Consider the following 51,086-nt stretch of genomic DNA (forward strand, 5'->3'; position numbering starts at 1 on the left):
GGCGGCGGGCCCGGTGGTCAGGATCGGATCACTCGGCCTGACCGGCGTCGATCTCTTCCTGGGTCCAGTAACCGCTGTCGACCAGCAGCTCCGTGATGTTGTCCGCGTAGACGGTGTCGACCTCGAGCAGGTACGACGGCACGACCTTCACGCCGTTGTCGTAGGTCTCGGTGTCGTTCGCCTCGGGCTCCTCGCCCGCGAGGTAGGACTCGGTGGCGACGACGGCCTGGTCGGCGAGCTTGCGCGTGTCCTTGAAGATCGTGGACTGCTGCACGTCGTCCTGGATCAGCTTGACCGAGGCGATCTCGGCGTCCTGGCCGGTGACGACCGGCAGGCCGTCCTCCATCGTCGGGCCCATGCCGACGCCCTGGAGCGCCGTGATGATGCCGCGGGAGAGGCCGTCGTACGGCGAGAGCACGCCGTGCAGCTCGGTGCCGTCGTTGTACGTGGAGGTGAGCAGGTCCTCCATGCGCTTCTGGGCGGTCTCCTGCTGCCAGCGCAGGGTGGCGGCCTGGTCGATGTCCGTCTGGCCCGAGGGGACCACGAGCGAACCGTCGTCCATGAACGGCTTGAGGGTGTCCATCGCGCCGTCCCAGAAGAAGTGCGCGTTGTTGTCGTCCAGCGAGCCGGCGAAGAGCTCGACGTTGAACGGGCCCTCCTCACCGGTGGGCTCGCCGGCCTCGTCCGTCAGGCCGAGCCCGGACAGCAGGGCGGTCGCCTGGGCGACGCCGACCTTGTAGTTGTCGAACGAGACGTAGAAGTCCACGTTCTCGCTGTCACGGATCAGGCGGTCGTAGGAGATGACCGGGATGTCCGCGGCGGCAGCGGCCTCGAGCTGGCTCGTCAGGGCCGTGCCGTCGATCGCGGCGATGATGAGCGCGTCGGCGCCACCGGTGATCATCGCGTCGATCTGCTGGGTCTGGGTGGGGATGTCGTCGCCCGCGAACTGCAGGTCGACGGAGTAGCCGGCCTCCTCGAGGCCGGACTTGACGGCGTCGCCGTCGGCGATCCACCGCTCCGAGGTCTCGGTGGGCATCGCCACACCCACGGAGAGGTCGCCGTCGGCCGCAGCCTCGGTGTTGTCCTCGCTGCCGCTGTCGCTGCCCGCGCCTTCGCCCGCGCACGCAGTCAGGGTGAGCGCCAGCGCCGCACCCGCGGCGACCACGCCCATCTTCTTGCCGAGTCGCATCCTCGCGCTCCTTCTCGTCGTCGAGGGTCCTCCGGCGGCGACCTTCACCACCAGTGCCCGTTGGGCCGGACCGAAGCCTCCGGAAGGAGGCCGGGGACAACTTTCCTGTCTTCGAGTCTCGAAGTCAACGCGCGGGCATCACGATCTGGTCACGACATACGACGCGACACTTCGGGCATTCACCAGCAAAAGCCCGCACCTTGACTTCGTTGCGCGAAGTCAAGGTGCGGGCTTTCCGAGCGAGCTCGTGCTGTTCAGCCCTGCGGGTCCTCCAGCACCGCCACCGTCCGGGCCGGCACCGTGACCTGCCCGGTCACCGCGTCCCAGGTGGTCTCCCGCACGACGGCGTCTGCCCCGTCACGCTGGACCGGCGACAGCGCGAAGTCGCGACCGGCGAGCTCGTCCAGCGTCACCGTCACGGGTTCCGGCGAGGCGTTGAACACGGTGAGCAGCCCGTCCAGCGCCGGGTCGACGTCGGTGCTGCCGGCCGTGTCGTCGACCGACATCGCGATCACGCCCGGCAGGGCGTCCGGACCGGACGCGGGGAACGACACCTTCTGCTCGATGAGCTCCGCCGACCCGAGCCGGAACAGGTCCGTGGACCCACGCAGCGCCAGCAGCTCGCGCGCCTGCGCGGACGCCACCTCGATGTCCGCCGGTGCGGGCTTCAGCGCCGGGTCGGCCAGCAGCGGCGCCATGAGGGGCCACTTCTCGGCGTTGTCCGCGGCCATCGGCAGCCCGCGGGCGAACCCGTTGTCCTGGCCCGACCAGTCGATGGCGTTGAACCAGTCGCCCGAGTCGTAGGAGTTCCGGTCGAGGGACTTCGACCGCAGCAGGTCCGTGCCCGCGTGCCAGAACGAGGGCGTCTGGGCCAGCGCCGTGGTGGCCAGGGACACGGTGTTCATGCGCACCCGGTCGGCCATCGACGTCTCGGTCGGCAGCTTGAGCGCCAGCAGGTCGAAGAGCGTCTCGTTGTCGTGCGCGTCGACGTAGGTGACCACCTCCTCCGGGGAGTCGGCGTACCCCGCCGGCGACCCGCGGTAGTCGAGGTCCTCGCCCCGGGTGGGCTCGCCGTCGGAGGCCACGAACGAGAAGTCCCGGAGGTTGCCGGCGAGCCCGAGGCGCACCAGGTCGGTCTGGTGGCCGAGGTCGGCCGCCTCATCGTCCCCGCCGTCGTTCACCGTGCCGGGCTCACCTGTGCGCGCCTCGCGCCCGTTCGGGTCGGTGAACAGCCCGGTGCCGAAGCCCTGTGTGAAGGTGGACGCGCCGTCCACGGGCGACCCGCCGTGCACGGCGTCGCGCAGCCGGTCGCTGAACGTGCCGATCCCGGTGCCACCCAGGTTGCCCTGCGTGGCCTGCTCGAACAGGGCGCCGTCGGCGACCTCCCCGAAGTTCCAGCCCTCGCCGTAGAGGTAGACCGCGGAGCCGTCCACGCCGTCCTCCGCCGGGGTGAGCTCGTCCAGCGCCTCGCGCACCGCGAGCATGTTCTCCCGGCTGTGGTGGCCCATGAGGTCGAACCGGAACCCGTCGACCTTGTAGTCGCGGGCCCACGTCACCACGGAGTCCACCATCAGCTGCTCGGCCATCGCGTGCTCCGTGGCGACGTTCTGGCAGCACGTGCTGGTCTCCACGGCCCCCGTGGTGGGGTCCTGCCGGTGGTAGTAGCCGGGCACGACCCGGTCGAGCACGCTCTTCGCGTCCTGCCCGCTGGCCGCCGTGTGGTTGAACACCTGGTCGAGCACCACCTGGAGGCCGGAGTCGTGGAGCGAGCCCACCATGGTGCGGAACTCCGCCACCCGGGCCCCGCCGTCGGCCCGGACCGCGTACGACCCCTCCGGCGTCGTGAAGTGGTACGGGTCGTAGCCCCAGTTGAAGGCGTCGGTGGCCTGCACCTCGGCCACCGCGGCCTGCTGCTCCTCGGAGTCCGGCGCGTAGCCGCTCAGGTCGCCGGTGGTCTCCTGGTCGGCCGGGTCCTCGGGGATCGTGGCGATGTCGAACGTCGGCAGCAGGTGCACCGTCGTCATGCCGGCCGCGGCCAGCTCGCGCAGGTGCGTCATGCCGTCCGAGCCGTCCTCGGCGAAGGCCAGGTACGTGCCGCGCCGCTCGGCGGGCACGGTGGTGTCCGCGATCGAGAAGTCCCGCACGTGCAGCTCGTAGATCGTCTGGTCGACGGGGCGTTCCACGACCGGTTGCGGCGTGGTCCGCCACACCTTCGGCTGCCAGCGCTTGTCCTCCAACGAGACCACCACCGAGTGGGTCGAGTCCCGCGTCAGGGCGACGGAGTACGGGTCCGTGACGACGTTCGTCTCCACCTGACCGGTGCCGGGGACGTACACCTCGACGGCGAACCGGTATCGGGCGCCGACCCAGGGGTACCTCTTGTCCTCCCGCTTGCCGTCGAGTGTCCAGGCCCCGTCGCTCTGGCGTGCGGTGTCGAACCGGTCGGGGTCGGCGTCCAGGTCCCGGCCCTCCGGCCAGACGAGCAGGTCGACGTCCTGGGCCGTGGGTGCCCAGAGCGCGAAGGACGCCCACTTGCGGTTCGGGTGCACGACGGTGCCCCATGTACGGTTCGCGGCGGCTTCGGCGTACAGGTCGTCCAGCACGCCGGGGAGCTGCACGCCGGTGGCGGCCGTGAGCGTGTCACCGTCGGAACGGGTCAGCAGCAGCTGGCCCGTCAGCAGCGCCTCGACGGTCTCGCGGTCCAGCGGTTCGCCGTCCGACGTCGGCACGAGCGTCGCGTGGCCCGCCAGCGCCGGGAAGTCGGCGGCGACGTCGTCGGGCGCGTCACCGCCCGCCTCCAGGGCGTACGAGGCCGCGCCGTCCGGCAGGTCGCCGCCGTCCGGGCCGGTCACCGCGCCGTCGGTCACCTCGAGGCCACCGGACGGGGCCGTCCACAGCGTCCACCCGTCGCCCGTGCCCAGGTCGGCGGGCGCGAGCAGCAGGCCACCGCGCACCCAGTGCGCCGCCTGCTGCCCCGTGCCGGCGAGCGGTGGGTTCGCCACCTCGATCGTCAGCTCGTGCGTGGCGAGGTCGTAGGAGAACTCGACCGTCTCACCGTCGCCGACGCTGAAGGAGTAGTTGGCGCCGTCCGGCGCTCCGCCGACGCCGTAGTTCTCGGCCCAGCTCAGGCCGTGGGCGACCTTCGTCTCGTAGGCGCCGCCGTCGAGCGCGTCGGTCGACCAGGTGTACGTGCCGTCGCCGTCGGGGTCCTTGAGCCAGGTGGCGAGGCAGTCCGGCGCCCACGCCGCGGGGCAGCCCACCTGGTCCTGGTACGAACCGGGGAGGGTGACGATCGGCCCCTGGGCCGTCGAGGAGAAGTCCTTGCTCGCCGGGTCCCAGAAGAAGGTGATCTCGCCGCCGTCATGGGTGTACGTCGCGTTGGCTCCGCCCTGTACACCGCCTGCGCCGTAGTTCACGTCCCACGAGCCGTTGAGGGCGACCTTGTACTCGTACTCCCCGGCCGGCACGTCGAAGGTGCCGGACCAGACGCCGTCGGCCCGCTCGGTCAGCCGGGCTCCCTCGCAGTCCGGCGTCCAGTCGCCCGCACAGCCCATCTCGCTGTTGTGGCTGCCGGGCACCGTGACCATGTCGATCTCGGGCTCGGGCTCGACGTCGCCGACGGCACCCGAGACGTCGACCCCGACGGAGGCGAACGTCGAGGCGGCCGACCGGTCACCGTCGGCGTCGACGGTCACGGCACGGTACTCCACGAGGGTGCCCTCGGGCAGGTCGTCGACGTCGTGGAAGACCCGCGGCGTGGTGTCCTCGGCGGTGCCGAGGTGCTGCCACTCGGCCGTGCCGACCTCGCGCCAGGCGAAGGACGTCTCGGCCCACGCGTCGTCGACGGTCGCCGCGACCGGCGCGGTGCCGGTCACGGCGGCGCCGGCGGCCGGCACCTCGACGGCGATGCTGCCGTCGGCGTCGGCACCCACGGCGCGGTCGGCGACCAGGACGACGGCGGAGGTCGCCGGGACGTCCAGCGTCACGGTGCCCTCGGCGTCCGCGGTGACGGGGTTCGCGTCGCCGTGCAGCACGTCGTACGAGGCGCCCGGCGTGAGGGTCGTGAACGTCGCCGCACGCGCCTCCGCCGCGTTGTTCAGCGCGACGAGGTGCTCGACCTTCTCCTCGCGGTCGATGCGGCTGAAGGCGTAGACCCCCGCGCCGTCGGCGACGTGACGCTCGACCTGCGCGCCGGTCGCCAAGGCCGGGTGCGCGTCACGCAGGGCGGCGAGCTCGGCGATGTGCGCGTACAGCGGGGCGTCGGTCCCGTAGCGGTCCTGGCTGCCGGCGGTCTCGCCGGTGACGAGCGGCTGGTCCGCGTACGAGTCCACCTGCGTGGCGAAGAGCGTCTGGCGGGCGTCCTTGTCGCCGCCGGAGCCCGCGAAGCCCTGCTCGTCGCCGTAGTAGACGACCGGCTGGCCACGGGTGAGGTACATCAGCTCGTGGGCGAGCTCGTCGCGGGCGAGCGGGTCGTCGGTGTTGGCGAGCATGAAGCCCACGCGGCCCATGTCGTGGTTGCCCAGGAAGGTGGGCAGCGCCGCGGCCGAGGTGTCCGGGGTGGTGTACCGGTCGTCGCTCGCGAAGAGGCTCGCGAGACCCTTGGCGCTGTTGCCGCTCGCGAAGCTGGTGGCCGACGCCTGGAAGGCGAAGTCCAGCACCGAGCTCATCTCCGTGTCACGCACGTACGGCGAGAGCAGGCGCGCGTCGGCGTCGTACACCTCGCCGAACATGAAGAACTCGTCGTTGCCCTGCGCGCGGGCGTAGTCCATGACCTCGGCGGACCAGGTCTCCCAGAACTCCGGGTTCACGTGCTTGACCGTGTCGATGCGGAAGCCGTCGATGCCGAGGTCGATCCAGCCCTGGTACACCTCGACGAACCCGTTCACGACCGTCGGGTGCTCGGTCATCAGGTCGTCGAGCCCGTCGAAGTCGCCGTAGGTGACCGACTCCCCGCTCCAGGTCGAGTTGCCGCGGTTGTGGTAGAGCGTCGGGTCGTTGAGCCAGGCCGGGACCTTGACGTCCGCGTCCTGGGGTGCGACGACGGGCGTGTACGGGAACGACGTCGCGGCGTCGAGCGCGGGGAAGTCGGCGGTGCCCGCGACGTCGGCCGGGTCGAACACCTGGCCGTCGGCGTCCGTGTACGGCGAGGTGGCCTGGTCGACGTAGGAGTACTCGCCCTCGGCGTAGTCGACCACGTCGGCCGTGTGGTTGGTGATGATGTCGAAGTAGACCTTGATGCCGCGCTCGTGGGCGTCGGCGATGAGGGCCTCGAGCTCGGCGTTGGTGCCCAGGTGCGGGTCGATCTGCGTGAAGTCGGTGATCCAGTACCCGTGGTAGCCGGCGCTGGCGTCGTCGCCCGTGCCCTGCACGGGGCGGTTGAGGAAGGACGGCGTCAGCCAGATCGCCGTCGTGCCCAGCCCCTCGATGTAGTCGAGGTTCTCGTGCAGACCGGCCAGGTCGCCGCCCTGGTAGAAGCCCTTGTCCGTCGGGTCGAACCCGTGGTCGAGCCGGTCGCCCTCGAGCCCGCCGGTGTCGTTCGACGGGTCGCCGTTGGCGAACCGGTCGGTCATGACGAAGTAGAACCGCTCGTCGGACCCGGCCTGGCGCACGGGCGGCACCACGAGCCCGCCGTCCGCGGCGTCGTCGTACTCCCCGGCGAGACCGAGCGGGGTGAGGGCGGTGCGGTGCGTCGCGTCGTCGTAGGTGACCCGGACGCGGGCGTCACCGCCGAGGACGAGCGGGGCGTCGGCGTCGGTGCCGTCGCGTCCGTAGGCCTCGTCCCAGGCGCCGTCGAGGGCGACCTTGTACTCGTAGCTGCCGGCCGGCAGGTCGTACTCGGCGGTGTAGGTGCCGTCGCCCGCGGGCTCCAGCGTGGTCGCCGCGCAGGTCGGGTCCCAGTCCTCGGCGCACCCGAGCGCCGTCTGGAGGTCGCCGACGAGCGTCGCGGTGCGCTCCTCGTCGGCGGCCGCCGTGGTCGCCACGGCGACTCCGGCGGCGGTGGTGGCGAGCAGGGCGGTGGCGGCGAGCGCCGCGACACCGCGGCGCAGGGGTGGGCGCATGAGGGACTCCTTCGTCGACTGGCCGCCCTGACTGTAACCTTGCAGAACGCTTGCAGCAAGGCCTCAGCGTCACCCGGCCAGGTGCGACCACCTCGCCGCCAGCTGGCGCCAGGGCCCCACGGCGGCCACCCGGCCCTCGGTGAGCACGACGACGCGATCGGCCCGGGCCAACGCCGCCCGCTTCGAGGTGGAGCCGATCACCGTGGTACCCCGCTCGCGGAGCGACACCCACAGCTCGATCTCCGTGGCGGCGTCCAGGGCGCTCGACACGTCGTCCGCGAGGAGCACCTCGGCGTCCGTCGCCAGAGCCCGCGCCAGGGCCAGCCGCTGCACCTGACCACCCGAGAGCCGCACGCCCCGGTGCCCCACCAGCGCGTCCGGGCCTCCCGCGTCCGCGACGTCGGCGCCCATGCGTGCCGCCTCGAGCGGTCCGGCCACCTGCCGGTCGTGGTCCAGGCGCACGTTCTCGGTGAACGTCCCGGACAGCACCCGGGGCACCTGGGCGACGTGGGCCACCCGGCCCGGCCGCAGGAACACCTCGGGATCGGTCACCGCCGTCTCGTTCCAGGCGATCGTGCCCCGGTGCGCCATCAGGCCCGCCAGGGCGGACAGCAGGCTGGACTTGCCCGACCCGACCTGCCCGAGCAGCAGCACCAGCTCGCCGCGCCGCACCTCCAGCTCGACCCCGGTGACACCGATCGTGCCGTCGTCGTGCACGGCCTCCAGCCCGCGCAGCGCGAGCCGCTCGAACCGGTCGGCACCGACCGCCGTGCCCGTCGGCACCCGCGCCGGCGCCGGCGCCGTCCCTGCCGTCAGGTCGACGCCGGCCGGCAGCCGCGTCAGGTCCGCGCCCGCCGCGAACGACGACGTCGCGCGCAACCAGCTCCGCGTGCCCGGCGCCTCGGTGATGACCGCGCCCGCGACGACGCCGAAGTAGGCGAACCCGCCCACGGCGGCGGTGACGAGCAGCGTCGTCGCCAGGTCCCAGGTCCCGGCGAGCAGCAGCGCCCACGCCGCGACCACGCCGGCCTGCACCATGACCGTCGGGATGCCGTCCAGCACCGCCTGCACCCGGTGCTCGCGGATCGCGGCCCCCACGCGGCCCGCGTCCACCTGCCGCAGGTGCCGGTGCACGTCCGGGGTGCGGGCGGCGAGCTTCACGGTGCGCGCGGCGTCCAGCGCCGAGACCAGGGCTCGCCCGAAGCCGGCCCGGGCCTCTGCCGACCGCGTGGCGGTCCGCCCGGCGATCGGCCGGCCGGCCAGCGCACTGACCGCCGTCACCCCCATGACCGCCAGCAGCACCACGCCGGCCAGCGCCTCGCCGCTCACGAGCCAGGTGACCAGCACGACGACGAACCCGTTGAGCAGGTCGACCCACCGGTCGACGTAGAGGACGAACCGGTCGGCGTCCAGGGCCCGGGCGACCACCTCGCCGGGCGGCGTCCGCCGCAGCCGACGCTGACGCGTCTGGCCCTCGAGCACCGCCACCCGCACCCGCAGGAGCAGCTCGATCCACCACGACGGGTACAGCCGCACCGCCAGCGCCAGGCACAGCGGCGCCACGATCAGCATCACCGCGAGCAGCCCGGTCAGGAGCCACGGTTCACTGCCCTCCGCCAACGACTCGACGGAGCGGCCCCACAGGAACCCGGCGAGCGCCCCCTGGGCGGCGAACAAGCTCGCCAGCAGGAACAGCACGGCGCCGCCGGCGCCCCAGCGAGGCTTGGTCACCAGCGCGTGCAGGACGCTCCGGGTCAGGCTCGGACCGTGGCCCGGCTCGTCGAGCACGGGCGGCTCCCCCGTCCGCCGGCGGGCGCCGATCCCCCCGGGGCGCGCGGCGGTCGTGTCGCCGTCGTCGACGTCGTGCGCCGCGCGCGGTGCGGGACCGTCGAGGACGTCGTCCCCGCCGGTGCGGCTCGCCAGCAGCAGGTCCCGGAACGCGCCTTCCTGCTCGGCGAGCTCCGCCCGCGGGCCCTGCTGCACGACGCGGCCGTGGTCCAGCACCACCACACGGTCCGCGCGCTCCACGGTGCCGAGCCGGTGCGCGACGACGACGCCGGTCCGCCCGGTCAGGAGGCGGTCGGCCGCCGCGACCACGCGCGCCTCGGTGTGCGGGTCCATCCGTGCTGTGGCCTCGTCGAGCACGACGACGCGGACGTCCCGGACCAGGAGCCGCGCGAACGCCACGAGCTGCTCCTCGCCCGCGGACAGCGACGTCCCGCCCGGACCCAGGAGGGTATCGAGGCCGTCGGACAGACCGGCCACCCACTCGGTCAGGCCGAGCTCGACCACGGCCTCCTCGACGTCGCGACGCGGCAGGTCGGCGAACAGGGCGATGTTCTCCGCGAGCGTCCCGGCGACGATCTCGGTGCGCTGCGTGACCACCCCGATCCCGGCTCGCAGCTGCTGCAGGTCGGCGTCACGGACGTCCACGCCACCGAGGAACACCGCGTCCCGGGGCGGTTCGACGGCACGGGACAGCAGCGACGCGAGCGTCGTCTTGCCCGACCCGGTGCGTCCCACGAAGGCCACCGTCTGCCCCGCCGGCACCGACAGCGAGACGCCTCGCAGCGCGAACGTGCCCTCGGTGTAGGCGAAGTCCAGGTCCCGCACCTCGATCTCGAGCGGCCGCTCCGGCAGCGGGAGCCCGCCCACCGGCTCCGGCTCCGTGTCCAGGAGCTGGCGGATGCGCACCACCGCGCCGAGCCCCTCCTGGAGGTCGGGCAGGTGCTGCGCCAGCCGGTCGATCTGCCCGACGAACAGCGAGGTGACGAGGAACAGGGTGACGAGCCGCTCGACGGACATGTCGCCCGCGACGGCGAGCGCCACGCCCGACACCACGACACCGGCGAGCAGCGCGTGCAGCAGCACACCGACCCGGGCCATCATCCGTGTCTCCACCCGCACCACGTTCAGCAGCGCCCCGTGCACGACGGCGGACATCTCGGCCAGCCGGCGCAGCGCGAAGGCCTGACCACCCGCGGTCCGCAGGTCGTCGCGCGCTGCGACGCCCTCCTCCAGGACGGCGGCGTCGTCCGTCCAGGCCCGCTCCTCGACCACCTTGCGGCGCGCGATCTCCCCCAGGAGCGACCGCACCGTCCACCACGTGCCCACCCCGAGCACCGGGAACAGGAAGAAGGCGGGCCACCACGTGACCCCGGCCACCACCCAGATCGGCACCACCCCGACCACGGTGCGACCCATGCTCCACAGCTGGCGGCGGGCGAGCGCGCCGACGGCGTGCGTGTCGTCGTCGACCCGGTCCAGCACCTCGCCCACCGCCTGCTCGCCGAGGACCTCGATCGGCTGGTGCAGCGCGGCGCTGAGCAGGTCGCCGCGCAGGCGACCCTCGGCCCGGTCCACGACACCGGCCCAGGCGACCTGACCCGCGGCGTCGAGCAGCGCGCCGCCCACCAGGCAGAGGGCGAGCAGCACGACGCCGGTGGTCCCCGGCGACGCGGCGAGCTCGCCGGCCACGACCGTCCCGACGGCGGTACCGACCGCACCCAGGGTCAGGGCGACGACGGCCGCCGTGGAGACCGGGCTGCGCAGCCGCCGCCAGTCCAGCCGGCGTGACGGGTCGTCGGCCGGGACCGGGACGTCCGGTATCGGCGGTGCTGAGGTGGTCGCGTCGATCACCTCCCGAGACTAGGTCGCCGGGCCGACGGATCTCGACGCCTTTTCCGCGCCCGGGCCGCCGTCCGGCGGGTCAGACCAGGCCGAGGCTCCGCACGGCGTCCCGCTCCGCCGTCAGCTCCGCCACGCTGGCGTCGATGCGCTCGCGGGAGAACGCGTCGATCTCGAGACCTTCCACCACCTGCCAGTCGCCGCCCGACGACGTCACGGGGAACGAGCACACGAGCCCCTCCGGCACGCCGTACTCGCCCGTCGACACCACGCCGGCGCTGGTCCAGTCGCCCTCGGGGGTGCCCAGGACCCAGTCGCGCGTGTGCTCGATCGCGGCGTTGGCGGCCGAGGCCGCCGACGACGCGCCGCGGGCGTCGATGATCGCCGCGCCGCGCTTGGCCACCGTCGGGATGAACTCGTCCGTGAGCCACGCCGTGTCGGCCGTCAGGGTCCCGCCGGGCGTGCCGGCGACGTCGGCGTGGAACAGGTCCGGGTACTGCGTCGCGGAGTGGTTGCCCCAGATCGTGAGGCGCCGGACGTCGGCGACCGGCACACCGGCACGGGCGGCGACCTGGGAGAGCGCACGGTTGTGGTCCAGCCGCGTCATCGCGGTGAACCGCTCGGCCGGCACGTCGGGAGCGTGCGCCGCGGCGATGAGCGCGTTGGTGTTCGCCGGGTTGCCGACGACGAGGACGCGGACGTCGTCGGCCGCGCCGTCGTTGATGGCCTTGCCCTGCGGGCCGAAGATGCCGCCGTTGGCCTCCAGCAGGTCGGCGCGCTCCATGCCCGGCCCGCGGGGACGCGCACCCACGAGCAGGGCGATGTTCGTCCCGGCGAACCCCTGCGCCGGGTCGTCGTGGATGTCGATGCCCGCCAGCAGCGGGAACGCGCAGTCGTCGAGCTCCATCGCCGTGCCCTCGGCGGCCCGCACGGCCTGCGGGATCTCGAGGAGCCGGAGCCGCACCGGGGTGTCCGGGCCGAGCATCGCGCCCGACGCGATCCGGAAGAGCAGCGCGTACCCGATCTGGCCGGCGGCACCGGTCACGGTCACGTTCACAGGTGTCGTCATGGCCCCTACTCTGGCGCACCTGGCCCGTGCCGTCACCCCCTGGCTCGTCCGGTCCCCGTCGGCGCGATGGGCTGCCGCCGAGGGCGCGAGCCGGTAGCGTGCCCCCGAGGGACCGCGCTGTGACCTGGGACTCGGGGAGTCGGAAGGCTCAGGGGGCTCACAGGAACCGGTGCCAGCATCGCCGCCGCGCCCGCAGGGCGCGACGAGACCTTCACCCGACGACCAGCAAAGGACCTCCATGTCCCAGGCAACCGCGACACAGACCGACCTCGAGGCCGCCCCGGTGCCACGACTCTTCACCCGGATGTGCGTCGAGGCGTTCGGCACCTTCGTCCTCGTGCTCGGCATCGTCGGCACGGCGACGTTCAACGCCCTCAACGGTGGCCAGATCATCCCGGTGGCGCTCGCCGGTGGCATCGCCCTCATCGCGGTGATCGCCGGCCTCGGCCACATCTCGGGCGGCCACTTCAACCCCGCGGTGACGTTCGGCCTCACGCTCGCCGGCCGGTCGAGCTGGGCCGACCTCGCCCCCTACTGGCTGGCGCAGCTCGTCGGCGCCGCCGCCTGCGGTGCGCTGCTCCTGCTCATCATCCCGGGCTCCTTCCCGGCGTTGGTCGGCTCCACGTCGAAGGGCGAGGTCCTGGCCGCCACCGCCAACGGGTACGGCGACCACTCGCCGCTGTTCACGCTCACCCAGGGGCAGTCGACGTTCGACCTCGCGACCGCCGCGATCGTCGAGGTCCTCATCGCCGTGGTGTTCGTGGGCGTCATCCTCGCGGTGACGAACGCCCGCGCCAAGGTGGCCTACGCCCCCGTGGTGATCGGCCTGACCCTCGCGGCGCTGCACATCGTCTCGTGGCCCGTCACGAACACGTCGTTCAACCCGGCCCGCTCGCTCGCCTCCGTCATCTCCCCCGACGCCTGGGGCGACGGCGGCGTCGGCCCGCAGCTCTGGCTGTTCTTCGTCGCGCCGCTGGCCGGTGCGGCCCTGGCCGCGCTCTTCGCCCGGGCGTTCGCCCCGATGCCGGCCCTCACGCCGGCGGACGGCTGGGAGGAGCAGCCGGGCACGGCGACCTACCCGCCCGAGGGCACGCTGGAGGAGGTCGCCGAGGTGGCCGCCGCCAAGGCGGTGGCCGACGACGCCGCCGTGACGACGGTGGCCGAGACGGAGGTCGTCGAGGAGACGGAGGTCGTCGCCGACGAGACCGGGCAGCCGGTCGCCGCGGAGACCACCGTCGCCGAGACCTCCGACCCCGCGACCGCCGGCACCGAGACCACCGACTCGACGACCCCCGTCGACGCGTCGGAGACCGGCGACGAGCCGAAGCCCCCGACCCGGCCCTGACCCGGTCCCTGCTCGTCCCTCGCGGCGGCGCTCCGAGCGTCGCCGCGAGGGCTGACGGGGCACCGAGCCGGTCAGACCCCGGGAGCGGTCAGCGCCAGCACGCCCATCACGCTGGCCACGGACAAGCACAGGAAGACGTCGAACCCGCGGCTGCGGATGGCCAGGCCCACGGGGCCGGAGGGCGACACGGCCCGCCAGACTCCGGCCACGGCGAGGGTCGCGGCGATCGTCAGCGAGCCGAGCCGCGCGCCGACCGTCATACCGAGCAGCACGGCCAGGACGATGCCGGCCAGGACGACGAGGATCGCCGGCACGGGGCTGCGCACCGGACGTGCCCCGGCGTGCGGGGCGGCGTCGACGGCGTGCCAGTGCGGCTGCGCGCGGGCGTCGGCATCAGGGACCACGGCTTCGAGCCTACCTGCCACGGGACGCTCGCCGGCCCGCGCTAGCGTGGGTCCGTGCTGCCTGACGCCTCCCCCACCCCTCGTTCCGTCGTCGTGGTCGGCGCCGGTCTCGCCGGTGCCCGGACGGTCGGCGCGCTGCGCGACCACGGGTTCGACGGACCGGTCACCCTGCTGGGCGACGAGGGCGTCCCCCCGTACGACCGTCCCCCGCTGTCCAAGGAGCTCTTCGCGCGCCCCGAGCCGGCCTGGCTCTCCGGGGAGCTCGACACCGACGTGACCGAGCTCGCCGACGCCCGGCTGGCCGCGCGTGCGACCGCCCTGGACGTCCGGGACGACGGCGTGCGGGTCAGCACCGACGACGGGGACGTGACGGCGGACGCGGTGGTGCTCGCCGTCGGCTCCCGCGCGGTCTCCCCCTGGGCCGACGCCCTGACGCTCCACTCCGCCGCGGACGCGGACCGGCTGCGCGACAGGCTCCGGCCCGGCAGCCGGCTCGTCGTGGTCGGTGCCGGGTGGGTCGGGGCAGAGGTCGCCGGGGTCGCCGCCGCCCGGGGCGTCGACGTGACGGTCGTCGAGGCGGCGGCCGCCCCGCTGGAGCGCCAGCTCGGCGACGTCGGGGCGCGGACGGTGCCGTGGTACGCCGAGGCGGGGGTGGGCCTCCGGCTCGCGACCCCGGTCCTGGACGTGGACGCCGGCGGGGTCCGGACGGCCACGGGGCGCCTCGGCGCCGACGTCGTCCTGGCCGCCGTCGGTGCCCGCCCGGCGACCGCGTGGCTCGAGGCCTCCTGGCCCGACCTCGCCCTGACGGCGGACGGACGGGTCCCGGTGGACGGTGCAGGCCGGTGGCGCTCCGACGCCGCGCCGGAGCTCCGGCAGCGCGTGTGGGCGGTCGGCGACTGCGCCGCCCGCCCGCACCCGGTGTTCGGCACGGTCCCCGGCGGGCACTGGAGCAGCGCGCTGACCGATCCCGACGCCACCGTGCGCGAGCTCCTGGCACTGCCCGCCGTCCCGCACCCGCCGGCGCCGTACGTGTTCTCGCAGCAGCTCGGGCACGACCTCGCGTTCTTCGGCGTGCGGCACGGTGACGAGGACGTCGTGGTCCGGCCGCTGGGGGCGGGCTGGGCCGCGCTGTACCTCGCCCCGGGGGCCGGGCCGCGACGGGTGCTCCGCGCGGCCGTGGTCGCCGACTCGCCGCGCGACGTCGGCGGTCTGCGCCGCCTGCTGGGCGGGGCGGGCGCGGTCGAGGTGGACCTCGACCGCGCCGCGGACCCGGCCGTGCGCTGGCGTGACCTGCCCCTGTAGTCAGTGCGCGAAGTGGCGGGTCCCCGTGAGGTACATGGTCACGCCGGCCGCCTGTGCGGCCGCGACGACCTCCTCGTCGCGGATCGATCCGCCGGGCTGGACGACGGCGCGCACCCCGGCATCGAGCAGCACCTGCAGGCCGTCGGCGAACGGGAAGAACGCGTCGGAGGCCGCGACCGCGCCGCGGGCCCGCTCGGCGCCGTCCGCGAGGGTGTTGGCGCGCTCGACGGACAGGCGGCAGGAGTCCACGCGGTTGACCTGCCCCATGCCGATGCCGACGGCCGCGCCGTCGTGGGCGAGCAGGATCGCGTTGGACTTGGCCGCCCGGACCGCGCGCCAGGCGAACACCAGGTCCGCGAGCGTGGCGTCGTCGGCGACGTCACCGGCGGCGAGCGTCCAGGACGCCGGGTCGTCGCCGTCGGCCTGGAACCGGTCGACCTCCTGGACGAGCAGACCGCCCGAGACGGGACGCATCTCGACGGCGGCGGGGGTGGCCCCGGCGGCGTCGATCGTCAGCAGGCGCACGTTCTTCTTGGCCTGCAGCACCTCGAGCGCCGCGGGCTCGAACCCGGGGGCTACGACGACCTCGGTGAACACCGGTGCGATCTGCTCGGCCGCGGCCTTCGTGACCACGCGGTTGGCCGCGATGACGCCGCCGTAGGCGGAGACCGGGTCGGTCGCGTGGGCGCGCGCGTGCGCCTGGGCGACGTCGGCGCCGACGGCGATGCCGCACGGGTTGGCGTGCTTGATGATGGCCACCGCCGGCTCGGCGTGGTCGTGCGCTGCCCGCCAGGCGGCGTCGGCGTCGACGTAGTTGTTGTAGCTCATCGCCTTGCCGTGGAGCTGGGTGGCCTGCGCCAGGCCGACCGTGCCGTCGGTGCGGCCGTACAGCGCTGCCCGCTGGTGCGGGTTCTCGCCGTAGCGCAGCACGTCGCTGCGCTCCCAGGTGGCGCCGGTGACGTCGGGCAGTCCCGACTCGACGGCGGCCTCGTCCGGTGCGTACACCGAGGCGAACCACGACGAGACGGCGACGTCGTACGCCGCGGTGTGCGCGAACGCCGCCGCCGCGAGCCGCTTGCGCTGGGCGAAGGTGAAGCCGCCGTCCCGGACGCCCGCGGCGACGTCGTCGTACCGCGCGGGGTCGACGACGACGGCGACGCTCGGATGGTTCTTCGCGGCGGCCCGGACCATGGAGGGGCCGCCGATGTCGATCTGCTCGACGACGTCGTCCGGCGCGGCACCCGAGGCGACCGTCTCGGCGAACGGGTAGAGGTTCACCACGACGAGCTCGAAGGTGTCGATCTCCAGCTCGGCGAGCTGGCGCAGGTGGTCCTCCTTGCGGGTGTCCGCGAGGATGCCGGCGTGCACGCGGGGGTGCAGCGTCTTGACGCGGCCCTCGAGGCACTCGGGGAACCCGGTCAGCTCCTCGACGCGCGTCACGGGGACCCCCGCGTCGGCGATGCGCGCCGCCGTGGACCCGGTCGACACGAGCTCGACGCCCGCGGCGTGCAGGGCGGTGGCGAGCTCGGTGAGCCCGGACTTGTCGTAGACGCTGAGCAGCGCGCGGCGGACGGGTCGCCGGGCGTCGTCGGCGAGCTGGACGTCGGGGGACGTGGGGGCACCGGACATCGTGGTGGTCTCCTCGGGTGTGGCCTTCGCGGAAACCCTGGCACCCAGGCGGGCGGCGCGCACGGTGGTCCGTCCCGACGCCGTGCACGCCGGTCGGATCGGCCGCTCCCCGGTGGTTGTCCACCTTCGCCAGTCACGACCGGGGCCGATCCTACCGGCCGGGGGCCGTCATCTTCATCCCGAGGAGCCGCCAGGCACGCTGCGCGTACTGCTCCCGGTCGGCCGCGGGTCGGCGGGTGAGCGCGGCGGCGACCATCTCGACGCCGAGGAGGACGTCCTCGACGGTGGTCCCCGGCCGGACCTCGCCGTCGGCGAGCGCCCGGTCGAGCCGGGAGCCGAGGACGTCGGCGGTGCGGTCCCGCAGGTCGACGAGCCGGGGGTCGGGGCGCGACTCGGGCGATGCCGTCGCGAGGTCGATGCTGACCACGGACTCGATGGCGTGCCGGGTGACCAGGCCCAGGAGGTCCGCGAGGGTCACCTCGGGGTCGTTCGCGATCTCCTCGACGGTGCTGACCTGCTCCTCGAAGAGGGCGAGCACCAGCGCGATCCGGTCGGGGAAGTGGCGGTAGAGGCTCCCCTGCCCCACACCGGCCCGGCGGGCGACGGCGTTGAGCGGCGCATGCGCCCCGTGCTCGGCGAAGATCTCCCGCGCCGCCGCGAGGAGCGCGGCCCGGTTGCGCGCGGCCGCCCGGGGGCCCGCGTTCGCCCTCCGCGAGGCCTCGCCCGCCTGTGTGCTCACGGTGCTACTTTAGGTGGAAAGAACCGGACAGGTGTGTCCGGTGCGATCCGGAGGAAGTACGTCACCATGTCCGACCTGACCCTGAAGAACACCGTCGCGCAGTGGCTCGCCGACCCCGTCGGGGAGCAGGCGCTCACCGAGATGCTGACGGAGGCCGGCGCGAGCGTCGGCTCGCTCGCACCCGCCCGCCGACTCAGCCTCGCCAAGCTCGTGAAGCTGTCACGCGGCAAGTTCTCCGCCGAGGCTGCCGAGGCCCTCGTCGCCCGCGCCGCGGAGCTGCGGGCGGCCGGAGCCGACGCGCCCGCGACGGCCGAGGCCGACGGCGACGGTGCGGACGTGACCGCAGCGGGGGTCGGGAGCACCGGCGGCACCGAGCCCGCCGAGTGGGTCGAGCACGTCTCGGCCGGGCGCTTCGCGGGCCAGACCGTCGTCGTGACCGGAGCAGCCTCCGGCATCGGTCGTGCGACCGCCTCTCGCGTGGCACGCGAGGGTGGCCGTGTCGTCGCCGTCGACATGACCCGGGCCGGGCTGGACGAGCTCGTGGCGGAGACCGAGCTCCCGGCGGGGGCGGAGATCGTCACCGTCGTCGCGGACATCACCGACGACGCCGGCGTCGCCCGCATCGTCGAGGCCGCCGGCGACCGGGTCCACGCCCTGGCGAACATTGCCGGGATCATGGACCGGTTCGCGGCGGTGCACACCGTCGACGACGCGACGTGGGAGAAGGTGTTCGCGGTCAACGTCACCGGCACGATGAAGCTCATGCGCGCGGTCGTCCCCGGCATGCTCGCGGCCGCCGAGGGCCGGATCGTCAACGTCGCCTCGGAGGCGGGCCTGCGCGGGTCGGCGTCCGGCGCGGCGTACACGGCGTCCAAGCACGCGGTAGTGGGCCTGACCAAGAACGCGGCCTTCATGTACACCGGCACGGGGGTGCGGGTGAACGCCGTCGCCCCGGGCGGGGTGGCCACCGGGATGCAGCCGCGGGACGTCGACGAGTTCGGCATGGGCCGGGTCCGGTCGGCGATGGGGATCATGGCGGACATCGCGATGCCGGAGCAGCTCGCGGCGTCGATCACGTTCCTGCTGTCAGCCGACTCCACGAACGTCAACGGTCAGGTCGTCGCCTCCGACGGCGGGTGGTCCGCCGCCTGACCCCCGGTGTTGTGGGCGCGAAATCTGGGGTGACAAATAGCCCCTACAGTGCATTTCGGGCCAGATTTCGCGCCCACAACCTCGCCTCAGGGGCCGACGACGGCCTGGCGCCCCTCGACCCGCAGCCCCTCGCGCGCGATGCGCCCCACGGTCTCCACGAGCAGCGACCGCTCGGCGACCTTGATGCGCTCGTGCAGGGTCTCCTCGTCGTCGCCGTCCAGGACGGGCACCGCCGTCTGGGCGATGATCGGCCCGGTGTCGACGCCGTCGTCGACCACGTGGACCGTGCAGCCGGTGACCCTGACCCCGTAGGCGAGGGCGTCCCGGACGCCGTGCGCCCCCGGGAACGCCGGCAGCAGCGCCGGGTGGGTGTTCACGACCCGGCCGGGGAACTGCTCGAGGAACGTCGGGGCGAGGATGCGCATGAACCCGGCGAGCACCACGTGGTCGGGCTGGAACACCGCGACGGCCTCGCCGAGCCCGCGGTTCCACGCGGCGCGGTCCGCGAAGTCTCCCGGGGCCACCACGACGGACGGCACGCCGGCCCGGCGAGCCAGCTCGAGCGCCCCGGCCCCGGGCTTGTCGGAGACGACGCCGACGACGCGCGCCCCGTAGGCGGCATCGTCGTGGGCGGCGAGCAGCGCCGCGAGGTTGGAGCCTCCGCCGGAGGCCAGCACGACGAGACGCGCACCGGGCGCAGGGTCGACAGGGTGTCCGGAAGGGGTCTGCACGGCCCCTACCCTACGTCGCGGTGCCGCCGCCGTCCCCGCGCCGCCACCGTTCCCGCAGGTGGCACCCCACGAGCACGACGGCGGCGCCTCCACCGATCTCCGCGGCGACGAGGCCGCCCGTGACCCACGCGTCGGCACCCACGACGGCGAGAGCGTCCCCGCCGACGGAGCCGCCGGCCGCCCACTGCAGCGCGAGTGTCAGCACCCCCGCGCCGAGCGTCGCACCCCCGGCGATCCAGGCGAGGTCGCGGGGCCGGACAAGCCCCGGTTCGAGGCGCTGCCAGGCGAACCAGCCGCCGACTGCTCCGCACGCCACGACCAGCACCGGCGCCCAGGCCGCGGCCGGCGTCGACCAGGACTCGCCGGGCAGGACGCCCAGCAGGGGCACGGCCGGCAGCGCGGCCGCCTCGGTCGTCGCCGTGGAGAAGGTGCTGCCCTCCCCCACCACGAACCCCGGCCCGGCGATCCACGCCGTCGCCCACACCACGAGGTTCGGCACCAGCGCCGCCTGCCCGAGACCGAGGAGCACCGCGCCGAGACCGCTCGCCCCGAGGCCGGCGGCCACCAGCGACGTCGTCTCGCGCCCCAGCACCACCCATGCGGCGACGAGGAGGCCGCCGAGCCCCACGAGCAGCGCCACGCCGACGACGGCGGCCCGCATCCCCAGACGCAGAGTGTCGGGCAGGTAGGGATTCATCCGCGGTGCGAGACCGGCGAGCAGCGGGCCGTCGGGCGCCGAGAACATGCCCAGCGCGATCCCGCCCCCGCCGACGACCAGCCCGCCGACGACGGCGGCGCCCACCTGGACGACGACGTCCAGGGCCCCGCTGGCGGCAGCCGTGCCGCCCGCCACGTCCAGGGCGATCGCGAGCGTCGCGGTCACCGCCGTATAGGTCAGCGTGCCCGCGACCCACGCCGCGAGCGTCGGCACCGCGGACCGCTTGGCCGCCACGTGCAGGGAGAACAGGGCCAGCGCGGTGATGCCGAGGGGAACCACGGTCACCGTCGCCCCGGCCGCGGACAACGGCACCCCGTGGCCGAGCAGCCACAGACCCGTCGCGACGGCGACGCCGGCGCCGAGCCCGCCGTCGACCCCGGAGGCCGAGGGTGCGTCGAGGACGGCGACCACGGCGAGCAGGCCCACGACGGCGTACGACAGACCGATCGCCTGCACCGCCGCCCAGACCCCGCTCGAACCGAGCGCGAACCGTTCCCGCAGCCGACCCGGCGCGGGCTGCTCGACGACGGGGGCGGTTCCGGTCCGTGGCGCTGCACTCACGCGCACATCGTCCCCCGCGGCCGGGGCGACGTCGTCGTCCCACGCCGGGCCCCGCCCTGCCGGGACGCTCCGGCGACGACGACGCCCGCCCGGTCCGGGGTTCCGGACGGGGCGGGCGTCGGTCGTGCGGCGCGGTGCTCAGGCGTTCTGCAGGATCTCCCGCATGAGCTCGGCCGTCTCGGACGGCGTCTTGCCGACCTTGACGCCGACGGCCTCGAGGGCCTCCTTCTTGGCCTGCGCGGTGCCGGCCGAGCCGGACACGATCGCGCCGGCGTGGCCCATCGTCTTGCCCTCGGGGGCGGTGAAGCCCGCGACGTAGCCCACGACCGGCTTGGTGACGTGGTCCTTGATGTAGGCCGCGGCACGCTCCTCGGCGTCGCCGCCGATCTCACCGATCATGACGATCGCCTTGGTCTCCGGGTCGTTCTCGAAGGCCTCCAGCGCGTCGATGTGCGTGGTGCCGACGATCGGGTCGCCGCCGATGCCGATGGCTGTGGAGAACCCGAAGTCCTTCAGCTCGTACATCATCTGGTACGTCAGCGTGCCCGACTTCGACACGAGGCCCACGGGGCCCTTGCCGGTGATCGTGTGCGGGGTGATCCCGGCGAGCGACTCGCCCGGCGTGATGATCCCCGGGCAGTTCGGGCCGATCATGCGGGTCTTCTTGCCCTGCAGGTAGGCCCACACCTCGGCCGTGTCCTGCACCGGGACGCCCTCGGTGATGACCACGATGAGCGGCATCTCCGCGTCCACGGCCTCGATCGCCGCGTCCTTGGTGAAGGCGGGCGGCACGAACAGCACGGAGACGTTCGCCCCGGTCTCGGCCATCGCCTCCTTGACGGTGCCGAAGACGGGCAGCGTGACGGGGTTCCCGTCGTGGTCCTTGTGCTCGACCGTGGTGCCGGCCTTGCGGGCGTTGACGCCGCCCACGATCTGCGCGCCCGAGTCGAGCATCAGGGCGGTGTGCTTGGCACCCATCCCGCCGGTGATGCCCTGGACGATGATCTTCGAGTCGGAGTTGAGGTAGATCGACATGGCTGTTGTGTCTCTGCTTTCGACGTCGTCTCGGGGGCGATCAGGCCGCGGCGGCCTTGGCGGCGGCCGCGTCCGCGCCACCGTCCATGGTCTCGGCCAGGGTCACCAGCGGGTGGGCGGCGTCGGCCAGGATCTGGCGGCCGAGCGCGACGTTGTTGCCGTCCAGGCGGACGACGAGCGGCTTGGTGGCCTCGTCACCGAGGATCTCCAGCGCACCGACGATGCCCTTGGCGACCTCGTCGCAGGCGGTGATGCCGCCGAACACGTTGACGAACACCGACTTGACCTGCGGGTCGTGGAGGATGACGTCCAGACCGTTGGCCATCACCTGGGCGTTCGCGCCGCCGCCGATGTCCAGGAAGTTGGCGGGCTTGACGCCGCCGTGCTCCTCGCCGGCGTAGGCGACGACGTCGAGGGTGCTCATGACGAGACCCGCGCCGTTTCCGATGATGCCGACCTCACCGTCGAGCTTGACGTAGTTGAGGCCGTTGGCCTTGGCCTTGGCCTCCAGCGGGTCGGCCGACGCCTTGTCCTCGAGCTCCGCGTGGTCCGGGTGCCGGACCTCGGAGGCGTTCTCGTCGAGGGTCACCTTGCCGTCGAGCGCGATGATCTCGCCGTCCTCGGTGCGGACCAGCGGGTTCACCTCGACCAGGGTGGCGTCCTCGGCCGTGAAGACGGTCCACAGCTTGCGGATCGCGTCGGCGACGGGGGCCTTGAGCTCGTCGGCGAAGCCGGCGGCGTCGACGATCTCGGCAGCCTTGGCCTCGTCGATGCCGACGATCGGGTCGACCGCGACCTTGGCGAGCGCCTCGGGGCGCTCGACGGCGAGCTGCTCGATCTCCATGCCGCCCTCGACCGAGCACATCGCCAGGTAGTTGCGGTTCGAACGGTCCAGGAGCACCGAGAAGTAGAACTCCTCGGCGATCTTGGCGCCGGCCGCCACCATCACCCGGTGGACGGTGTGGCCCTTGATGTCCATGCCGAGGATCTCCTCGGCCTTCTGCGCCGCCTCCTCGGGCGAGTGCGCCAGCTTCACACCGCCGGCCTTGCCGCGGCCGCCGGTCTTGACCTGGGCCTTGACGACGACGGTGCCGCCGCCGAGCTTCTCTGCACCTGCGCGAGCCTCTTCCGGGGTCGTCGCGACGACGCCCCCGAGCACGGGCACGCCGTGCTTCTCGAAGATGTCGCGAGCCTGGTATTCGAACAGGTCCACCCTGCTGCGTCCTTCCATCGGTGTGAGCCCCTGGGTCGGCAGAGGCCGGCCTGAGCGATGTCTCGACGTCAAGACATCTTGTCCAGAGTAGCCCTCCCCCGCTCGGCGGCGGTACGCCCCGGGGGAAATCCCGACGGGACCGTGACCGATTCCACAGCCCGCCGACGGTGGCCGAGTCCGTCAACCTCGGTTGACAAACGGTGCGAGCGTCAACGAAGGTTGACGCATGACGGAACAGTCGCTCGCCGCGGCGTCCGGTGGCGATCCCACGCAGGGACTGCGAGCCGTGCGGTCGCTCCGAGAGCTCGCCGACCGGCTCGAGACGCTGCAGGTCCGCCGCGCCCGCGAGCTCGGCTGGTCGTGGCAGGAGATCGCCGACCAGCTCGGCGTCAGCAAGCAGGCGGTCCACAAGAAGCACGGGAGGCAGTGATGTTCGAGAGGTTCAGCAAGGAAGCGCGCGCCGTCGTCGTCGCAGCCCAGGCGATGGCCCGCGAGGCCGGCTCGCCGGCCGTCGACACCCGGCACGTCCTCGTCGCGCTCGCCGGCTCCCCCGGCCCGGCCGCGGCGGGGCTGCACGACGCCGGCCTGGAACCCGCCGCCGTCGCCCGGACGGTGCGCGACGACGTCGAGGCCGGCGCGCTCGACGCCGAGGCGCTCTCCTCGATCGGCATCGACCTCGACAGCGTGCGCCGGGAGACCGACGCGACGTTCGGCCGGGGTGCGCTCGCCCGTGCCGGCCGCCAAGCCCGCACGGGCCACGTGCCCTTCGCGCCGGAGGCGAAGAAGGCGCTCGAGCTCGCCCTGCGAGAGACGGTCCGGCTCGGTGACAAGGGCATCGACGGCAGCCACCTGCTGCTCGGGATCCTGCGCGCCGACTGCTCCGGCGGGCGCGCGCTGGAGCGGGCGCTGCACGGCGCGGGCACCGACGTGGCCGCCCTGCGCGCCACCGTCGAGCAGCGCCGCCGGGCGGCCTGACACCGGCGGCCTGACACCGGCGGCCCGAGACGGGCGGCCCGGGTGCCCGCGGCGGCGCGGACGGTCGGGTCAGAGCTTGGTGACCGGGGTGAAGCGCAGCAGCAGGCGCTTCGTCCCGTCGGCACCGAAGTCGATCTTCGCCACGGCGTTGCGGCCGGCACCCTCGAGGGACACGACCGTGCCGAGCCCGTAGGCGTCGTGGGTCACGCGGTCGCCGACGTCCAGCGAGGGGATGTCCGAGTCGTCGCGGGGCGTCGCCGACCCGAAGCTCGCGCCGCCCGACGACGGAGCGCCCGCCCGGGCAGACCGGGTCGCGGACGCGCGGCGCTCGCCCGACGACGTCGTGGTCATGCGGCCGGCCCGCGGGCCGCCGTACCCGCCGCCCCAGGCGGACGCGCCACGACGCAGCGACTGCGTGGCGGACTCGGCCCGCCGCCAGTCCCACAGCTCGTCCGGGATCTCGTCGAGGAACCGGCTGGGCGGGAACTCGTTCGCCATGCCCCACGCGGAGCGTGTGCCCGCCCGGGAGATGTACAGCCGCTCCCGGGCGCGGGTGATCCCCACGTAGGCGAGACGCCGCTCCTCGGCGAGCTCGGCGTCGTCGTGCAGGGACCGCATGTGCGGGAACGTGCCGTCCTCCATCCCCGTGAGGAACACCACGGGGAACTCCAGGCCCTTCGCGGTGTGCAGCGTCATGAGCGTGATGACGCCCGGGTCCTCCTGCGGCTCCTCGTCGTGCTCGTGCTCGGCGCCGCCGTCCGCGACGTCCTCGTCGGGGATCTGGTCGGCGTCGGCCACCAGGGAGACCCGCTCCAGGAAGTCGGCCAGGTCCCCCTCGGGGTCCATCTCGGTGAACTCCGCCGCGACGGCGTGCAGCTCGGCCAGGTTCTCCACGCGCGACGCGTCCTGCGGGTCGTCGCTCGCCCGGAGCTCGGCGAGGTAGCCGGTGCGGTCCAGGACCGCACCGAGGATCTCCGCCGGGGCGGCGCCGTCGTCCACGAGCGCCCGCAGCTCGCCCATCATCGCGGCGAAGACGCGCAGCGGCTTGAGCGAGCGGGTCGTCATCCCGGGGATCTCGTCGACGCGCTCGAGAGCCGCCCCGAACGAGATCCGCTCGGCGTCCGCGAAGCCCGCCACGAGCGACTCGGCGCGGTCGCCCAGGCCCCGCTTCGGCACGTTGAGGACCCGACGCAGGTTGACGTCGTCGTCCGGGTTGGCCAGCGCCCGCAGGTAGGCGACGGCGTCCTTGACCTCCCGGCGTTCGTAGAAGCGCGTCCCGCCGACCACCTTGTAGGGCAGGCCGACACGGATCAGCACCTCCTCCAGCGCCCGGGACTGGGCGTTGGTCCGGTAGAAGATGGCGACGTCGCCGGGCCGCACACCGTGGCTGTCGCCGAGACGGTCGATCTCCTCGGCGACGAACCGCGCCTCGTGGTGCTCGTCGTCGGCCACGTAGCCGACGATCTTCGCCCCGGCCCCCGCGTCCGTCCACAGCCGCTTCGGCTTGCGGCCCGGGTTGCGCGAGATGACCTCGTTGGCCGCCGACAGGATGTTCTGCGTGGACCGGTAGTTCTGCTCGAGCAGGATCGTCGTGGCGTCCGGGTAGTCCTCCTCGAACTCCACGATGTTGCGGATCGTGGCGCCGCGGAAGGCGTAGATCGACTGGTCCGCGTCACCCACGACCGTGAGCTCGGCCGGGTCCAGCCCGGCCACGTCGTCCGGACCACCGGTGCCGTCGGGCGCCCCGCCCGGGGCGCTCGCCGGCACACTCCGCGCGGGGACGCCGGTGAGCTCCCGCACCAGCACGTACTGCGCGTGGTTCGTGTCCTGGTACTCGTCCACCATGACGTGCCGGAACCGGCGGCGGTAGTGCTCCGCCACGGCGGGGAAGGCCTGGAGCAGGTGGACCGTCGTGGCGATGATGTCGTCGAAGTCCAGCGCGTTCGCCTGCGCCAGCCGCGCCTGGTAGCGGCGGTAGACGTCGGCGAGCACCGCGTCGAACTCGACCGCCCCGGCGTCGGCGAGGCCACCGCCGGCCAGCGCGCGCTCCCGCCAGCCGTCGGGCGTGACGTCGCCGCCCGCCTGCTGTGCGTAGGTGTCGGGATCGATCAGCTCGTTCTTCAGGTCGCTGATCCGGTGCGCGAGCGAGCGGGCCGGGTACTTCTTGGTGTCCAGGTCCAGCTCGCGGCACACGAGCGTGATGAGCCGCTGGGAGTCCGCGGCGTCGTAGATCGAGAAGCTCGACCGCAGCCCGAGGGTCGTGGCCTCGCGGCGCAGGATCCGCACGCACGCGGAGTGGAACGTCGAGACCCACATGCGGCTCGCCGCCGGGCCGACGAGCTGCGCCACGCGCTCGCGCATCTCCGCCGCGGCCTTGTTGGTGAACGTGATCGCCAGGATCTGGCCCGGGTGGGCGCGTCGCGTGACGAGCAGGTGGGCGATGCGGTGGGTCAGCACCCGTGTCTTGCCGGACCCGGCCCCCGCCACGATGAGCAGCGGCGAACCCGCGTGCACGACGGCGGCACGCTGGTTCGGGTTGAGGCCCTCCAGCAGGGCGTCCGCCGCCGCGTTCTCCGCCGTCTCGCGCCGACCCTGCCGCTCCGAGCCGACCGGCTGCGCCCAGTCCGGGGCGCCGTCGTCGTCCCACCGCGGCGCGGTCCGGGGCAGGCGGGCGGTGTCGTCGGACGGCGGAGCGTCGAAGCCGGGCAGCGAGAGGCTGTCGAAGAGAGAGGTCATCGTGGACCAAGCGTAGGTGCCGGCGCCGACATCACGGGACCTGCGCAGGACGACGGAGCCGCCCTCCGCTACTGTCGCGCCATGGATCCCGTGGTCCGCGGCCCCGACCTGCTGCGGAGCCCCTCGCACCTGGTCAACCCGGCCACGGTCGGTGGCGCGGTCGCCGTCGCCGTCGGCCTCGTGCTCGTGCTGGTCCCGGCCATCTCCGTCGGGCTGACCGAGACCGTCGTGGGCCTCGGCCTGCTCGTCGCGGGGGTGAACGACTGGTGGAACGTCGGGCGGCGCCGTCAGGCCCGTGCGACCGCCCGCGCCGCCGCTCTGCTGCGCGGCCTCGCGTCGCTGGTGCTGGCCGGGGTCTTCCTGCTCTCCGGACGCGACGCGCTCACCGCGACCCTGCTCCTCGGCGGCGCCTACCTGCTGTTCCGCAGTCTCGTCACGCTCCTGCTGGCCCTCTTCAGCCGGGACCGGGACCGCCGCGCGCCGCGGTACGCGAGCGGCGGGATCGGGCTGGTGCTCGGTGCGCTCGTGATCGCCGCGCCGGAAGTCATCGTGGACTGGTTCACCGTCACGCTGGGCCTGACCGCGCTGTGCGGCGGAGCCGTGACCCTCGCCTACGGGTACCGCGTCGCGGCCGGCCTCGTGCCCGCGCCCGAGGGCATGTACCCGTCGCTCACCGAGATCCTGTGGTCCTGGGTGGAGCACGTCGACGTCGGGACCCAGCGGCGCACCCTGCTGGCCGAGCAGCTCTACCTCGAGCGGCCCGAACGGGCGGCGAAGCAGGTGGCGTGGTGGACCATGCTCGTGCTGAGCGTGTGCATCGCCACCCTCGCCGTGCTCCAGGACTCCACCGCCGTCGTCATCGGCGCGATGCTCGTCGCACCGCTCATGACGCCGATCCTCGGGCTCGCCGCCGCCGTGGTCAGCGGCTGGCCACGCCGGGCGATCGGCTCCCTGGTGCTCATCGTGGCGGGCGCGACGGTCGCCGTGGTCATCGCGTTCGTCATCGCGTCGTGGGTGCCGGCCGTGGTGCCGTTCGACACGAACAGCCAGATCAGCTCGCGCGTGGACCCGACGCTCCTCGACATGCTCGTCGCGGTGGCGGCCGGTGCCGCCGGGGCGTTCGCCACCGTCGACCGCCGCGTCGCGCCGTCGATCGCGGGGGTCGCGATCGCCGTCGCCCTGGTGCCACCGCTGTCCGTGGTGGGGGTCGCGCTGAGCGCGGGACGGCCGGGTGACGCCGCCGGCGCCCTGCTGCTGTTCTCGACCAACTTCGTGTCGATCGTGCTGTCCGCCTCGGTGGTGTTCGTCCTCGCGGGCCTGACCAACGCCCACCGCCTGCGCCGCGACGCCCGCCGGGTGCTGCTCACCCTCACGCCGTTCGTCGCGGCGGCCCTGCTGATCCTTTTCCCGCTGCTGCTGACCACCGACGGCCTGCTCTCCACGTCGGCGGACGAGCGGGCGGCGCAGACCGCCGTGAGCGACTGGCTCGGCGACGACCCAGCGCTCAGCACCACCGACGTGGCCGTCACCGACGCCACCGTGACGGTCGGGCTGGCGGGGTCCGCGGACGACCTGCCACCGCTCGAGGAGCTCCGGTCGGCCCTCGACGACGCGCTGGACGGCAGCTACGCCGTCGAGGTCGCCGTCACCCCCGTGGTGACGCAGCGCCTGCCGGCATCCGGCTGAACCGGGCGGCCGGCACCGCTCACGCCGCTCGTCGCCGCAGGCGCATGGGGACGTGCGGGATGTCGTCCTCCAGGTACTCCGGGCCGTCGACGGCGAACCCGAACGTCCCGTACCAGCCGGCCAGCGGGGCCTGCGCGCCCAGCACCACGTCCGCCTCGGGGGCGGCGGCCGACGCCGCGGCGAGCGCCGCGCGCATCAGCTCGCCCGACGCGCCGGTCCCCCGCACGTCCGGGTGGCACACGACGCGGCCGATGCGCTGGACCTCGCCGTCGTCGAGGACCCGGGCGGTGCCGACCACCCGGTCGTCGTCCAGCAGGACCACGTGCCGGGTGCCGGCCTCGAGGTCCCGGCCGTCGAGGTCCGGGTAGGGGCAGTCCTGCTCGACGACGAACACGTCCTGGCGCAGCCGCCAGACGCCGTAGGCGGTGCGGGGGTCGAGCGCCTCGAAGGCCTGGGTCAGGGTGTGCACGGCGCCATGATCACACGCGCGCCGGGTGCCATGGTCAGGTGACGACGAGGCCGACGACCCATACCCCGGTCGCCAGCAGCCCGCCGAGCAGCTGCACGCCGATGGTGATCGCGGTGGCCTGCAGCGCGGCGACGGTGGCGCGCCAGGCGGCCCGGGCGTCCCGGCGGCGCAGGTACTCCATCACCAGCACCGCGAGCGTGAAGAACAGGAACAGCCCCACCACGGGGACGACGAAGAACCCGACGATGCCGGCCAGACCCCCGACCGCGAGGGTCGACCACGGCACCTCGGCGCGGCGCATGTGGCGGCCCGCCAGCAGCCACTGGGCGACCTCCGCGACGACGATCAGCAGCGCCGCGGCGGCGAAGCAGACCCAGGCGGCGGTGCCGCCGGTGGCCCAGGCCCACACCAGCACCGCGCCGAGCACCAGGGCGTTGCCCGGCAGGACCTGGACGACGATGCCGACCAGCCCGACGGCGATCGCCAGGCCGACGAGGACCTCTCCGAGCATGCTCATCGGGCGCGTCCGCCCGGTGCGGGCGCCGGCGTCGTGCCGGGGCCGGTCACCAGAAGACGGCGACGACGATGTTGACGAGCGTCAGGGCACCGATCGTGTGCTTGAGGGCGGGGCTGACGGCGCCCGTCCCGTTGTCCGCCTTGCTCCCCTGCCGCTTGGCGACGAACGCCAGGACCGTGATGATCAGGGCGACGGTCAGCTTGACGCCGATCTTCGCCATCGAGGGACCGCCGTCGTCCCACATCCCGCTCATCTCCGCGGTGCCGACCATGAGGATGCCCGCGACCAGCGCCGTCGCCGCACCGTGGAAGACCCCGCGGTAGAGCCCGGGGCTGCGCATCGAGGCGAGGTAGCCGCCGAGGACGATCGCCCACCCGACGAAGTGCAGCACGGTGAAGACGTTGTAGAGGAATTCCATGGGCGACAGCCTATCCGCGGGGTGGTCCGTGCCGAGACCGCCCCGTCCGTCGTCAGGGGACGCCGGCGCCGGGCGCCGAGGCCCGGCTCGTCTCACCCTGTGGCGTTCGTCCCAGCATGCGGACCCGGGGTTTCGCGAGGTGGGCATCCCGGGTTAGATTCCTCGGCATGACCACGGCCGCGCCCCGCTACCTCACGACCACCCGTCGTGGGATGTCGGCGCGCCCCTGCCTGCGCATGCGCATGTGCAGCTGTCAGTGCTGCTGTCGCTGATCGCGCCCCACCTCAGCCCCACCCGCACCCGCGGACCTGAGCACCGGCGCGCGCCGTCGGTCTCGGCCCACCCCTGCTGAGCCTTCGTCGTCGCGCGTCCCGCCCCCGAGGACCCGAGGAACCCCCCAGAGATGACGACGCAGACCACCCCCGCCACGCAGGACCCCGCCGACGCACCCGCGCGCCCCGCTCGTCCGGCCCGCGCCGCGCGACCGAACGGCCAGTGGAAGATCGACGGCACGACCCCGCTGAACCACAACGAGGAGTTCAAGCAGGAGTCCGACTCCCTCGCCGTGCGCGAGCGGATCGAGAACATCTACGCCCACGAGGGCTTCGACTCCATCGCCGACGACGACCTGCACGGTCGTTTCCGCTGGTGGGGCCTGTACACCCAGCGCAAGCCCGGCATCGACGGCGGCCGCACCGCCACGCTGGAGCCGCACGAGCTCGAGGACCGCTACTTCATGCTCCGCGTGCGCACGGACGGCCAGGCGCTCGACCCGGCCGCGCTGCGCGTGCTGGGCGGCATCTCGGCCGACTACGGCCGCGGCAGCGCCGACATCACCGACCGGCAGAACATCCAGTACCACTGGATCGAGGTCGAGAGCATGCCGGACATCTGGCGCCGCCTCGACACCGTGGGCCTGGAGACGACGACCGCCTGCGGCGACTCGCCCCGCGCGTTCCTCGGGAGCCCGGTCGCGGGCGTCGCGGCGGACGAGATCATCGACCCCACCCCGGTGATCCTCGAGATCAAGAAGCGCTACATCGGCGACCCGGAGCTGGCGAACCTGCCGCGCAAGTTCAAGACGGCGATCACCGGGCACCCGAGCCTCGACGTGGTCCACGAGATCAACGACATCTCGCTCGTCGGGGTGCGCCACCCCGAGCTCGGCGCGGGCTACGACCTGTGGGTCGGCGGCGGGTTGTCCACCAACCCGCGGCTCGGCGAGCGGCTCGGCGTGTTCGTCACCGCCGAGCAGGCGCCCGACGTCTGGCACGGCGTCATCCGGATCTTCCGGGACTACGGCTACCGCCGTCTGCGGAACAAGGCACGCCTGAAGTTCCTGCTCAAGGACTGGGGCACCCAGAAGTTCCGCCAGGTCCTCGAGGACGAGTACCTCGGCTACGCGCTCCCCGACGGTCCCCCGCCCGCACCGGCCACACGGCCCGGCGACCACGTGGGCGTCCACGAGCAGAAGGACGGTCGGTTCTACGTGGGCGCGGCGCCCGTCGTGGGACGGGTCGGGGGCGGCACGCTCACCGGGCTGGCCGACCTCATCGAGTCCGTGGGAGCCGAGTCCGCGCGGCTCACCGCGCACCAGAAGGTCGTCATCCTCGGGGTGCCCGCCGACCGGGTGGACGACCTGGTCGCCGGCCTGGAGCCGCTCGGGCTGACGGCGCGGCCCAGCCTGTTCCGCCGCTCGACCATCGCCTGCACCGGCATCGAGTACTGCAAGCTGGCCATCGTCGACACCAAGGACACCGCCACGCGCGTGATCGGTGAGCTGGAGCAGCGGCTCGGCGACATCGAGGACCGCCTCGGCAAGCCCATCGAGCTGAACGTCAACGGCTGCCCCAACTCCTGCGCCCGGATCCAGACGGCGGACGTCGGCCTCAAGGGCCAGATCATCACCGTCGACGGCGAGCAGGTACCCGGCTTCCAGGTGCACCTGGGCGGCGGGCTCGTCGACGAGGGCCGCGAGGCGGGCGAGCTCGGCCGCACCGTGCGCGGGCTCAAGGTCCCGGCCACGGAGGTCGCCGACTACGTCGAGCGCGTCGTGCGCCGCTACGAGTCCGACCGGGACGGCACCGAGACGTTCGCCCAGTGGGCGCACCGGGCGGACGAGGAGGCCCTGCAGTGACCGCCGTCTCCGTCGCCCTCGGGGTCGGCCCGAACGCCAGCGGCGCACCCGCGCCGGCCAGCTCCTCGCTGGCCGGTGCCGCCGCGGCGGCCAAGCGCCGTGCCGCGGAGCGGGAGCAGTCCCGCGCCCGACGCCGCGCGCGCGTCGACGGGCGCGAGCGTCGCCGCCGCTCGGACTCCGAGCTGAGCCAGATCGCCGCCCGAGGACGCCGCGAGCTCGGCGGCTCGGGGATCGGCTCGGCGGACGAGGCATCCGCGCACGAGGTCATCGCGTGGGCCGTCGAGCAGTTCGGCGACTCCCTCGCCGTCGCGTCCTCCATGACCGACTCGGTCCTGGCCGCGCTGGTCAGCGAGCAGCTGCCGTGGGTCGACGTCCTGTTCGGCGACACGGGCTACCACTTCGCCGAGACGCTGGGCACCCGCGACGCGGTCGCGCACCAGCTCGACGTGACGGTCGTGGACGTGCGCCCGCGCCTCAGCGTCGCGGAGCAGGCCGAGGCCTACGGTCCCGACCTGTTCGCCCGCGACCCCGAGGCGTGCTGCCGCATCCGCAAGGTCGAGCCCATGCGGGACATCCTCACGGGATACGAGGCCTGGGCCACCGGCGTCCGCCGCGCGGACTCCGGCTCGCGCGCCTCGGCCGAGCTCGTCTCCTGGGACGCGTCGAACAACCTGGTGAAGATCAACCCGATCGCCGCCTGGTCGGACGACGAGCTGGTCGGCTACGCGCTGGCCAACGGGCTCACCGTCAACCCGCTCCTGAACGACGGGTACCCGTCGATCGGCTGCGAGCCCTGCACGCGCCGGGTCGCCCCGGGCGAGGACGTCCGCGCCGGCCGCTGGTCCGGCGTGGACAAGTCCGAGTGCGGCCTGCACATCTGAGGCTGCGAGGATCAGCGCTGTGAGCGACCTCTACCCCCTCGGCCTGCGCGTGCGCGGCCGGCTCGTCGTCGTCGTCGGCGGCGGGCCGGTCGCCGCGCGCCGGGTGCGCGGCCTCCTCGACGCCGGTGCCCGGGTGCGCGTCGTCGCGCCCGCGCTCGCCGGTGACCTCGCCGAGCTCGCGGCGGCCGACGCCGTCGAGCACCGCGCACGCGAGTACGCCCCCGGCGACCTCGACGGCGCGTGGCTCGTCCACACCGCGACCGGCGTCCCGGCCGTGGACGCCGCCGTGGCCGACGACGCCGAGGGCCTCCGCACGTTCTGCGTCGTCGCCGCCGACGCCGCGGCCGCCTCCGCCTGGGTCCCGGCGTCCGCCACGCTGGCCGAGGAGCAGGTCGTCGTCGCGGTGCACGCCGGGCGTGACCCCCGCCGGGCCGTGCGGCTCCGCGACGGGATCGCGGCCGCCCTCGAGGCGGGCGAGCTGCCGCTGCGCCGGGTCCGTCCGCGCGGTGCGGACGGACCCGGTGCCACGCCGGCTCACCCCGGGCGGGTGACCCTGGTGGGCGGCGGGCCCGGCGCACCGGGGCTGGTCACGGGCCGCGGTCGCCGCCTCCTGGCGAGTGCCGACGTCGTCGTCGTGGACCGGCTCGGGCCGCGTTCGCTGCTCGGGACGCTCTCCGACGACGTCGAGGTGATCGACGTGGGCAAGACCGCGGGCAACCACCCCGTGCCGCAGGAGCGCATCAACGAGCTGCTCGTGGAGCACGCGCTCGCCGGGCGCGACGTCGTGCGCCTCAAGGGCGGCGACCCCTACGTGTTCGGGCGCGGGGGCGAGGAGCTGGCCGTCTGCCGCGCGGCGGGGATCGACGTCGAGGTGGTGCCCGGGGTGACGTCGGCCGTCTCGGTGCCCGCCGCCGTCGGCATCCCGGTGACGCACCGCGGCGTCGCCGGCGGGTTCAGCGTGCTCACGGCGCACGAGGCGGTGGCCCACGTCCCCGGAGGGGCCGACCACACGCTCGTGCTGCTCATGGGGGTCACCCGGCTGGCCCGGACGGCGGAGGCGCTCGTCGCCGCGGGGCGGCCGGCATCGACGCCGGTAGCCGTCGTGGAGGACGGCTACGGCCCCCGCCAGCGGGCCACCTTCGGGACCCTGGCGGACATCGCCGGGCGTGCCGCGGACGCCGGGGTGCAGCCGCCGGCCGTCACCGTGGTGGGCGACGTCGTGCGCCTCGCGCCGGGCTGGACCGCTCACACCGCCGACGACCGGTCCGTGAGCACCTCGTGACACACGGTCACGCGGACGTCACCCCGGTGTTCGATCCGGCGCGTAGCGTGGCGAGCATGGCCGCACCGACACTCCTCGCCATCTCCCACGGCACCTCGTCGCCCGTCGGCGCCGGCGCTGTGGCCACCCTCGTCGACGCCGTCGCCGCACGACTGGCCGACGAGGCGCCCGTGCACGCCGGGTTCGTCGACGTCCAGCAGCCCGACGTGGCGACCTGCCTCGACGGGCTGCGCCAGGAGCGCACGGTGATCGTGCCGCTGCTGCTCTCCGCGGGCTTCCACGTGCACGTCGACCTGCGGCACGAGATCGACGACGCCGTCGGTGCCGGCATCGACGTGCGCCTCGCCGGTGCCCTCGGCCCGGACCGCCGGCTGATCGACCTGCTCGAACGCCGGCTGACCGAGGCCGGCCTGGCCGCCGGCGACGTCGTCGTGCTCGCCGCCGCCGGCTCCTCGGACGCCCGGGCCGTGACCGACTGCGAGCGCACGGGAGAGCTGCTCGCCGACCGCACCGGGCACCCGGTGAGCGTGGGCTACATCGCCAACGCCACCCCTCGGGTGCCGGACGTCGTCGCGTCGGTGCGGGCGGAGCACCCCGGCGCACGCGTGGTCACGGCGAGCTACCTCATGGCGCCGGGGTACTTCCAGACGCTGGCCGAGAAGGCCGGCGGGGACGTCACCACCGGCCCGCTGCTGCCGGCCGACGGCGAGGCGCCCGAGGAGATGGTCGACATCGTGATCGAGCGCTACCGCGCGACCCGCCCGGCCTAGCGGCTCAGAGCAGGCGGCGCGCCGCGGCCCACCGCGTCAGCTCGTTGCGGTTCGACAGCTGGAGCTTGCGCAGCACCGCCGAGACGTGGGTCTCGACCGTCTTGACCGAGATGAACAGGTCGCCCGCCACCTCCCGGTAGGTGTACCCGCGGGCGATGAGCCGCATGACCTCCTGCTCGCGCTTGGAGAGGCGGTCGAGCTCGTCGTCGGCCACCGCGACGTCCCCCGCGGCGGTGCCGAACGCGTCCAGCACGAACCCGGCGAGCCGTGGCGAGAACACCGCGTCACCCGCGGCGACCCGCAGGACCGCGCCGGACAGGTCGGACGCCGAGATGTTCTTCGTGACGTAGCCGCGCGCGCCGGCGCGGATGACGGAGACGACGTCCTCCGCGGCGTCGGAGACCGACAGCGCGAGGAACCGGGTCCCGGCCAGCAGGTCGGCGCACCGCCGCACCACCTCGGCGCCACCGCCGCCGTTGCCCCCGGGGAGGTGCACGTCGAGCAGGACGACGGGCGGCTTCTCCGCGTGCACGACGGCTACCGCCTCGTCGACGTCGGCGGCCTCCCCCACGACGCGCACCCGCCCGTCGAGGCTCGCTCGCACTCCCGTGCGGAACATGTGGTGGTCGTCCACCAGGACGACGGGGACAGGGTTCTCGCTCACGGGTGGGCTCCTTCGTCGGCTGTGGTGTCGTGGGTGTCCGCCGCGCCGGCAGCCGGCGGCGCGTCCGGGGTCCCGGCGCTGTGCTCCCGGCCCGCGTCCCGCGGCACGGACAGCCGTACCTCGGTCCCCCACCCGGGCCGGCTGACCACCTCGGCGGTGCCGCCACGACGGCGCACCCGCCCGCAGATGGACTCGCGCACCCCGAACCGGTCCGGGGCGATGTCGTCGAGGTCGAACCCGTCGCCCCGGTCGCGCACGAACACGTCCGCGGCCGCGTCCGTCACCTCGAGGTAGACGGTCACCGGCGGGGCACCGTGCACGACGGCGTTGACGAGGGCCTCGCGCGTGGCCTGCAGCAGCGCGTGGGTCGTGGCGGTCGGCGGGCAGTCCCCGACGGCGACCAGCTCGATCTCGACCGCACGGCCGTCCTCCACCTCGGCGACGAGGTCGCGCAGGTCCGTCGCCAGTGAGGTGCCCGGCGCCTGCCGGTCGTCGTAGAGCCACTCGCGCAGCTCACGCTCCTGGGCGCGGGCCATGCGCGCGACCTCGTCCGCGTCGTGCGCGCGGGCCCGGATGAGGGCGAGGGTCTGCAGCACGGAGTCGTGCAGGTGGGCGGCGATGTCGGCGCGCTCGGCCTCCCGCTCGCGTGCGGCGCGCTCGTCGCCGAGCTCGCGCACCAGGCGCAGCCACCAGGGCGCCAGCACCAGCGCGACGCCGACCAGCACGGCCAGCGACGCCAGCGTCACGGTGAGCAGCTCGGCCGGAGGCGTGCCCTGCACGAACAGCAGCAGCACGCCCGCCGTGACGAGGACCAGTCCGCCGATCAGCCGCAGCAGCGTGCTGGAGCGCGACGGCGACGCGCCCGTCTCGCGGGAGCGCTGCACGGCGTCGAGCTGGCTCCACGCCAGGCCCGCGCCCCCCGCGACGACGAGCAGCGGCAGCCACATCGTCGGCAGGTCCCAGCCCGAACGCAGGGCGACCAGGAGCGCCGCCACGACGAGCAGCGCCACCCCGATGCCGACGTCGCGCCGCGAGAGCCCGGCGACCGGCCCGCCACGCCGCAGCCGCGGCGCGAGCCGGGCCAGCGCTGCCGGCCGAGCCTCCTGCGCCACGTCGCGCGGGTCGCCCGCGGGCACGGTGAGCCACCAGAACACGTAGAGCGCCAGGCCCATGCCGCCGAGCAGGAGCAGCACCACCATGACCAGCCGGACCAGCCGGACGGAGACGCCCAGGTGCGCCGCGACCCCGGCGCACACGCCACCGATCCACCGCCCCTGCCGGGGACGGCGCAGCGGCAGCCGCACGGGCGTCGGGATCGTCGTCACCCCCTGATCGTGGCACGTCAGGGACGCCTGCGGTGCGAGATCCGGGGTTCGCAGCGGTGGTCTCAGGGTCGGTTCAGGGGTACACCCCATGGTTCCGCGGGCACCGGGGGGCCAGCATGGAGACATGACCACGAACGACACCCCAGGCCCGGACACCCCGGGCGGTGCCGCCGGACCCGGCGGCACGGACGGCGCCGCCGCGCCGCCACCCCCTGCGCCGCCGTCCCGACCGGCCGGCGACGGGTTCTTCGACTCCGTGCGCCGTATCGGCGTCACCCGCTCCGACGACCGCTGGGTCGGTGGCGTCGCCGCCGGCATCGCGGACCGGTTCCGCCTCGACCCGCTCCTCGTGCGCGGCCTGCTGATCCTCAGCTTCTTCGTCGCGGGCGCGGGACTCGTCCTGTACGGCGTCGCCTGGGCGCTGCTGCCCGAGCGGTCCGACGGGCGGATCCACCTCCAGGAGGCCATCCGCGGCACGTTCGACGTCGCCATGGTCGGCGCGGGCATCACCACCCTGCTGGGCCTGATCTGGGGCGGCGGCTTCTGGCCGTGGTGGGGCGGACCGGCCGAGTGGGTCTCCGTGCTGCTGTGGATCGCGTTCTGGGTCGCGGTCGTGTGGCTGATCGTCAAGCTGGTGCGTTCGCGCAGCCAGTCCCCCCGCCCGGTGCCGCCGTCCGCCGCACCCGGCTACCCGACGGGCGCCCCGCCGTCGGCACCCTTCCCGCAGGAGACCGGCATGAGCCCGTCCGAGCCCTTCACCCCCGCGCCCCGCGCCTCCTACGTGCCGGCCGCGCCGCCGGCCGTCGGCGTCGGCGCGACCTCCTCGACCGCGTACGCGGCTCCGCCGACCCCGCCCGTGCGGCCGGGCGTCCCGCAGTACGCGGCACCGCCCGCTCCGCCGGCGCCCGCCGTGCCGCCGGCCCCACCCGCCCCGCGGCCACGCCGCACGGTCGGCGGTGGCACCGTCGGCGCCGTCGTCGGTCTCGTGCTCCTGGCCGGTGCCGCCCTGCTCGTGGCGGACCGCGTCCTCGACGTCACCCTGCCGCTGTGGCCCGTCTGGGTCGGCACCGCCGTCGTCGTCGTCGGGGTGGGCATCGTCATCGGCGGCCTGCGTGGGCTGCGCGGCGGTTGGCTGACCGTCCTGGCGTGGTTCGGCATCGTCACGGCGGCCACCGCGTGGTCGTTCGCGTCCGAGGACGACCCGTGGCCCTGGGACGAGCCCCAGGTCACCACGATGTCCGGGACCGTGATCAGCCAGGGCACCGTCACGCCACGGTCGGTCGCCGCGGCCGAGGACGGCATCCGCGTGCAGTTCGGCGAGGCGGACATCGACCTCACGCAGCTCGACCTGTCCGGCGTCACCCCGGACGACCCGGTCGAGGTCCCCATCGACATGACCGCGGGCCGCACCGTGGTGGAGATCCCCGCCGACACGGCCGTCGAGATCTCCGCCGACGTCAACGCCGGCAACCTCGTGATCGACGTGGACGACCAGCGCGCGGTGACGTCCGGCTTCACCGGCGGCCCAGCCGACTACCAGACCGACGAGGTCGCCGAGCTCGGCGGCGCCGTGCTGCAGCTCGACATCGAAGCACGTGCCGGCGAGATCGTCATCAAGGAGGAACGATGAGCACCGACCCCCAGCCCCGACCCGACGGCCCCGAGCACGACGAGCGCATCACCGACGGGGAGGTACCCGCCACGCAGCAGCTCCCGTCCGGAGAGGTACCCGCCACGCAGCAGCTCCCGTCCGGGGAGGTGCCGACGACCGCGTCCCCGCGCTCCTCGGCTCGCGCGTCGGAGGACCCGCTCGCCGTCTTCGACGAGCCGGCGCGTTCCGCTGACCCGGCACCCGCCACGGACGTGCCGGCCGGCTCGCCGCCGCTGGTGCGCTCCGGACCGCGGACCACCACCATCGTGTGGGGGCTCGTCGTCGTCGCGATCGGCGTCGGCCTGCTGGCCCGCAGCGCCGGCGCGACGATCGACGTCGAGCTCGCGGCGATCCTGCTGCTGGGCGCGGCCGGCCTGCTGCTCGTCGTCGGTTCGGTGGCCGGTGGTGTCCGACGCCGCCGGCGCACGACCGCGGCCTGAGCCGGCCGCTGCACCGAGCACAGCGCGGGGCCCCACCGACCGGTGGGGCCCCGCGCCTCGTGCGTCCCGCGCTACGGAGACCTCAGGTGCGCGGCGGGTCCGTCCGGCCCGACGGCGGCGCGGCGTCGGGCCGGGTGGTGTGCCGCTCCGGCGGCGCAGCGGTGCCGGCCGACGACTCGGCGTGCCGGGGCGGGGCGGAGAGATCACCCTGGGACGTGCTGCCCGGCGTCTCCACCGCGACCGCCGGTCCCCCGGCGAGCTTGCGCAACGCGGCACCGATGAGGATGAACAGCAGCCCCAGGCCGATCACGAGCGCGCAGACGCCGAACGCCACGACCGACGTGAACAGCGACGCCCGCAGGAACGACGCGTTCATGACCGTCGCCCGCACGGGGTCGTCCTGGTCCAGCTCGGCGTAGGTCTGGCCGTCGGCCATCTCCAGCGCGTGCATGTCGATGACCTCCGCCTGGGCGTAGGCCGTGAACGGGCCGGCGACCTGCTGGCCCGCGAACATGTTCGCGTCGTCCGAGACGACGATCTGCTCGTCGGAGAGCGTCATCGAGACGACGATCCAGACGGCGACGCCGGCCAGGACGAGGACGATGCCGGCGATGATGGAGAACATGCCGATCCCGCGAACTCCCTTGGCGGGTCGGACCGTGACAGTGCTCGACATGGCGGTGCCTTCCGTCGGTCACGCAGTGGGTGTGATGCGGATCACCGCCAACATAGCGCTCCCGGCACGGACCGGCACGGGCAGGGCCCCAGGTCAGGGCGCCAGGTCAGGGCACCAGGGGCCCGCCGTCCTCACTCCCACTCGATGGTGCCCGGCGGCTTGCTCGTCACGTCGAGGACCACCCGGTTGACCTCGCTCACCTCGTTCGTGATCCGGGTCGAGATCACCGAGAGGACGTCGTACGGCAGGCGTGTCCAGTCCGCCGTCATGGCGTCCTCGGACGAGACCGGGCGCAGCACGACGGGGTGGCCGTAGGTGCGGCCGTCACCCTGCACGCCCACCGAGCGGACGTCCGCGAGCAGCACGACCGGGCACTGCCAGATGTCGTCGTCCAGGCCGGCCTTCGTCAGCTCCTCGCGGGCGATGGCGTCCGCCCTGCGCAGCGTCTCCAGGCGGTCCGCCGTGATCTCGCCGACGATGCGGATGCCGAGGCCGGGCCCCGGGAACGGCTGGCGGGCGACGATCTCCTCGGGCACCCCGAGCTCGCGACCGACGGCACGCACCTCGTCCTTGAACAGGGTGCGCAGCGGCTCCACCAGGTCGAACTGCAGGTCGTCGGGCAGGCCGCCCACGTTGTGGTGGCTCTTGATGTTGGCCGCGCCCTCGCCGCCGCCGGACTCCACGACGTCGGGGTAGAGCGTGCCCTGCACGAGGAACTTCACCTCGCTCCCGGCACCGTGCACGGCGTGCTCGTGGCTCTCGGCGACGATGTCGCGGGCGGCGTCCTCGAACACGCGGATGAACTCGCGACCGATGATCTTGCGCTTGGTCTCCGGGTCGCTGTGCCCGGCCAGGGCGTCGAGGAACCGCTGACGCTCGTCACGCACCACGAGGTTGACGCCGGTCGCCGCCACGAAGTCGCGCTCCACCTGCTCGACCTCGCCCTCGCGCAGCAGACCGTGGTCCACGAACACGCAGGTGAGCTGGTCGCCCACCGCCTGCTGCACCAGCGCGGCAGCCACCGAGGAGTCGACGCCGCCGGAGAGCCCGCAGATGACGCGGGCGTCGCCCACCTGCGCACGGATCGCGGCGACCTGGTCGGCGATGACGTTGTCCGGCGTCCAGTCGGGCTTGAGCCCGGCTCCGTCGTAGAGGAAGTGCTCCAGCACCGTCTGCCCGTGCGCCGAGTGCTTGACCTCCGGGTGCCACTGCACGCCGTAGAGCCGGCGGCCGGCGTCCTCGAAGGCCGCCACGGGCGAGCCGGACGACGTCGCGAGCACCTCGAAGCCCTCGGGTGCCGCGTGCACGGAGTCGCCGTGGCTCATCCAGGTGGTCTGGTGCTCCGGGGTGTCCGCCAGGAGCACGCCGGCCGAGCAGACCTCGACCTCCGTGCCGCCGTACTCCCGGGCACCGGTCTGCGCCACCTTCCCGCCGAGCGCCTGCGCCATCGCCTGGAAGCCGTAGCAGATGCCCAGCACCGGCACGCCCGCCTCGAACAGCTCCGGGTCCACGAACGGGGCTCCCGTCGCGTAGACGGACGACGGTCCGCCCGACAGGATGATCGCGGCCGGGTCCTTGGCGAGCATCTGCTCCGTGGTGAACGTGTGCGGCACGATCTCGGAGTAGACCTTCGCCTCGCGCACGCGCCGCGCGATGAGCTGGGCGTACTGGGCGCCGAAGTCGACCACGAGAACGGGCCGGGGCGTGGACTCGGAGATGGCGGCGGGAGACGTCACCGCACCAGGATAGTGGCCCGACGCCGGGCCTCGGACGCCCGTCCGCGCGTCAGGACGTCGGGTAGGTCACCTCGACGCGACGGTTCAGCGCCCGGCCCGCGGGGTTGTCGGCGCCGTCGACCTCGTTCTCCGCGACCGGGTCGTCCTCGCCGTGGCCGCGCACGGTGAACGAGAGGTCGTCCCGCTCGTCGCGCAGCACCGAGGCGACCGCCTTCGCGCGCCGCTCGGACAGCTCGTCGTTGTCGGCCGCCGAGCCGATGGAGTCGGTGTGCCCGTCGACGCCGACCTCGGCACCGTCGGGGATCTGCGCCGCGAGCTCGGCGACGGCCGTCCGGGCGGGACCGGTCAGCTCGGCCGAGCCGAACGCGAACAGCAGGTCGGAGGTGAGGGTGGTGACGGTGTCGCCCTCCTCCTCGACGGTCGATTCCAGCGTGGTGGTCGCGTCGTCCGGGCTCAGCGGGAACGTCGAGTCGTCAGCGCGCAGGAGGTGCGTCGCGTCGTCGGCGGCGAGGTCGACGACGGCGGCGGCACGCATCGCGTCCGTGATCTCGGTGCCCTCGATGCGCTCACGGTCCGCGGCGAGGTGCTCGGCCGCCTCCTCGACGAGCGCCGGGTCCGGCGTCGACGCGCCGGACGACGGCGACGAGCTCGGGTCGGTACCCGTACCCGCCGCAGCCGCCGCGGGACCGGCGACGACCAGGGCGACGGCCACGACCGCCGCGCTCCGGGGACGTCGCACCGTCACTCCTGGGAGCCGTCGAGGTAGGTCACCGTGGCGTCGGTGAACAGCGGGAGCCCTTCCGCCGGCGCGACGTCGAGCGTCGCGGGCTCGCCCTCCGGGGCGGGCAGGACCGCCCAGGCCTCGATCGTGCCGTGGTTGGGGAACTTGAAGCCGATGTTCTCGAGCGGCGACACGAGCATCGACTCGGAACACCTCAACCGCTCCAGGCTCGCGTCGGTGGCGCTCGTCGTGTCCGCCTGCCAGGCGCCTTCGGTGCAGTACGGCTTGTAGGCCTTGAGGGCGTCGCGGTCGGTCACGGTCGTCGACGGGACGACGCCCATGTCGTAGTAGCTGGCCCCGGCGTCGGCGGGCGCCTCGTCGTCGTCCCACCGCAGCGCCCAGCGCACGGTCATGTTCTCGCCGCCCACCTCCACGGAGCGCAGGGTGACCGTGACCTCACCGCCCCACGAGTCCCCGCCGCCGTGCGGTGTGGCGATGGTCTGCTCGCCCATGACCTGGTCCGCGACCGACGCGGTGCCGGGGTCGGTCACCACGGCCTCGGAGCCGCCGTCGGCGGCCGCCTGCGACCCCTCGGTCGCGCCGGCGGACGTCGGGTCGTCCGCGGTGCACCCCGCGAGGGCGACCACGGCGGCGATCAGCGGTACGGCGAGGCGGGCACGGGAGGTCATGGGGCTCCTCGGGTCGGTCGGGCAGGTGGTCGGGATCGTGCCACGCCCGTCCGCGTCCGACTCGGTCGCCCGGTGCGTGAGACGGCAGCCCGGTGGTCAGCGGACGCCGTACCGCTCGGCGAGCGCCGCCAGCTTCGTCTCGGCCTCGGCGTGCACCTTCTTCTCCAGGACGAACGACATGACCGGGACGACGCCGGCGATCACCATCGTGACCAGGCGGCCGTACCCCCAGCGCATCTTGGCCCACAGGTCGAGCACCGTGACGAGGTAGACGACGTAGACCCAGCCGTGCGCGAACGGCACCCACTCGAGGTAGGCCATGACGCCGTCGACGTCCACGAAGGAGCCGACGCCGTACTTGATGGTCAGCTCGACGCAGAGCACCAGGAGCATCGTGCCGGTCACCAGCGCCAGCCAGCGGTAGCGCGCCAGGGACCCGCGGGCCTTGCGGATCGCGGTGGCGGCCTGCTCGGAGGTCGGTGTCGGGGCGGCGGGCTCGGGGGCGGCAGTCACCCCCCGATGGTAGGCGGGAAAATGCGGTGCCCGATGTCGGTCGCGCGACCTACGCTCGAGAACTGTGCGACCCCTCCCCCTGCCCGACCCGGGCACCCCTCCCCTGACGTCCGCGTCACGGCTGCTCACCTGGCAGGCGTGGCGGCAGCGCGACGTCCTGCTCCGGTCGATGGCCGTGGGCACCGTCTCGATGCTCGCCGCCGGCAGCGCGCCGCTGCTGCTCGGCGAGGCCGTCGACTCGGGTCTCGCCTCCGGGTTCGGGACCGAGCTGTTGATGTGGTGCGGCTGGATGCTCGTCGCCGCCGCCGCCATCGTCGTCTCGGGCGTCTTCAGCCACAGCGCGGACGTGGAGAACTGGCTGCGGGCCGCGTTCTCGTTCTCGGGCCTGGTCGGGGACAAGGCCTCCCGCGCCGGCCACGCCATCACCCGGCGCCTGCCCACCGGCGAGGTCGTCGCCGCCGTCGCCAACGACGCGCTGCGTGTGGGCGACATGTTCGCGATGGCGGGGCGCTTCACGGGCGGCGTCGTCACCTACCTGGTGGTGGCGGCCTACATGCTGTCCCAGGACCTCGGGCTCGGGCTCGTCCTCGCGCTCGGCATCCCCGTCGTCGCGGCGGTCCTCGCCCTCCTGGTCCGTCCGCTGCAGGCACGCCAGCGCGTGCACCGCGAGTCCACCGGGCGCCTCACGGCGCTCGGTGCCGACACCGTCTCCGGGCTCCGGATCCTGCGCGGCATCGGCGGCGAGGAGGTCTTCGCCGGCCGCTACGCCCGGCAGTCGCAGGAGGTCCGGCGTCGTGGCGTGCGGGTCGCCGCCGTGCAGTCCGTGCTGGACGGGCTGCAGGTGCTGCTGCCCGGCCTGCTGGTCGCGCTCGTGCTGTGGCTCGGGGCCCGCGCCGTGGTGCGCGGTGACCTCACGAGCGGTCAGCTCGTCACGTTCTACGGCTACGCCGCGTTCCTCGCCTGGCCGGTGCAGATGGCCACCCAGATGCTGCAGATGACGACCAACGCGGTGGTCTCGGGCCGCAAGATCCTCGACGTCCTGCGGGTGACCGAGGCCACGCCGCAGCCCGCCGCCCCGGCGCCGGCGCCGCCGTCGGGCAGCGAGCTGGTGGACGAGACCAGCGGACTGGTGCTGCGCCCCGGCCGCGTCGTCGGGCTGGTCTGCGCCGACCCCGACGTCTCGGCACGGCTCGCGACCCGGCTCGCGAGGGTCGACGACGACGCCGAGGCCGCCACGCCCGTGACCCTCGGCGGGGTGCGGCTCGCCGCGCTGGACAAGGCGGCGCTGCGGCAGCGCCTCGTCGTCGCGGAGGCCACGCCGCACCTGTTCTCCGGGATCCTGGGCGAGGAGCTCGACGCGCGCGGGCGCGCGACGGAGGCCGAGCTCATGGCGGCCGTCCTGGTCGCCGACGCCCGCGACGTGCTCGACTCCGTGCCCGGCGAGCTGGCCGGCGAGCTGCCCGAGAAGGGCCGGTCGCTGTCGGGCGGCCAGCGCCAGCGGGTCGCCCTGGCCCGCGCCCTGCTCACCGATCCCGAGATCCTGGTGCTCGTCGAACCCACCAGCGCCGTGGACGCGCACACCGAGGCGCGGATCGCCGAGCGGGTGGCGGCGGCGCGGCGCGGCCGCACCACCCTCGTCGTCACGGCGAGCCCGCTCGTGCTCGACCACGTCGACGAGGTCGTGCTGCTGTCCGCCGCGGGGACCGTCGTCACCTCCGGCCACCACGGCGAGCTGCTCGCCCGCCCGGACGCGGACGGCGCCGCCTACCGGTCCGTCGTCGGCCGCAGCATGGCCGAGGAGCCCGACCCTGACGCCGCTGCTGCCGCCGGCGACGACCGTGACCCCACCCTGGAAGGAGCCGCGCGATGAGCGCCACCACCGCACCGCCGTCCGCGGCCGACCCGCGCCGCCTGCCCATCGCCGACAGCAGCGAGGTCCGGCGCACCGTCGGGCGGCTCTTCCGTCGCCACCGCGGGGAGCTCGGCGGCGTCGCCGTCCTGCACACCGTCGCGGCGGTCGCCGGTCTCGCCGGGCCGTTCCTGCTCGGCCGGTTCATCGACGAGGTCGCGGGCGGCACCACGACGGAGCGGGTCGACACGCTCGCCCTGGTCCTGGTCGCCGCCGTGGTCGTCCAGGCCGTGGTGACCCGGTTCGCGCAGCGCCTGTCCATGGTCTTCGGCGAGCGGGTGTTCGCCGAGCTCCGCGAGGAGTTCATGGACACCGTCACCCGCCTGCCGCTGTCCACGGTGGAGAAGGCCGGCACGGGCGACCTCGTGGCCCGCACCACCAACGACGTCAACAAGCTGCAGCACGCGGTGCGTTTCGGCGTGCCCCGGGTGCTGGTGTGCGTCGTCACCATCGGGCTCACCCTCGTCGCGTCGTTCCTGACCGACCCGCTGGTGGCGCTCGGGCTGCTCGTCGGCGTGCCGATCATCTGGGCGGCCACCCGGTGGTACCTGCGGCGGGCCACTCCCGGCTACCTGCGCGAGTCCGCCGCCTACGCCACGCTCAACGGCACCATCACCGAGGCCGTGGAGGGTGCGCGCACCACGGACCTGCTCTGGCTCGGGTCACGGGTGCGCCGGCGGCTGCGCCGTGACCTGTCCGAGGCGTTCGCCGCCGAGAGCTACACGCTCGGGCTGCGGCTGCGCCTCATCCCGTCGCTGGACACCGCCGTGGCGATCGCACCGATCGCCGTCGTGCTCTGGGGCGCCTGGCTCGCCTCGCAGGACCTCGCGAGCGTCGGCACCGTCGCGACCATCGCGCTGTACGCGCACCAGATGGGCGGACCCGTCTTCGACCTCGTCTTCTGGCTCGACGAGCTCCAGGTCGCCGCCGTCGCGCTCGCCCGCGTCGTCGGTGTCGGCCTGGTCGGGCCGGACCGCGTGACCTCGGGTGCCGTCCCGGCCTCCGAGGAGGTGCACGCCCGCGAGGTGCGGTACGCCTACCGGGAGGGGCACGACGTGCTCCACGGGGTCTCGGTGGACCTGCGGCCCGGCGAGCGGCTCGCCGTCGTCGGCCCGTCCGGCGCGGGCAAGTCGACGCTCGGCCGGATGCTCGCCGGCATCCACCCGCCCACCGGCGGCTCCGTCACGGTCGGGGACGTCCCTCTGGTCGACCTGCCGCTGGAGGACCTGCGCGGCCACGTCGCCCTGGTCACCCAGGAGCACCACGTGTTCGTGGGCACGCTCGCGGAGAACCTGCGGCTGGCGGACCCGGCCGCCTCCGACGACGCGCTGCGGCAAGCCCTCGAGGCGGTCGACGCGCGCGCCTGGGCGGACGACCTGCCGGCGGGGCTCGCCACCGAGGTCGGGTCCGGCGGGCACCCGCTGAGCGCGGCGCAGGCGCAGCAGGTCGCGCTGGCCCGGCTCGTGCTGCTCGACCCGCACACGCTGGTGCTCGACGAGGCCACCTCGTTGCTCGACCCCCGCGCGGCCCGGCACCTCGAGCGCTCGCTCAACGCCGTGCTCACCGGCCGGACCGTCGTCGCGATCGCGCACCGGCTGCACACCGCGCACGACGCCGACCGGGTCGCCGTCGTCGACGCCGGCCGGATCGCGGAGATCGGCCCGCACGAGGAGCTGGTGGCCGCGGGCGGCGACTACGCCCGGCTGTGGCACAGCTGGCAGCACGAGGGCGGCGGCACCTCGTAGGCTCGGCGTGTGCGCAGCGCCCTCCCGACCGCCCCGTCCCTCCCGCCGCTGGTCGCGCCGGGTCCCGAGCTGACCGTCGAGCAGGTCGGCCGGTTCGCCCGGCACCTGTCCCTGCCCGGCATCGGCGTCGAGGGCCAGCGGCGCCTCGCGGCGGCGCGGGTGCTGGTGGTCGGCGCCGGCGGGCTCGGCAGCCCGGCGCTGCTCTACCTCGCCGCGGCGGGCGTCGGCACGCTGGGCGTCGTGGACGACGACGTCGTGGACGCCTCGAACCTGCAGCGCCAGGTGCTGCACGGCACGGCCGACGTCGGGCGCGCCAAGACGGCCTCCGCGCGCGACGCCGTGGCCGACGTCGCCCCGGCGGTGACCGTCGTCGAGCACCGCGAGCGTCTGACCGCGGCCAACGCGCTCGAGGTGCTGCGCGGCTACGACCTCGTGCTGGACGGGGCGGACAACTTCGCGACGCGGTACCTGGTCTCCGACGCGGCGGAGATCGCCGGCGTCCCTGTGGTGTGGGGAGGGCTCTACCGGTACCAGGGGCAGGTGGCGACGTTCTGGGCGGCGCCTCCGGCCGGGGCAGACGGCGAACCGCAGGGCGTGACGTACCGCGACGTGTTCCCCGAGCCGCCGCCGGCCGCGCTGGCTCCCGACTGCGCCACCGGTGGGGTGCTCGGTGCGCTGTGCGGCACCGTCGGGTCGGTCATGGCGACCGAGGCGATCAAGCTGATCACGGGTGCCGGCCGGACCCTGCTCGGGCGGCTCGCCGTCTACGACGCGCTCGACGTCACGTGGCGCCACCTCGACGTCCGGCCCGACCCGTCGCGGGAACCGGTGACCGCCCTGCCCGACGACGCCGCGTACGCCACGTTCTGCGGGCTCGGTCCGGTCGGGCCCGCCGCCGTCGAGGACGGAGCTGTCAGCCCCGCGGCGGTGGCCGCCCTGCGCGCGGCGGCTGCCGAGGGTGACGGCGTCGAGCCGTACGTCCTCGACGTGCGCGAACCGTGGGAGGTGGAGCTCGCCGCCGTCGCCGGCGCGGACCTCGTGGGGCTGGGCGAGCTCCTCGGCCCGGACCGGGACGGCGCCGTCCTACGGGTGGCCGAGCGTGCCCAGGGCCGCCCGGTGCACGTCCTGTGCAAGATGGGCGGTCGCGCCGCGCAGGCGGCCGCCGTGCTCCGGGAGGAGGGGCTGCCCGCCCGCGTCATCGCGGGCGGCATCCTCGCGTGGTCGCGCGACGTCGACCCGTCCGTGCCGGCGTACTGACCGGGGCTTCGTTCGGCAGTTCCAGCCTTGTTCGGCAGTTCAAGGTGCCGAACAGGGCAGGAACTGCCGAACAGGGCGACGTCAGAGGGCCAGGTCGAGCCGGCCCTCCGGCGACGACGAGGCCAGCGCACGCTCCCGCCGCGGGATCCGGCCCGCCCCGGCCGCCGCGTGCCCGGCCTCCACGGCCAGCCGCATGGCCCGGGCCATCCGCTCCGGGTCCGCCGCCCGCGTGACCGCGGTGGCCAGCAGCACCCCGTCGCAGCCGAGCTCCATCGCGAGCGCGGCGTCCGAGGCCGTCCCGATCCCCGCGTCGAGGATGACCGGGACGGACGCCGCCGCCGCGATCGCCTCGATGTTGCGCGGGTTCAGGATGCCGAGCCCCGACCCGATCGGCGCTCCCAGTGGCATGACGGCGGCACAACCGACGTCCTCCAGGCGCCGGGCGACGATCGGGTCGTCCCCGCAGTAGGGCAGCACCGTGAAGCCGTCGCGCACCAGCTCCTCGGCGGCCTCCACGAGGCCGAGCGGCTCCGGCAGGAGCGTGACGTCGTCGGCGATCACCTCGAGCTTGACCCAGTCGGTGCCGCAGGCCTCGCGGGCGAGCTGCGCGGTGAGCACCGCCTCGCGGACCGAGAAGCAGCCCGCGGTGTTGGGCAGCGCGCGGATCCCCAGCCGCTCCAGCAGCCCCCACATCGAGGTGTCCCCGGCCGCCGCGCCCGGCCCCGGCCGCGCCACCCGCCGCATCGCGACGGTGGTGAGCTCGGTGCCGGACGCCACCAGCGCGTCCTCCAGCGCGAGCAGGCTGGGCGCGCCGCCGGTGCCCATCACGAGGCGCGAGCCGAGCTCCACGCCGGCGATCGTCAGCATCCCCCTCACCCGCCCTGCACCGCGGTGACGACCTCCACGCGGGCGCCCGGGCCCACGGTGGTGGCCCCCCACGCACCGCGCGGCACCACGGCGTCGTCGAGCGCGACGGCGACGCCCTGCGGCACGCCGTCGACGACGCAGCCCGGCACCAGCCGGGCGACGAGGTCGGTCAGGGGCACCGGCGCGTCGAGCGGGAACGGCTCGCCGTTCACGAGGGCGTGCGGGGCGGGCAGGGTCTCGGCCATGTCTCAGGCTCCTTCGAGGACGGGGGCGAATCGGTCAGGGGCGGCGTCGGCGAGCGCCGCCGGCAGGGCGGCACCGGTGAGCCCCGCGACGACGGCGTCCGCCGTCAGCGGCGCGAGGAGCACGCCGCCGCGGTGGTGGCCAGTCGCCAGGTGCAGGCCCGGCGTGGCCGACGGCCCGACGAGCGGGAGGTTGTCGGGAGTCGCGGGCCGCGCCCGCAGCGTCGCCTCGACGAACGCGGCCTCGTCGAGGGCGGGTACGAGGGCGCGGGCGTCACGCAGGAGCGCGAACACTCCCCCGGCCGACGGACGGCGGTCGTCCGGGCCCTCCTCGCTCGTGGCACCGATCACGACCTCCCGGTGCTCCGGCGTCGTCCCCGGCCCGGACCCGGTGCCCGGCTGGCGCGGCACCACGTAGACCGGGCGACCCTGGACCCGGCCGCGCACCACGTGCTGGGGAGCCGTCCCGGGCGGTGCGTCGAGCCGCAGGGTCTGCCCCCGCACCGGACGGACGGGGACGTCGGCGAGGCCGGCGGACCGCCACCCGGCGGCCAGCACGACGGCACCGGCGCGGTGCAGCGTCCCCGCGTCGTCGTGGACACCGACGACGGCGCCCCGGTCGCGCTCGAGGCGGAGGGCGGCGTGGCGCACGACGGCGGCCCCGGGCTGCGCGTGCAGGGCGACGTCCAGCGCGGCATGCGTCGCCCGGGGGTCGGCGACGTGGTCGCCCGGGACCCAGGCGGCACCGGCGACCCGGTGCCCGAGCAGGGGTTCGCGGCGGCGCGCCGAGGTGCCGGTCAGCTCCGTGGGTTCCAGGCCGAGCTCGGCGTGCAGCGCCAACCAGCGCCGCAGTTGCGCGACGTCGTCGGCGTCGTAGGCGGCCACCAGCGTGCCCGCCTCGCGCAGGCCGGTGTCGAGGCCGGTCGCGCGCCGGAGGTCCGCCGCGAACCGCGGCCACGCGGCGAGCCCGGCCATGCCGAGGCGGGCGAGCGCGGACTCGCCGAACCAGGACTCGCTCACCGGCGCCAGCATCCCGGCGGCGGCGTGCGTGGCCCCGTCACCGGGGCGCGGGTCGAGCAGCGTGACGGTCAGGCCGGCCCCGACGGCGCGCCAGGCCACGGCCGCGCCGACGATGCCGGCGCCCACGACCACCACGTCCGGCGACGTGCCCGACGTCCTCATGCGTGCTCCCTTCGCTGGCATGACCCAGATCAGGTTCGACGGTCGGCGGACCTCGCCCTCTCAGCCCTGGCTCAGGGCTCCCGTGCTGCGCCCCACCCTACTGCCGCGTGGCTACGCTGGCCGCCGTGCCCACACCTGCCACGGCGCCCGCCGACCCCCGCGCCCGCCTCGCCGACGCCCGCCTGTACCTGTGCACCGACGCCCGCTCGTCGCCCGCCGACCTCGAGGACTTCCTGCACGCGGCCCTGCGCGGCGGCGTCGACGTGGTCCAGCTGCGGGACAAGACGCTGGACGTCGCGCGCGAGCTGGAGCTGCAGGACCTGGTGGCGCGCGTCGCGGGGAGCCACGGAGCCCTGTGGGCCGTCAACGACCGGGCGGACGTCGCCTCGCTGACCGGGGCGCCGGTGGTCCACATGGGTCAGGGCGACCTGCCGACCGGCGGGGTGCGGCGCCTGCTCGGGGCGGGCCCCGTGCTCGGGCGCTCCACGCACTCCGCGGAGCAGGCCGCGGCCGCCGACGCCGACCCGGGCGTCGACTACTTCTGCGTGGGCCCGCTGTGGGCCACCCCCACCAAGCCGGGGCGCACCGCCGTCGGGCTCGACCTGCTGCGCCAGGTCGCCGCGTCGGAGCCGGCCACCCCGTGGTTCGCGATCGGGGGCGTCGACGGGGCCCGGCTGGACGCGGTGCTCGACGCCGGGGCGCGCCGCGTCGTCGTCGTCCGGGCGATCACCGAGGCGCCGGACCCGGAGCGGGCCGCCCGGGCGCTGCGCGAGCGCCTCGCCGGCTAGCGGCCCAGCCCTCCCCCCAGCGCTGTGGGTGCACGAC

General features: G+C 74.4%; 41 protein-coding genes and 1 riboswitch. Of the genes, 16 read left to right on the forward strand and 25 right to left on the reverse strand.

Translation table 11 applies throughout. The features are described from left to right. Window positions 1–28: 28 nt before the first annotated feature. The 4 genes from chvE to MWU57_RS13555 all read right to left on the reverse strand — a co-directional run bounded on the left by chvE (window position 29) and on the right by MWU57_RS13555 (window position 11,944). Window positions 29–1,189, reverse strand: coding sequence for a multiple monosaccharide ABC transporter substrate-binding protein (chvE, locus tag MWU57_RS13540; RefSeq protein ID WP_246909720.1), 1,161 nt, complete (start codon window positions 1,187–1,189; stop codon window positions 29–31). A 254-nt stretch (window positions 1,190–1,443) separates the two neighbouring features. Continuing rightward, a complete protein-coding gene (gene pulA, locus MWU57_RS13545) occupies window positions 1,444–7,248 on the reverse strand; it encodes a pullulanase-type alpha-1,6-glucosidase (protein ID WP_246909723.1) in 5,805 nt (1,934 codons plus the stop codon). Between the two features lie 69 nt (window positions 7,249–7,317). Next, complete coding sequence (locus MWU57_RS13550) at window positions 7,318–10,887, reverse strand: ABC transporter ATP-binding protein (protein ID WP_246909726.1); 3,570 nt, start codon at window positions 10,885–10,887, stop codon at window positions 7,318–7,320. Window positions 10,888–10,957: 70 nt separating this feature from the next. Next, window positions 10,958–11,944: a malate dehydrogenase gene (locus MWU57_RS13555; protein WP_246909729.1), complete on the reverse strand. Its 987-nt coding sequence runs from the start codon at window positions 11,942–11,944 to the stop codon at window positions 10,958–10,960. A 238-nt stretch (window positions 11,945–12,182) separates the two neighbouring features. Here MWU57_RS13555 and MWU57_RS13560 point away from each other — a divergent pair, with 238 nt between their 5' ends. Continuing rightward, entirely contained in the window at window positions 12,183–13,289 is a 1,107-nt protein-coding gene (locus MWU57_RS13560) for an aquaporin (RefSeq protein WP_106267106.1), read from the forward strand. A 71-nt stretch (window positions 13,290–13,360) separates the two neighbouring features. Here the strand turns inward: MWU57_RS13560 and MWU57_RS13565 are convergent, their stop codons facing one another. After that, window positions 13,361–13,693 (reverse strand): DUF3017 domain-containing protein, encoded by a 333-nt coding sequence (locus tag MWU57_RS13565; protein WP_106267108.1) that lies wholly within the window; start codon window positions 13,691–13,693, stop codon window positions 13,361–13,363. A gap of 54 nt (window positions 13,694–13,747) precedes the next feature. Here MWU57_RS13565 and MWU57_RS13570 point away from each other — a divergent pair, with 54 nt between their 5' ends. Next, complete coding sequence (locus MWU57_RS13570) at window positions 13,748–14,995, forward strand: NAD(P)/FAD-dependent oxidoreductase (protein ID WP_106267109.1); 1,248 nt, start codon at window positions 13,748–13,750, stop codon at window positions 14,993–14,995. On the opposite strand, the gene purH is transcribed toward MWU57_RS13570, so the two are convergent. Continuing rightward, window positions 14,996–16,624 carry a bifunctional phosphoribosylaminoimidazolecarboxamide formyltransferase/IMP cyclohydrolase gene (gene purH, locus MWU57_RS13575; protein WP_246909731.1) on the reverse strand — a complete coding sequence of 543 codons (1,629 nt, stop codon included), beginning with the start codon at window positions 16,622–16,624 and terminating at the stop codon, window positions 14,996–14,998. Window positions 16,625–16,775: 151 nt separating this feature from the next. After that, on the reverse strand, window positions 16,776–17,363 hold the full coding sequence (locus tag MWU57_RS13580; protein ID WP_246909733.1) for a TetR/AcrR family transcriptional regulator: 588 nt from the start codon (window positions 17,361–17,363) through the stop codon (window positions 16,776–16,778). A 66-nt stretch (window positions 17,364–17,429) separates the two neighbouring features. On the opposite strand from MWU57_RS13580, the gene MWU57_RS13585 reads away from it, so the two are divergent. Next, window positions 17,430–18,515, forward strand: coding sequence for an SDR family NAD(P)-dependent oxidoreductase (locus MWU57_RS13585; RefSeq protein WP_246909735.1), 1,086 nt, complete (start codon window positions 17,430–17,432; stop codon window positions 18,513–18,515). Between the two features lie 86 nt (window positions 18,516–18,601). On the opposite strand, the gene purN is transcribed toward MWU57_RS13585, so the two are convergent. The 4 genes from purN to sucC form a co-directional block, all read right to left on the reverse strand. Continuing rightward, on the reverse strand, window positions 18,602–19,246 hold the full coding sequence (gene purN / locus MWU57_RS13590; protein WP_246909737.1) for a phosphoribosylglycinamide formyltransferase: 645 nt from the start codon (window positions 19,244–19,246) through the stop codon (window positions 18,602–18,604). 10 nt (window positions 19,247–19,256) lie between these two features. Beyond that, complete coding sequence (locus MWU57_RS13595; protein WP_246909739.1) at window positions 19,257–20,525, reverse strand: DUF6350 family protein; 1,269 nt, start codon at window positions 20,523–20,525, stop codon at window positions 19,257–19,259. A 138-nt stretch (window positions 20,526–20,663) separates the two neighbouring features. Next, window positions 20,664–21,560 (reverse strand): succinate--CoA ligase subunit alpha, encoded by an 897-nt coding sequence (gene sucD, locus MWU57_RS13600; protein WP_106267118.1) that lies wholly within the window; start codon window positions 21,558–21,560, stop codon window positions 20,664–20,666. A gap of 40 nt (window positions 21,561–21,600) precedes the next feature. After that, entirely contained in the window at window positions 21,601–22,773 is a 1,173-nt protein-coding gene (sucC, locus tag MWU57_RS13605) for an ADP-forming succinate--CoA ligase subunit beta (protein ID WP_106267120.1), read from the reverse strand. 226 nt (window positions 22,774–22,999) lie between these two features. On the opposite strand from sucC, the gene MWU57_RS13610 reads away from it, so the two are divergent. Both MWU57_RS13610 and MWU57_RS13615 read left to right on the forward strand, forming a co-directional pair. After that, entirely contained in the window at window positions 23,000–23,203 is a 204-nt protein-coding gene (locus tag MWU57_RS13610) for a helix-turn-helix domain-containing protein (RefSeq protein WP_246909742.1), read from the forward strand. Then, window positions 23,203–23,748, forward strand: a complete 546-nt coding sequence (locus MWU57_RS13615; protein ID WP_246909745.1) for a Clp protease N-terminal domain-containing protein — start codon at window positions 23,203–23,205, stop codon at window positions 23,746–23,748. Before MWU57_RS13610 ends, MWU57_RS13615 begins: the two co-directional genes overlap by 1 nt. A gap of 69 nt (window positions 23,749–23,817) precedes the next feature. On the opposite strand, the gene MWU57_RS13620 is transcribed toward MWU57_RS13615, so the two are convergent. Further along, a complete protein-coding gene (locus MWU57_RS13620; RefSeq protein WP_246909747.1) occupies window positions 23,818–26,484 on the reverse strand; it encodes a UvrD-helicase domain-containing protein in 2,667 nt (888 codons plus the stop codon). Window positions 26,485–26,565: 81 nt separating this feature from the next. Here MWU57_RS13620 and MWU57_RS13625 point away from each other — a divergent pair, with 81 nt between their 5' ends. Further along, window positions 26,566–28,170, forward strand: coding sequence for a DUF389 domain-containing protein (locus tag MWU57_RS13625; protein ID WP_246909749.1), 1,605 nt, complete (start codon window positions 26,566–26,568; stop codon window positions 28,168–28,170). Window positions 28,171–28,189: 19 nt separating this feature from the next. Here the strand turns inward: MWU57_RS13625 and MWU57_RS13630 are convergent, their stop codons facing one another. From MWU57_RS13630 to MWU57_RS13640, 3 genes are read right to left on the reverse strand one after another with little or no spacing between them, the layout of a single operon-like run. Beyond that, the gene (locus MWU57_RS13630) at window positions 28,190–28,639 is read right to left on the reverse strand and encodes a GNAT family N-acetyltransferase (RefSeq protein WP_246909751.1); all 450 of its coding nucleotides are present in this window, start codon (window positions 28,637–28,639) and stop codon (window positions 28,190–28,192) included. Between the two features lie 34 nt (window positions 28,640–28,673). After that, window positions 28,674–29,156 (reverse strand): DUF456 domain-containing protein, encoded by a 483-nt coding sequence (locus tag MWU57_RS13635; protein WP_246909753.1) that lies wholly within the window; start codon window positions 29,154–29,156, stop codon window positions 28,674–28,676. A gap of 46 nt (window positions 29,157–29,202) precedes the next feature. Next, window positions 29,203–29,574 (reverse strand): hypothetical protein, encoded by a 372-nt coding sequence (locus MWU57_RS13640; RefSeq protein ID WP_106267134.1) that lies wholly within the window; start codon window positions 29,572–29,574, stop codon window positions 29,203–29,205. 403 nt (window positions 29,575–29,977) lie between these two features. On the opposite strand from MWU57_RS13640, the gene MWU57_RS13645 reads away from it, so the two are divergent. The 4 genes from MWU57_RS13645 to MWU57_RS13660 are packed head-to-tail and all read left to right on the forward strand — an operon-like array spanning window position 29,978 to window position 34,644. After that, window positions 29,978–31,711: a nitrite/sulfite reductase gene (locus MWU57_RS13645; RefSeq protein ID WP_246909755.1), complete on the forward strand. Its 1,734-nt coding sequence runs from the start codon at window positions 29,978–29,980 to the stop codon at window positions 31,709–31,711. Beyond that, the gene (locus MWU57_RS13650) at window positions 31,708–32,592 is read left to right on the forward strand and encodes a phosphoadenylyl-sulfate reductase (protein WP_106267137.1); all 885 of its coding nucleotides are present in this window, start codon (window positions 31,708–31,710) and stop codon (window positions 32,590–32,592) included. Before MWU57_RS13645 ends, MWU57_RS13650 begins: the two co-directional genes overlap by 4 nt. Window positions 32,593–32,602: 10 nt before the next feature. Beyond that, window positions 32,603–33,874, forward strand: coding sequence for a uroporphyrinogen-III C-methyltransferase (cobA, locus tag MWU57_RS13655; protein ID WP_374108559.1), 1,272 nt, complete (start codon window positions 32,603–32,605; stop codon window positions 33,872–33,874). 56 nt (window positions 33,875–33,930) lie between these two features. Further along, entirely contained in the window at window positions 33,931–34,644 is a 714-nt protein-coding gene (locus MWU57_RS13660; protein ID WP_246909760.1) for a sirohydrochlorin chelatase, read from the forward strand. Window positions 34,645–34,648: 4 nt separating this feature from the next. Here the strand turns inward: MWU57_RS13660 and MWU57_RS13665 are convergent, their stop codons facing one another. Both MWU57_RS13665 and MWU57_RS13670 read right to left on the reverse strand, forming a co-directional pair. Beyond that, entirely contained in the window at window positions 34,649–35,308 is a 660-nt protein-coding gene (locus tag MWU57_RS13665) for a response regulator transcription factor (protein WP_308221181.1), read from the reverse strand. Continuing rightward, window positions 35,305–36,633, reverse strand: coding sequence for an ATP-binding protein (locus MWU57_RS13670; RefSeq protein WP_243400936.1), 1,329 nt, complete (start codon window positions 36,631–36,633; stop codon window positions 35,305–35,307). The genes MWU57_RS13665 and MWU57_RS13670 overlap by 4 nt, the downstream gene beginning before the upstream one ends. Window positions 36,634–36,757: 124 nt before the next feature. Here MWU57_RS13670 and MWU57_RS13675 point away from each other — a divergent pair, with 124 nt between their 5' ends. Beyond that, window positions 36,758–38,263 (forward strand): PspC domain-containing protein, encoded by a 1,506-nt coding sequence (locus tag MWU57_RS13675; RefSeq protein ID WP_246909761.1) that lies wholly within the window; start codon window positions 36,758–36,760, stop codon window positions 38,261–38,263. Further along, on the forward strand, window positions 38,260–38,724 hold the full coding sequence (locus MWU57_RS13680) for a hypothetical protein (protein WP_246909763.1): 465 nt from the start codon (window positions 38,260–38,262) through the stop codon (window positions 38,722–38,724). Before MWU57_RS13675 ends, MWU57_RS13680 begins: the two co-directional genes overlap by 4 nt. An 82-nt stretch (window positions 38,725–38,806) precedes the next feature. Here the strand turns inward: MWU57_RS13680 and MWU57_RS13685 are convergent, their stop codons facing one another. The 5 genes from MWU57_RS13685 to MWU57_RS13705 all read right to left on the reverse strand — a co-directional run bounded on the left by MWU57_RS13685 (window position 38,807) and on the right by MWU57_RS13705 (window position 43,059). Beyond that, the gene (locus MWU57_RS13685; protein ID WP_308221182.1) at window positions 38,807–39,400 is read right to left on the reverse strand and encodes an aromatic ring-opening dioxygenase LigA; all 594 of its coding nucleotides are present in this window, start codon (window positions 39,398–39,400) and stop codon (window positions 38,807–38,809) included. Window positions 39,401–39,531: 131 nt separating this feature from the next. Further along, on the reverse strand, window positions 39,532–41,136 hold the full coding sequence (guaA, locus tag MWU57_RS13690; protein ID WP_106267149.1) for a glutamine-hydrolyzing GMP synthase: 1,605 nt from the start codon (window positions 41,134–41,136) through the stop codon (window positions 39,532–39,534). A 49-nt stretch (window positions 41,137–41,185) separates the two neighbouring features. Continuing rightward, window positions 41,186–41,875 (reverse strand): OmpA family protein, encoded by a 690-nt coding sequence (locus MWU57_RS13695; protein WP_308221183.1) that lies wholly within the window; start codon window positions 41,873–41,875, stop codon window positions 41,186–41,188. Window positions 41,876–41,877: 2 nt separating this feature from the next. Next, window positions 41,878–42,546 (reverse strand): hypothetical protein, encoded by a 669-nt coding sequence (locus MWU57_RS13700; protein ID WP_246909765.1) that lies wholly within the window; start codon window positions 42,544–42,546, stop codon window positions 41,878–41,880. A 96-nt stretch (window positions 42,547–42,642) separates the two neighbouring features. Further along, window positions 42,643–43,059: a DUF3817 domain-containing protein gene (locus MWU57_RS13705; protein ID WP_106267155.1), complete on the reverse strand. Its 417-nt coding sequence runs from the start codon at window positions 43,057–43,059 to the stop codon at window positions 42,643–42,645. Between the two features lie 64 nt (window positions 43,060–43,123). On the opposite strand from MWU57_RS13705, the gene MWU57_RS13710 reads away from it, so the two are divergent. From MWU57_RS13710 to MWU57_RS13720, 3 genes are read left to right on the forward strand one after another with little or no spacing between them, the layout of a single operon-like run. Continuing rightward, window positions 43,124–44,929 carry an ABC transporter ATP-binding protein gene (locus tag MWU57_RS13710; RefSeq protein ID WP_246909767.1) on the forward strand — a complete coding sequence of 602 codons (1,806 nt, stop codon included), beginning with the start codon at window positions 43,124–43,126 and terminating at the stop codon, window positions 44,927–44,929. Then, window positions 44,926–46,713: an ABC transporter ATP-binding protein gene (locus MWU57_RS13715; protein ID WP_246909770.1), complete on the forward strand. Its 1,788-nt coding sequence runs from the start codon at window positions 44,926–44,928 to the stop codon at window positions 46,711–46,713. The genes MWU57_RS13710 and MWU57_RS13715 overlap by 4 nt, the downstream gene beginning before the upstream one ends. A 9-nt stretch (window positions 46,714–46,722) precedes the next feature. Next, window positions 46,723–47,970 (forward strand): ThiF family adenylyltransferase, encoded by a 1,248-nt coding sequence (locus MWU57_RS13720; RefSeq protein ID WP_246909773.1) that lies wholly within the window; start codon window positions 46,723–46,725, stop codon window positions 47,968–47,970. Between the two features lie 81 nt (window positions 47,971–48,051). Here the strand turns inward: MWU57_RS13720 and MWU57_RS13725 are convergent, their stop codons facing one another. From MWU57_RS13725 to thiO, 3 genes are read right to left on the reverse strand one after another with little or no spacing between them, the layout of a single operon-like run. Next, a complete protein-coding gene (locus tag MWU57_RS13725) occupies window positions 48,052–48,837 on the reverse strand; it encodes a thiazole synthase (RefSeq protein ID WP_246909775.1) in 786 nt (261 codons plus the stop codon). Between the two features lie 5 nt (window positions 48,838–48,842). After that, on the reverse strand, window positions 48,843–49,082 hold the full coding sequence (gene thiS / locus MWU57_RS13730) for a sulfur carrier protein ThiS (RefSeq protein WP_106267165.1): 240 nt from the start codon (window positions 49,080–49,082) through the stop codon (window positions 48,843–48,845). A gap of 3 nt (window positions 49,083–49,085) precedes the next feature. Beyond that, complete coding sequence (gene thiO / locus MWU57_RS13735) at window positions 49,086–50,261, reverse strand: glycine oxidase ThiO (RefSeq protein WP_246909778.1); 1,176 nt, start codon at window positions 50,259–50,261, stop codon at window positions 49,086–49,088. Window positions 50,262–50,265: 4 nt separating this feature from the next. Next, window positions 50,266–50,347, reverse strand: a riboswitch (TPP riboswitch). A 39-nt stretch (window positions 50,348–50,386) separates the two neighbouring features. On the opposite strand from thiO, the gene thiE reads away from it, so the two are divergent. After that, the gene (gene thiE, locus MWU57_RS13740; protein ID WP_246909780.1) at window positions 50,387–51,049 is read left to right on the forward strand and encodes a thiamine phosphate synthase; all 663 of its coding nucleotides are present in this window, start codon (window positions 50,387–50,389) and stop codon (window positions 51,047–51,049) included. The last annotated feature ends 37 nt before the right edge of the window (window positions 51,050–51,086 follow it).

Source organism: Isoptericola sp. S6320L (assembly GCF_023015685.1).
Lineage (GTDB): Bacteria > Actinomycetota > Actinomycetes > Actinomycetales > Cellulomonadaceae > Isoptericola > Isoptericola halotolerans_A.

Coding starts and splice junctions, on each gene's coding strand:
- thiO (WP_246909778.1), bottom strand. CDS start 50,261: ATGAGGACGTCGGGCACGTCGCCGGACGTGGTGGTCGTGGGCGCCGGC.
- MWU57_RS13640 (WP_106267134.1), bottom strand. CDS start 29,574: ATGGAATTCCTCTACAACGTCTTCACCGTGCTGCACTTCGTCGGGTGG.
- MWU57_RS13615 (WP_246909745.1), top strand. CDS start 23,203: ATGTTCGAGAGGTTCAGCAAGGAAGCGCGCGCCGTCGTCGTCGCAGCC.
- MWU57_RS13555 (WP_246909729.1), bottom strand. CDS start 11,944: ATGACGACACCTGTGAACGTGACCGTGACCGGTGCCGCCGGCCAGATC.
- MWU57_RS13585 (WP_246909735.1), top strand. CDS start 17,430: ATGTCCGACCTGACCCTGAAGAACACCGTCGCGCAGTGGCTCGCCGAC.
- MWU57_RS13610 (WP_246909742.1), top strand. CDS start 23,000: ATGACGGAACAGTCGCTCGCCGCGGCGTCCGGTGGCGATCCCACGCAG.
- MWU57_RS13725 (WP_246909775.1), bottom strand. CDS start 48,837: ATGCTGACGATCGCCGGCGTGGAGCTCGGCTCGCGCCTCGTGATGGGC.
- MWU57_RS13675 (WP_246909761.1), top strand. CDS start 36,758: ATGACCACGAACGACACCCCAGGCCCGGACACCCCGGGCGGTGCCGCC.
- MWU57_RS13645 (WP_246909755.1), top strand. CDS start 29,978: ATGACGACGCAGACCACCCCCGCCACGCAGGACCCCGCCGACGCACCC.
- MWU57_RS13700 (WP_246909765.1), bottom strand. CDS start 42,546: ATGACCTCCCGTGCCCGCCTCGCCGTACCGCTGATCGCCGCCGTGGTC.
- pulA (WP_246909723.1), bottom strand. CDS start 7,248: ATGCGCCCACCCCTGCGCCGCGGTGTCGCGGCGCTCGCCGCCACCGCC.
- purH (WP_246909731.1), bottom strand. CDS start 16,624: ATGTCCGGTGCCCCCACGTCCCCCGACGTCCAGCTCGCCGACGACGCC.
- chvE (WP_246909720.1), bottom strand. CDS start 1,189: ATGCGACTCGGCAAGAAGATGGGCGTGGTCGCCGCGGGTGCGGCGCTG.
- thiS (WP_106267165.1), bottom strand. CDS start 49,082: ATGGCCGAGACCCTGCCCGCCCCGCACGCCCTCGTGAACGGCGAGCCG.
- MWU57_RS13660 (WP_246909760.1), top strand. CDS start 33,931: ATGGCCGCACCGACACTCCTCGCCATCTCCCACGGCACCTCGTCGCCC.
- MWU57_RS13625 (WP_246909749.1), top strand. CDS start 26,566: ATGGATCCCGTGGTCCGCGGCCCCGACCTGCTGCGGAGCCCCTCGCAC.
- MWU57_RS13560 (WP_106267106.1), top strand. CDS start 12,183: ATGTCCCAGGCAACCGCGACACAGACCGACCTCGAGGCCGCCCCGGTG.
- sucD (WP_106267118.1), bottom strand. CDS start 21,560: ATGTCGATCTACCTCAACTCCGACTCGAAGATCATCGTCCAGGGCATC.
- MWU57_RS13680 (WP_246909763.1), top strand. CDS start 38,260: ATGAGCACCGACCCCCAGCCCCGACCCGACGGCCCCGAGCACGACGAG.
- MWU57_RS13620 (WP_246909747.1), bottom strand. CDS start 26,484: ATGACCTCTCTCTTCGACAGCCTCTCGCTGCCCGGCTTCGACGCTCCG.
- MWU57_RS13685 (WP_308221182.1), bottom strand. CDS start 39,400: ATGTCGAGCACTGTCACGGTCCGACCCGCCAAGGGAGTTCGCGGGATC.
- MWU57_RS13715 (WP_246909770.1), top strand. CDS start 44,926: ATGAGCGCCACCACCGCACCGCCGTCCGCGGCCGACCCGCGCCGCCTG.
- MWU57_RS13635 (WP_246909753.1), bottom strand. CDS start 29,156: ATGAGCATGCTCGGAGAGGTCCTCGTCGGCCTGGCGATCGCCGTCGGG.